Source organism: Pseudokineococcus basanitobsidens (genome assembly GCF_037482545.1).
GTDB lineage: Bacteria > Actinomycetota > Actinomycetes > Actinomycetales > Quadrisphaeraceae > Pseudokineococcus > Pseudokineococcus basanitobsidens.
Genome location: NZ_JBBIAA010000010.1, coordinates 1 through 44,198, shown reverse-complemented (window position 1 = coordinate 44,198; position 44,198 = coordinate 1). Strand labels below are relative to the sequence as shown.

At 77.0% G+C, this 44,198-nt stretch carries 42 protein-coding genes, 1 other RNA gene and 1 pseudogene; 22 read left to right on the top strand and 22 right to left on the bottom strand.

The features are described from left to right. Positions 1-244 precede the first annotated feature (244 nt). The 13 genes and pseudogenes from WDZ17_RS10295 (at position 245) to WDZ17_RS10235 (ending at position 12,984) form a co-directional block, all read left to right on the top strand. Positions 245-676, top strand: a complete 432-nt coding sequence (locus WDZ17_RS10295) for a PPOX class F420-dependent oxidoreductase (protein ID WP_339575065.1) — start codon at positions 245-247, stop codon at positions 674-676. 212 nt (positions 677-888) lie between these two features. Beyond that, on the top strand, positions 889-1,590 hold the full coding sequence (locus WDZ17_RS10290; protein WP_339575064.1) for a zinc ribbon domain-containing protein: 702 nt from the start codon (positions 889-891) through the stop codon (positions 1,588-1,590). Next, a complete protein-coding gene (locus WDZ17_RS10285) occupies positions 1,587-2,582 on the top strand; it encodes a reverse transcriptase-like protein (protein WP_339575063.1) in 996 nt (331 codons plus the stop codon). Before WDZ17_RS10290 ends, WDZ17_RS10285 begins: the two co-directional genes overlap by 4 nt. Before the next feature lie 113 nt (positions 2,583-2,695). After that, positions 2,696-3,106: pseudogene (locus WDZ17_RS10280) on the top strand (rhodanese-like domain-containing protein); the annotation flags it as partial. A 104-nt stretch (positions 3,107-3,210) separates the two neighbouring features. Continuing rightward, positions 3,211-4,374 (top strand): O-succinylhomoserine sulfhydrylase, encoded by a 1,164-nt coding sequence (locus WDZ17_RS10275; RefSeq protein WP_422631944.1) that lies wholly within the window; start codon positions 3,211-3,213, stop codon positions 4,372-4,374. A gap of 188 nt (positions 4,375-4,562) precedes the next feature. Further along, positions 4,563-6,437, top strand: a complete 1,875-nt coding sequence (locus tag WDZ17_RS10270) for a family 43 glycosylhydrolase (RefSeq protein ID WP_339575060.1) — start codon at positions 4,563-4,565, stop codon at positions 6,435-6,437. A 224-nt stretch (positions 6,438-6,661) separates the two neighbouring features. After that, a complete protein-coding gene (locus tag WDZ17_RS10265) occupies positions 6,662-7,300 on the top strand; it encodes a DUF4956 domain-containing protein (RefSeq protein ID WP_339575059.1) in 639 nt (212 codons plus the stop codon). Continuing rightward, positions 7,297-8,100 carry a polyphosphate polymerase domain-containing protein gene (locus tag WDZ17_RS10260; protein WP_339575058.1) on the top strand — a complete coding sequence of 268 codons (804 nt, stop codon included), beginning with the start codon at positions 7,297-7,299 and terminating at the stop codon, positions 8,098-8,100. Before WDZ17_RS10265 ends, WDZ17_RS10260 begins: the two co-directional genes overlap by 4 nt. 97 nt (positions 8,101-8,197) lie before the next feature. Further along, positions 8,198-8,461, top strand: coding sequence for a type II toxin-antitoxin system Phd/YefM family antitoxin (locus WDZ17_RS10255; RefSeq protein WP_339575057.1), 264 nt, complete (start codon positions 8,198-8,200; stop codon positions 8,459-8,461). Between the two features lie 5 nt (positions 8,462-8,466). Then, positions 8,467-8,886 carry a type II toxin-antitoxin system VapC family toxin gene (locus tag WDZ17_RS10250; RefSeq protein WP_339575056.1) on the top strand — a complete coding sequence of 140 codons (420 nt, stop codon included), beginning with the start codon at positions 8,467-8,469 and terminating at the stop codon, positions 8,884-8,886. 266 nt (positions 8,887-9,152) lie between these two features. Next, complete coding sequence (locus WDZ17_RS10245) at positions 9,153-11,069, top strand: carbohydrate-binding domain-containing protein (protein ID WP_339575055.1); 1,917 nt, start codon at positions 9,153-9,155, stop codon at positions 11,067-11,069. Between the two features lie 61 nt (positions 11,070-11,130). After that, the gene (locus WDZ17_RS10240) at positions 11,131-11,886 is read left to right on the top strand and encodes an NADPH-dependent F420 reductase (protein ID WP_422631941.1); all 756 of its coding nucleotides are present in this window, start codon (positions 11,131-11,133) and stop codon (positions 11,884-11,886) included. Positions 11,887-11,997: 111 nt separating this feature from the next. After that, positions 11,998-12,984: a LacI family DNA-binding transcriptional regulator gene (locus tag WDZ17_RS10235; RefSeq protein WP_339575053.1), complete on the top strand. Its 987-nt coding sequence runs from the start codon at positions 11,998-12,000 to the stop codon at positions 12,982-12,984. 97 nt (positions 12,985-13,081) lie between these two features. On the opposite strand, the gene WDZ17_RS10230 is transcribed toward WDZ17_RS10235, so the two are convergent. Next, positions 13,082-14,977 carry a pectate lyase-like domain-containing protein gene (locus WDZ17_RS10230; protein ID WP_339575052.1) on the bottom strand — a complete coding sequence of 632 codons (1,896 nt, stop codon included), beginning with the start codon at positions 14,975-14,977 and terminating at the stop codon, positions 13,082-13,084. Positions 14,978-15,243: 266 nt separating this feature from the next. Here WDZ17_RS10230 and WDZ17_RS10225 point away from each other — a divergent pair, with 266 nt between their 5' ends. Continuing rightward, the gene (locus WDZ17_RS10225) at positions 15,244-16,218 is read left to right on the top strand and encodes a nitrilase-related carbon-nitrogen hydrolase (RefSeq protein WP_339575051.1); all 975 of its coding nucleotides are present in this window, start codon (positions 15,244-15,246) and stop codon (positions 16,216-16,218) included. A 117-nt stretch (positions 16,219-16,335) separates the two neighbouring features. After that, entirely contained in the window at positions 16,336-17,853 is a 1,518-nt protein-coding gene (locus WDZ17_RS10220) for a gluconokinase (protein ID WP_339575050.1), read from the top strand. A 22-nt stretch (positions 17,854-17,875) separates the two neighbouring features. On the opposite strand, the gene WDZ17_RS10215 is transcribed toward WDZ17_RS10220, so the two are convergent. Genes WDZ17_RS10215 through WDZ17_RS10205 form a run of 3 tightly spaced genes read right to left on the bottom strand, consistent with a single transcriptional unit; the run spans position 17,876 to position 20,827 of the window. After that, positions 17,876-19,072: an SLC13 family permease gene (locus tag WDZ17_RS10215; RefSeq protein ID WP_339575049.1), complete on the bottom strand. Its 1,197-nt coding sequence runs from the start codon at positions 19,070-19,072 to the stop codon at positions 17,876-17,878. Beyond that, positions 19,069-19,893: a YaaA family protein gene (locus WDZ17_RS10210; protein WP_339575048.1), complete on the bottom strand. Its 825-nt coding sequence runs from the start codon at positions 19,891-19,893 to the stop codon at positions 19,069-19,071. Before WDZ17_RS10210 ends, WDZ17_RS10215 begins: the two co-directional genes overlap by 4 nt. A 31-nt stretch (positions 19,894-19,924) precedes the next feature. After that, a complete protein-coding gene (locus WDZ17_RS10205; protein ID WP_339575047.1) occupies positions 19,925-20,827 on the bottom strand; it encodes a LysR family transcriptional regulator in 903 nt (300 codons plus the stop codon). A gap of 137 nt (positions 20,828-20,964) precedes the next feature. Between WDZ17_RS10205 and WDZ17_RS10200 the strand changes: the two genes are divergently transcribed. Next, positions 20,965-21,186, top strand: a complete 222-nt coding sequence (locus WDZ17_RS10200; protein ID WP_339575046.1) for a hypothetical protein — start codon at positions 20,965-20,967, stop codon at positions 21,184-21,186. A gap of 81 nt (positions 21,187-21,267) precedes the next feature. Here the strand turns inward: WDZ17_RS10200 and WDZ17_RS10195 are convergent, their stop codons facing one another. The 7 genes from WDZ17_RS10195 to WDZ17_RS10165 all read right to left on the bottom strand — a co-directional run bounded on the left by WDZ17_RS10195 (position 21,268) and on the right by WDZ17_RS10165 (position 27,461). Then, positions 21,268-22,410: an FAD-dependent oxidoreductase gene (locus WDZ17_RS10195; RefSeq protein WP_339575045.1), complete on the bottom strand. Its 1,143-nt coding sequence runs from the start codon at positions 22,408-22,410 to the stop codon at positions 21,268-21,270. 144 nt (positions 22,411-22,554) lie between these two features. Further along, positions 22,555-22,725, bottom strand: a complete 171-nt coding sequence (locus tag WDZ17_RS10190; RefSeq protein WP_339575044.1) for a hypothetical protein — start codon at positions 22,723-22,725, stop codon at positions 22,555-22,557. 161 nt (positions 22,726-22,886) lie between these two features. Continuing rightward, positions 22,887-23,684: a potassium channel family protein gene (locus tag WDZ17_RS10185; protein WP_339575043.1), complete on the bottom strand. Its 798-nt coding sequence runs from the start codon at positions 23,682-23,684 to the stop codon at positions 22,887-22,889. A 9-nt stretch (positions 23,685-23,693) separates the two neighbouring features. Beyond that, entirely contained in the window at positions 23,694-24,293 is a 600-nt protein-coding gene (locus WDZ17_RS10180) for a signal peptidase I (RefSeq protein ID WP_339575042.1), read from the bottom strand. 38 nt (positions 24,294-24,331) lie between these two features. Next, complete coding sequence (locus WDZ17_RS10175) at positions 24,332-24,958, bottom strand: hypothetical protein (RefSeq protein ID WP_339575041.1); 627 nt, start codon at positions 24,956-24,958, stop codon at positions 24,332-24,334. A gap of 228 nt (positions 24,959-25,186) precedes the next feature. Next, an RNA gene (rnpB, locus tag WDZ17_RS10170) (RNase P RNA component class A) lies at positions 25,187-25,598 on the bottom strand. A 15-nt stretch (positions 25,599-25,613) separates the two neighbouring features. After that, the gene (locus tag WDZ17_RS10165; protein ID WP_339575040.1) at positions 25,614-27,461 is read right to left on the bottom strand and encodes a putative bifunctional diguanylate cyclase/phosphodiesterase; all 1,848 of its coding nucleotides are present in this window, start codon (positions 27,459-27,461) and stop codon (positions 25,614-25,616) included. Between the two features lie 74 nt (positions 27,462-27,535). On the opposite strand from WDZ17_RS10165, the gene WDZ17_RS10160 reads away from it, so the two are divergent. Both WDZ17_RS10160 and WDZ17_RS10155 read left to right on the top strand, forming a co-directional pair. Beyond that, positions 27,536-28,024 (top strand): DUF3592 domain-containing protein, encoded by a 489-nt coding sequence (locus WDZ17_RS10160; RefSeq protein WP_339575039.1) that lies wholly within the window; start codon positions 27,536-27,538, stop codon positions 28,022-28,024. A 184-nt stretch (positions 28,025-28,208) separates the two neighbouring features. Then, the gene (locus tag WDZ17_RS10155; protein ID WP_339575038.1) at positions 28,209-28,526 is read left to right on the top strand and encodes a DUF4190 domain-containing protein; all 318 of its coding nucleotides are present in this window, start codon (positions 28,209-28,211) and stop codon (positions 28,524-28,526) included. 16 nt (positions 28,527-28,542) lie between these two features. Here WDZ17_RS10155 and WDZ17_RS10150 read toward each other — a convergent pair whose 3' ends face one another. The 3 genes from WDZ17_RS10150 to glnA all read right to left on the bottom strand — a co-directional run bounded on the left by WDZ17_RS10150 (position 28,543) and on the right by glnA (position 33,063). Then, positions 28,543-29,973 carry a TonB-dependent receptor gene (locus WDZ17_RS10150; RefSeq protein WP_339575037.1) on the bottom strand — a complete coding sequence of 477 codons (1,431 nt, stop codon included), beginning with the start codon at positions 29,971-29,973 and terminating at the stop codon, positions 28,543-28,545. Between the two features lie 122 nt (positions 29,974-30,095). After that, positions 30,096-31,355: an MFS transporter gene (locus tag WDZ17_RS10145; protein WP_422631940.1), complete on the bottom strand. Its 1,260-nt coding sequence runs from the start codon at positions 31,353-31,355 to the stop codon at positions 30,096-30,098. A 283-nt stretch (positions 31,356-31,638) separates the two neighbouring features. Then, complete coding sequence (gene glnA / locus WDZ17_RS10140; protein ID WP_339575035.1) at positions 31,639-33,063, bottom strand: type I glutamate--ammonia ligase; 1,425 nt, start codon at positions 33,061-33,063, stop codon at positions 31,639-31,641. A gap of 225 nt (positions 33,064-33,288) precedes the next feature. Between glnA and WDZ17_RS10135 the strand changes: the two genes are divergently transcribed. Continuing rightward, positions 33,289-33,717 carry an RDD family protein gene (locus tag WDZ17_RS10135; RefSeq protein ID WP_339575034.1) on the top strand — a complete coding sequence of 143 codons (429 nt, stop codon included), beginning with the start codon at positions 33,289-33,291 and terminating at the stop codon, positions 33,715-33,717. Between the two features lie 20 nt (positions 33,718-33,737). On the opposite strand, the gene WDZ17_RS10130 is transcribed toward WDZ17_RS10135, so the two are convergent. From WDZ17_RS10130 to WDZ17_RS10115, 4 genes are all read right to left on the bottom strand, one after another. Beyond that, positions 33,738-33,914 (bottom strand): hypothetical protein, encoded by a 177-nt coding sequence (locus WDZ17_RS10130; RefSeq protein WP_339575033.1) that lies wholly within the window; start codon positions 33,912-33,914, stop codon positions 33,738-33,740. A gap of 42 nt (positions 33,915-33,956) precedes the next feature. Beyond that, positions 33,957-34,754, bottom strand: a complete 798-nt coding sequence (locus WDZ17_RS10125) for a DUF4191 domain-containing protein (RefSeq protein WP_339575032.1) — start codon at positions 34,752-34,754, stop codon at positions 33,957-33,959. 60 nt (positions 34,755-34,814) lie between these two features. After that, complete coding sequence (lipA, locus tag WDZ17_RS10120; protein WP_339575031.1) at positions 34,815-35,819, bottom strand: lipoyl synthase; 1,005 nt, start codon at positions 35,817-35,819, stop codon at positions 34,815-34,817. 76 nt (positions 35,820-35,895) lie between these two features. Then, entirely contained in the window at positions 35,896-37,335 is a 1,440-nt protein-coding gene (locus WDZ17_RS10115; protein ID WP_339575030.1) for a serine hydrolase domain-containing protein, read from the bottom strand. A 19-nt stretch (positions 37,336-37,354) separates the two neighbouring features. On the opposite strand from WDZ17_RS10115, the gene WDZ17_RS10110 reads away from it, so the two are divergent. Then, positions 37,355-38,290: an LLM class F420-dependent oxidoreductase gene (locus WDZ17_RS10110; protein WP_339575029.1), complete on the top strand. Its 936-nt coding sequence runs from the start codon at positions 37,355-37,357 to the stop codon at positions 38,288-38,290. A gap of 34 nt (positions 38,291-38,324) precedes the next feature. On the opposite strand, the gene lipB is transcribed toward WDZ17_RS10110, so the two are convergent. Then, on the bottom strand, positions 38,325-38,996 hold the full coding sequence (gene lipB / locus WDZ17_RS10105) for a lipoyl(octanoyl) transferase LipB (protein WP_339575028.1): 672 nt from the start codon (positions 38,994-38,996) through the stop codon (positions 38,325-38,327). Positions 38,997-39,127: 131 nt separating this feature from the next. Here lipB and WDZ17_RS10100 point away from each other — a divergent pair, with 131 nt between their 5' ends. Then, entirely contained in the window at positions 39,128-40,177 is a 1,050-nt protein-coding gene (locus tag WDZ17_RS10100) for a Gfo/Idh/MocA family protein (RefSeq protein ID WP_339575027.1), read from the top strand. 9 nt (positions 40,178-40,186) lie between these two features. Here the strand turns inward: WDZ17_RS10100 and WDZ17_RS10095 are convergent, their stop codons facing one another. Next, positions 40,187-40,933 carry a Type 1 glutamine amidotransferase-like domain-containing protein gene (locus WDZ17_RS10095; protein ID WP_339575026.1) on the bottom strand — a complete coding sequence of 249 codons (747 nt, stop codon included), beginning with the start codon at positions 40,931-40,933 and terminating at the stop codon, positions 40,187-40,189. Between the two features lie 184 nt (positions 40,934-41,117). On the opposite strand from WDZ17_RS10095, the gene WDZ17_RS10090 reads away from it, so the two are divergent. Beyond that, a complete protein-coding gene (locus tag WDZ17_RS10090) occupies positions 41,118-43,100 on the top strand; it encodes a serine/threonine-protein kinase (RefSeq protein WP_339575025.1) in 1,983 nt (660 codons plus the stop codon). A gap of 71 nt (positions 43,101-43,171) precedes the next feature. Here WDZ17_RS10090 and WDZ17_RS10085 read toward each other — a convergent pair whose 3' ends face one another. Further along, complete coding sequence (locus WDZ17_RS10085; protein ID WP_339575024.1) at positions 43,172-43,825, bottom strand: hypothetical protein; 654 nt, start codon at positions 43,823-43,825, stop codon at positions 43,172-43,174. Positions 43,826-43,944: 119 nt separating this feature from the next. Further along, positions 43,945-44,198, bottom strand: a 254-nt coding sequence (locus WDZ17_RS10080) for a GVDTG sorting domain-containing protein (RefSeq protein ID WP_339575023.1), incomplete at its 5' end; no start/stop codon positions are given.

Here is a 44,198-nt window from a genome sequence, read left to right as displayed (position 1 = left end):
GCCGACCTCGAGGAGGTCGCCGCCACGGTGACGGTGAACGTCAGCCGCCGGCGCTCGGACCCCTGGTCGATGCGGGTCGCGAGCCCCGGCGGGCCGGTGCGCTGAGCCGCACGCCGGCCACCGTGCCGGACGACGGGCCGGGGACCGTCGACGACGGCTCCGGCCCGCGTGGGCACGTCGGGGAGCGGCGCGGACGGTCCGGCAGCGCCTGTCGCCGAGCGCCTCGCGTGGCTAGCGTCCCGCCATGACCGACGACAGCGCCCGGACGCTCGAGAGCCTCGGCGCGCAGACCTACGTGAGCCTGGTGACGTACCGCGCGGACGGCAGCGAGCGGCCGACCCCGGTGTGGCTGGTGCGCGACGGCGACGTGCTGCGCGTGACCACGGGCGCGACGAGCGCGAAGGTGCGCCGGGCGCGCCGCGACCCGCGGGCGACCGTGACCCCGTGCGACGCCCGCGGGCGCCTCGAGGACGGTGCCGCGACGACGTCCGTGGCCGTCGAGGTCAGCGACGACGCCGCCGAGGTGCGCCGGACGAACGAGCTGCTGCGGCGCAAGCACCCGGTGGCGCACCGGCTCGTCAGCGCCGCGCACGCCGTGGCCGAGCGCGTGCCCGGCCGCTCCGGCGGCGGGGCGCAGGTGACGCTGCTGCTGCGCCCGTTGCCGGCCCACCGCTGAGCCGCGGCCGGGAGGCCGTACCGCCGGGCGGACGCACCGTGACGGAGCGTCCGGCGGCGGTAGCGTGACCGCACCGCGAGGCCCCGCACGAGCGGCGTCCCGCGGCGGCAGCCACCGCTCCACCGCGGCGCCCGCCAGGGCACCGCCGACCCGGGAGGACAGGTCCCCTGACCACCACCGCCCCCGCCCGCGACCAGCTGCGGCTGCTCGACGTGCAGGCCCTCGACACCCGCCTGTCCCAGCTGGCGCACCGCCGTCGCACGCTGCCCGAGCGCACCGCCCTCGCCGAGCGCGAGCAGCGCTCCGCGGCGCTGCGCGACGACGTCGTCCGCGCCCGGACCGCGGCGTCCGACGTCGAGCGCGAGGTCGCCCGCGCCGAGCGGGACGTCGACCAGGTGCGCCAGCGCGCCACCCGCAACCAGACCCGTCTGGACTCCGGCGCCGTCAGCGCCAAGGACGCCGCCGCGCTCGTCTCCGAGCTGGAGTCGCTGGCGCGCCGGCAGTCCGCGCTCGAGGAGGTCGAGCTCGAGGTGATGGAGCGCCAGGAGCTGGCGCAGACCTCCCTCGTCGGGCTCGAGCAGCTGCTCGCCGAGGTCGACGCCGAGGCCGAGCAGGCCCGCGCCGCGCTGGAGACGGCGGTGACGGAGGTCGACCGCGACGTCGAGTCCGTGCGCGCCGACCGCGAGCGGGTCGCCGCCGCCGTCGGCGACGAGCTGCTCGACCTCTACGAGGCCTCGCGCCGCGAGCACGGCGGGCTCGGCGCGGCGCCGCTGCGGGCACGCCGGTGCGAGGGGTGCCGGATGGAGCAGGACGCGATGTCGATCGGCCGGCTGCGCGACGCGCCCGAGGACGCCGTCCTGCGGTGCGAGGAGTGCGAGCGGATCCTCGTGCGCACCCCGGAGTCGGGGCTGTGAGCCCCTCGGCCGGTGGCGGGCCGAACGCCCGCCGGCTCGTCGTCGAGGCGGACGGGGGCTCGCGCGGCAACCCCGGCCCGGCCGGGTACGGCGCCCTCGTGAAGGACGGCGGCCCGGGAGGGCCCGTGGTCGCGGAGGTCGCGAGGGCGATCGGGCGGGCGACGAACAACGTCGCCGAGTACGGCGGCCTGCTCGCCGGGCTGCGGGCCGCGAAGGAGATCGACCCCGGCGCGAGCGTGCTCGTCCGGATGGACTCCAAGCTCGTCGTGGAGCAGATGTCGGGGCGGTGGAAGGTCAAGCACGCCGACATGCAGCGGCTCTGGCAGGAGGCCCGCGAGGTGTGGCCGCGCGACCAGGTCCGCTTCGAGTGGATCCCCCGCGCGCAGAACAGCCACGCCGACCGCCTCGCCAACGAGGCGATGGACGCCGCCGCGGCCGGGCGCACTTGGGAGCCCAAGCGCGTCGCGTCCGGCGTCGCCACGGGCGGTGCGGCGTCGTCCGGGGACGCCGTCGACGAGGCCGACTGGCTGCTCGACCTGTCGGGCACCGTCGACGACGCCCCGCCGGCCCGGGCCACCGAGGACGTCGTCGCCGAGCACGCGACCGAGCAGGACACCGGGCAGGACACCGGGCAGGACACCGGGCAGGACACCGGGCAGGGCACCGGGCAGGACACCGGGCAGGACAACGGGCAGGACAACGGGCAGGACACCGAGCGGGAGGGCCGTGGCGACGCCACCACCGCCGCGGACCTGGAGGAGGACGTGATGGACGCCACCACCGCCGAGCCCGCCGGCGCCGGCCGCGAGGCCGCGCCGACGAAGCGGAAGTCGTACAAGCTGCTGACCGGCCCGGACACCCCGGACTTCTGCCGGAAGGTGTCCGACCACCTCGACCAGGGCTACGTGCTGCACGGCCCACCGGTCATCACCGTCGTCGGGGGCGAGCTGCACTGCGCCCAGGCCGTGCTGCTGCCGGAGGACCAGCGATGAGCGCCGCCGGCGAGGGCGGCAGCCCGGACGCCGCCGGCCGCGGCGAGGTCGCCCCCGAGGCGACCCCGGACGGCGCCGCGCCGGGTCCGGTCGGCACGCCGCCCCCGGACGGCTCCTACGCCGGCGACCTCACGCCGCAGCAGGCGTGGGAGCTCCTGCGGGACGACGAGCGCGCCGTCCTCGTCGACGTGCGCACCGACGCGGAGTGGGCCTACGTCGGGGTGCCGGACGTCTCCGGCCTGGGCCGCGACGTCCTCGGCGTGCAGTGGCAGCACTTCCCGACGGGCGAGCGCAACCCGTCCTTCCTCGCCGAGCTCGCCGACGCCGGGGTGGGGGAGCAGACGCCGGTCGTCTTCCTCTGCCGCTCGGGCGTGCGCTCGGTCGGGGCGGCGCAGGCGGCGACGACGGCGGGCCTCGGCCCGGCCTACAACGTGCTCGACGGCTTCGAGGGCCCTCCGGACGAGGACCACCACCGCGGGGTGCGCGGCTGGCGCGCCGACGGGCTGCCCTGGCGGCAGGGGTGACGCCTCCGGGCGCCCCCTCGGAGGGGGCGGACGACGCCGTCTTCCCGCTCGACCCGCGGGCCGCGGCGTCCGACGACCCGTCGACCGGCACGGGGGCGCGGCCGCTGCGTCCCGACACCCTCGCCGTCCGCGGCGGGCTGACCCGCTCGGGCTTCGAGGAGACGTCCGAGGCGCTGTACCTGACGTCGGGGTACGTCTACGGCTCGGCGGCCGAGGCCGAGGCCGCGTTCTCCGGCGAGGTCGACCGGTTCGTCTACTCCCGCTACGGCAACCCGACCGTGGCGACGTTCGAGGAGCGGCTGCGCCTGCTCGAGGGCGCCCCCGCGTGCGTGGCGACGGCGTCCGGCATGTCGGCGGTCTTCACGGCGCTCGCGGCGCTGCTCGGGCAGGGCGACCGGGTGGTCGCCGCCCGCAGCCTGTTCGGCTCGTGCTTCGTCATCCTCGACGAGATCCTGCCGCGCTGGGGCGTGGAGACGGTCTTCGTCGACGGCGCGGACCTCGAGCAGTGGGAGGCCGCGCTCGCGCAGCCGACGACGGCGGTGTTCTTCGAGACGCCGTCCAACCCCATGCAGGAGGTCGTCGACGTCCGGCGCGTCAGCGAGATGGCGCACGCGGCCGGCGCATGCGTCGTCGTCGACAACGTCTTCGCCACCCCGGTGCTGCAGAAGCCGATGGAGCTGGGCGCGGACGTCGTCGTCTACTCGACGACCAAGCACATCGACGGCCAGGGCCGCACCCTCGGCGGGGCGATCCTCGGGCCGACGGCGCTGCTGACCGGCGGCGTCGAGACGCTGATCCGGCACACCGGCCCGTCGCTTTCGCCGTTCAACGCGTGGGTGCTGACGAAGGGCCTGGAGACGCTGGCGATGCGGGTGCGCCACCAGGTCGCCTCGGCCGAGCGGGTCGCACGGTGGCTGGAGGGGCAGCCGGGGGTGCAGTCGGTGGTCTACCCGTTCCTCGACAGCCACCCGCAGGCCGACCTCGCCCGCTCCCAGATGAGCGGGGGCGGGACGGTCGTGACGATGACGCTCGACGGCGGCAAGGAGGCGGCCTTCCGGCTGCTCGACGGGCTGCGGGTCGTCGACATCTCCAACAACCTCGGGGACTCGAAGTCGCTCATCACCCATCCCGCGACGACGACGCACCGCCGGCTCGGCCCGGAGGGGCGCGCGCGCGTCGGGATCACCGACGGGCTGGTGCGGCTGTCGGTCGGGCTCGAGGACGTGGACGACCTGCTGGAGGACGTGGAGCGAGCGCTCCCCGGGTGAGGTGACGCGCGCCCCGCGGCTGACCCCGGCGACGCCGCCCGACGACGGAGGTGTCGGCATCCGTGACCGTGCACGGTCACGGATGCCGACCACTGCTCCGCGGCTGCGGCCTCGGGGTGTTGACCCTCGACCACCGTCGACCCAGGATGTCCCGGACACCCGGGACGACGACGTCGAGAGGGACACCTGTGGCACCGCAGCCGCGCCGCCTGCTGACCGGGGTCGCAGGAGCGCTGCTCGCGCTCGGCCTCCTGACGCCCGCCGCGACCGCCACCGCGCTGGGCGGCGACGACGCGGCCCCACCGCGGCAGCCCGTCGACGCGCACCGCACGACCCAGCCGGTGGTCGACGACAACTTCGCCGACCCGGACGTGCTGCTCGTGGGCGGCGTCTACCACGCCTACGCGACCAACTCCGACGGCCAGAACGTCCAGCACCGGACGTCGCGGAACCTGCGGACGTGGACGACGCAGGACGACGTCCTGCCCGTGCTCGGCGACTGGGTCGGTCCGTGCAGCTTCGCGCCCGGCGGCGCCACCGACTCGTGCGTCTGGGCGCCCGAGGTCACCGCGGTGGGGGACGGGTACGCGCTCTACTACACCGCCCGGGACGAGGCGTCCGGCCGCCAGTGCATCGGGGTGGCGACCTCGTCGTCCCCGGACGGGCCGTTCCAGCCGGTGGGTGACGACCCGCTCGTGTGCCCCACCGCGCAGGACCCGCCCGACCTCGGCGGCGCCATCGACGCCAGCACGTACGCCGAGGACGGCCGGCTCTGGCTGCTGTGGAAGGCGGACGGGAACTGCTGCAGCAAGCCCGCGACGATCTTCGTCCAGCCGTTGTCGGCGGACGGGACCACGCTCACCGGTCCCGCCACCGAGCTGATCCGCAACGACCAGCCGTGGGAGGGCGCGGTCGTCGAGGCGCCGACCATCGTCCGGCACGACGGCACCTACTACCTCTTCTACTCGGCGAACGACTTCTACGGCGGCGCCTACCGCACCGGCTACGCGACGGCGCCCGCCCTCACCGGTCCGTACACGAAGGCCGGCACCGAGCTGATGACCTCGGACCTGTTCCAGGGCGACGTCCGCGGCCCCGGCGGCCAGGACGTCATCACGACCCGCGACGGCAGCACCGCGGTCGTCTTCCACGGCTGGGACCCGACGTTCAGCTACCGGGCGATCTACACCAGCCCGCTGGTGTGGGGTGCGGACGGCGTGCCGGCCGTCACCGCGGCGGCGACCCGCTACGAGGCCGAGGACGGCGAGGTCACGAACGCCCGGGTCGTCGCCGACACGAGCGCCTCGGGCGGGGAGAAGGTCGGCGGGCTCGACGCCGCCGACAGCTCGGTGTCCGTGCGGGTGCACAGCGAGAGGACCACCCGGGCGACCCTCGGCATCCGGTACGCCAACGGGTCGCTGGACGGTGGGCAGCGGGTGCTCGCCACCGACGCGCTCACCGTCAACGGCCAGGACGGGGGCACCGTCACCTTCCTCCACACCGGGTGGGAGAACTGGCAGCGCGTCGAGACGCGCGTGAAGCTCCGGGCGGGCTGGAACACCGTCACGCTCACCACGGCGACCTTCTTCGCCGAGCTCGACGCGGTCGACGTCGACGACCACCGCCTGCAGCCGGCGGCTCCCGTCCACCCGCAGGACCCGGCCGACGCCACGCGCTACGAGGCGGAGGCGGGCGTCGTCACGCACGCCCGGGTCGTCGACGACGCCGGCGCGTCCGGCGGGGCCAAGGTCGGCGGGCTCGACTTCGCCGACAGCTCGGTCTCGGTGCAGGTCTGGGTCGACCGTGCCGGGTGGACCACGCTCGGGATCCGCTTCGCCAACGGCTCCGAGCGCGGCGGCTACCCGCTGGCGGCCACCCACCGCCTGACCGTCGACGGCGCGGACGCCGGGCTCGTCACCTACCCGCACACGCGGTGGGGGAACTGGCAGACGCTCGAGCACGACGCGAGGCTCGAGCAGGGGTGGAACACCGTCACCCTGACGCGGGTCTCCTGGTACGCGGAGATCGACGCGGTCGACGTCCTCGGCGCGCCCGTCCGGTAGGCCCGGGCCGGGGCGACGACGTCCGCGGGGCGAGCGATCGCGCCGGAGCCGTCGGACGGCCGCACGACGACGGCGTAGAGGCCGTCCTCCTGCGGCCGGCTGTGGCGTCGGTGCTCGTGCGGCTGCCCGCCGAGCACGTCACGCGCCGACCACATGGCCGTCATGGCGGACGCACAGGCCGACGCCCCAGCGTCAGGGCTTCTCACACCACCGAGGAGCCTCCCGTGCCGCACCTGCTGACCGTCGCCGTCGACCTCGCGGCGATCGCCGTCCTGACCTACGGCGTCTACTACCGCCGCCACCGGCGCCGGGACATGCTGCTGGCCTACGTCGGCCTCAACGTCGGCGTCCTCGCCGTCACCATGACGCTCGCCGACGCCACGGTCGCCGCCGGGCTGGGGCTGGGGCTCTTCGGCGTCCTGTCGATCATCCGGCTGCGCTCCTCGGAGATCTCGCAGGAGGAGGTCGCCTACTACTTCGTCTCCCTGGCCCTGGGGCTGGTCGCCGGTCTGGCGCCGGACCCGGCGTGGGTCGCCCCGGCGCTGGCGGTGCTGCTCGTCGCCGTCATGGCGGTCGGGGACCACCCGCGCCTGCACGAGCGGTACCGCCGGCAGGAGGTCACCCTCGACGCCGTCTACCCCGACGAGCGGGCGCTGACCGCACGGCTCGAGCAGCTGCTCGGCGCCGAGGTCCGCAAGGTCGTCGTCCAGCAGACCGACCTGGTGCGTGACCAGACGCGCGTCGACGTCCGCTACCGCCTCCGTCCCGCGCCGGCCGAGCGTCGCCCGCAGGGCGCGCCCGCCGCCGAGATGCTGCCCGCCCGTGGCGACGAGGCCGCGCTCGTCCCCGCGCCGCGCTCGTGAGCGGCCTCGCACCGGTCCTGCCCGGCCGGCCCGTGCCGTCGGCTCTCGCCCAGCGCCTCGCGCCCGCGCTCGACCGGTTCGCGCCGATCAGCCTCGACGAGCTGGTCGCGGCGGCGAGCCTGCAGACGCGCACCGACCGCAAGTACCTGCTCGACCCCAGGGCGTCCGAGCGGCTGCTCGGGGCGATGGAGGACCGGGCTGTCGTCCTCGACACCGGCGGGCGGCGAGCCTTCGGGTACGAGTCCGTCTACGTCGACACCCCGGACCTGCTCGCCTACCGGGCGGCCGCGCACGGTCGCCGCCGCCGGTTCAAGGTGCGCACGCGCACCTACCTGGACACGGGGGAGTGCGTGCTCGAGGTCAAGACCCAGGGTGGGCGCGGCGAGACCGTCAAGGAGCGACGCCCGCACCCCCTCGCCGACCGGGACGCGCTGCCCCCCGACGCCGAGCGGTTCGTCCGCACGCGGGTTGGCCCGCTCCTCGGCGACGCCCCGCTGCGGCCGGTGCTGACGACGACGTACGCGCGCAGCACCCTGCTCGACCGCGAGGCGGGCGCCCGGCTGACGTGCGACGTCGGCCTCGTCTGCACGGGCCCGGACGGCGACGCCGTCGTCCTCGACGACCACGTGCTCGTGGAGACCAAGTCCGCCGGCGCGCCCGGCGCCGCCGACCGGTGGCTGTGGTCCGCGGGCGTGCGGCCGGTGACCATCAGCAAGTACTGCGTCGGCCTCGCCTGCCTGCGCCCCGAGCTGCCCGCCAACCGGTGGCACCGGACGCTGCGGCGCTACTTCGGGCGGTGAGGTCGCCCGCCGGGTCGCGAGACGGCGAGCCGACGCTCGGCCGCGATGACGGCACCCGACTGTACGTATCGAGCATCCGCTTCTGTACGGTCATGCTGTGGACGTCTCCGTGACCGACCTCAGGGCAGATCTCGCCGCGTGGATCAGCCGCGCCCGCGAGGGAGAGGACGTCGTGGTCACCGACCGCGGCGCGCCGGTGGCCCGCCTGACGGCGGTCGAGCAGGTGTCCCTGCTCGACCGTCTGACACGGGAGGGGCTGCTGTCACGTCCTGCGCCGGGGTCCAGGCCCCGGGCGACGGACGTGCCGCGGGTCCGGGCCCACGGCGACGTCTCCGGACTCGTCGGCGAGCAGCGTCGCTGACGGCCGTGTCCGTCGTCTACCTCGACAGCAGTGCTCTCGTGAAGCTTCTCGTCGAGGAGGAGGGGAGCGACGTGGCCGCAGCGCTCTGGGACGGCGCTGACGCCGTCGTCTCCAGCCGCCTCGCCGGGGTCGAGGTGCGGGCCGCCCTCGCGGCGGCCCGTCGCGGCGGACGGCTCGACGAGAGGGGATGGGCCGCAGCCGACGACCGGTGGGCAGGACTCGCGGTCGGCCTGGGGGCCGTGGAGCTGAGCCCGGCGCTCGCCACGCGAGCCGGGGACCTGGCCGTCGAGCACGGCCTGCGTGGTGCCGACGCCGTCCACCTCGCCAGTGCGCTCGCCGTCGACGCGGGGGACCTCGTCGTGGCGGTCTGGGACGACCGGCTCGCCCGCGGTGCCCGAGCCGCGGGGCTGCTCACCGTGCCGTAGCCCGCGCGAGGCGACCTGCAGAGGTCTCGCCCCGCCGCGGTGCCACCCCTCCGACCCGCCGCGACGCGACGTCGTGTCGACGTCGGCAGGTCGCCCCCTCCCCCCGGCCGCGGTGTCGTCCCCCCACGTCCGTGTGCGCGGGCACGCCACGGACTGCTCCGGACGACGGCGGAGACGCACAGACGCCGCACAGAGGAGACCTCGGGCCCGGACAACCGCCCGGCCCACGGTGGCTCCACCGCAGACCACCGACGAACGGACACCTGATGCGCCGCCCCCGCTCGACCCGGTCCCTCGCCGCCGCCGTGACCGCCGCCGGCCTCGCCGCCGTGCTGGCCGGGTGCACCGCGACGGCCGCGACCACCGACACCGCGACGTCCGCCGCCGCGACCACGAGCGTCGTCTCCGCCGCCGACGTCGAGGCCGCCACGGCCACGACCGTCCAGGACGCGCTCGCCGCGAACCTCGAGCCCACCACCTCCGCCGCGGACGACTCCGCCGAGGAGATCGCCGTCACCCTCGACGGCACGACGGCGAGCGCCGACTCCGAGGCCGTGACCGTCGACGGCGGCACGGTCACCATCACCGCGGCCGGCACCTACCGGGTCAGCGGGACGCTCGACGACGGGCAGGTCGTCGTGGACACCACCGACGACGGCGTCGTCACCCTCGTCCTCGACGTCGCCGACATCACGAGCTCGACCACCTCGGCGATCGGCGTCCTCGACGCCGGCGCGGTGGTCGTCGAGCTCGCCGACGGCACGACGAGCAGCCTCGCCGACGGCACCGACTACGCCGCCGGGGACGGCACCGACGCCGCCGCGGCCTTCTACAGCACCGCGGACACGACGATCACGGGCACCGGCGCCCTCGTCGTCACCGGCCGTGCGGAGGACGGCATCACGAGCAAGGACGGGCTGGTGGTCGAGTCCGGCGACGTCACCGTCGACGCCGTCGACGACGGCGTCCGTGGCAAGGACGACCTCGTCGTGGCCGGCGGGACGCTCGACGTCACCGCCGGCGGCGACGGCCTGAAGGCCGACGCCGACGACGCCGCGACGGCCGGGTACGTCGCGCTCGAGGGCGGCACCACGACCGTCGTCGCGGGAGGGGACGGCGTCGTCGCCGAGACCGACGTCGTCGTCGCGGGCGGGACGCTCGACGTGACGGCCGGCGGGGGCGCGGACGCCGAGCTCGCCGACGACGCCTCGGCCAAAGGGCTCAAGGGTGGTGTCAGCGTGGTCGTCGGTGGCGGCACCGTCACCGTCGACGCGGCCGACGACGCCGTCCACTCCGACGGCGCGGTGAGCATCACCGACGGCGCACTCACGCTCGCGACGGGTGACGACGGCGTGCACGCCGACGTCGACCTGACGGTCAGCGGGGGAGCGGTCACGGTGACGCGGTCCGAGGAGGGCCTGGAGAGCGCGGTCGTCACCGTCTCCGGCGGCGACGTGGACGTCACCTCGGCCGACGACGGCATCAACGTGTCCGCCGGCGACACCACGAGCGACGGGACGACCGCGGACGGCGAAGCGCAGGACGGGATGCCCGGCGGCGGAGGCGCTCCTGGCGGCGGGGGCGAGCAGGCAGACGAGGACCTGCTGCTGACGATCTCCGGCGGCACGGTCGTCGTGGACGCCGAGGGAGACGGCCTCGACTCCAACGGCTACGCCGCCATGACCGGCGGCACGGTCGTCGTCAGCGGGCCGACCGGCGACGGCAACGGGGCGATCGACGTCGACGGCACCTTCGAGGTCAGCGGCGGCACGCTGCTCGCGGCGGGCAGCGCGGGGATGGCCGTGGCGCCGTCGACGGAGTCCGCGCAGGCGTGGGTGGCGGCGACGCTGGACGGTGCGCAGGCCGCCGGCACGACGGTCCAGCTCGTCTCGGCCGACGGCGACGTGCTCGCCACCTACACGGCCGAGAAGCAGTTCGCCTCGCTCGTCTACTCCTCCGCCGACGTGGAGAGCGGCGCGGGGTACACCGTCGTCAGCGGCGGGACCGCGACCGGTGACGTCGTCGGCGGGTACTCCGTCGGGGGCGACGCCGCCGCGGGGGCCACGACGCTGACGACGGCCACCGCAGGCGAGGCACCCGCGGGCGGCATGGGCGGTGCCCCCGGCGGCGGCCCCGGCGGGGGCGGCTTCGCGCCCCCGCAGGACGCGGCGGCGGCAGCCTGACCGGCAGGCGATCCGTGTGCTCTCGTCGCGGTCCACCGCGACGAGAGCACACCGGCCTCCGGTGCCGGGACGGAAGTTCGGCGCCACGCGCGTCGTTCGCACCGCCATGACGACGATCGGACTCATCGGCAGCGGCAACATCGGCAGCACCGTGGCGCGGCTGGCCGTGGACGCGGGCTACGACGTGGTGCTCTCCAACTCTCGCGGCCCCGAGACCCTCGCCGACCTCGTGGCGCAGCTCGGCCCCCACGCCCGTGCGGCGACGGCGGCCGAGGCCGCGGAGGCCGGCGACCTCGTGCTCGTGACGGTGCCGCTGCACGCCTACCGCGACGTGCCGGTCGAGCCGCTGGTCGGCAAGACCGTGATGGACACGAACAACTACTACCCGGACCGCGACGGGCACGTCGACGCCCTCGACCGGGCGGAGACGACGACGAGCTCGTTGCTGGCCGAGCACCTGCCGCAGTCGCACGTCGTGAAGGTCTTCAACACCATCTTCTTCGTCGCGCTGGCGCAGCTGGGGCGGGCCAGCGGCGCCGACGACCGCAGCACCCTCCCGGTCTTCGGCGACGACGCCGGCGCCAAGGCCGAGGTGACCGCTTTCCTCGACGCCGTCGGCTACGACGCGCTGGACGCGGGGACGCTCGAGGAGAGCTGGCGCGCCGAGAACGGCCGCCCCGTCTACGTCATGCCCTACGCGAGCGACGGCGACGTCACGACCCCGGCGCCCGGGCGCGCGGATGTCGTCCGCGACCTCCTCGCCCGCGCCGACCGCGACGGCGACCCGCAGCCCGCGCAGCCGATGCCGCAGGGCTGAGCCGCCGGTCGTGGACGAGGGTCGGGACGCGCGGCCGACGTCGAGGCGCGCCGGCACCCCGGCGCCCCTCGGGCCGACGCCGGCGTCCTGCGTGCGGCACACTCCACGGACGTGGCCCGAAGTACCAGCGCGGACGTCGCCCGCGCCAGCGGCGTCTCCCGGACGACGGTCAGCTACGTGCTCAACGGCCGCGCCGACGCGTCGATCTCGGCGGCCACCCGCGAGCGCGTCCACGAGGCCGCCCGCCGCCTCGGCTACGCCCCGTCGGCCGCGGCCCGCTCCCTGCGCACCGGGCGCAGCGACCTCGTGCTGTGCGTGCTGCCGGACTGGCCGATCGGGCCTGTCGTCGACGCGCTGCTCGAGCACCTCACCGAGGAGCTCGCCGACCGTGGCATGGCCCTGCTGGTCCACCACGGCCGGGACCGCCGGCCGCTGGCCGAGCTCTGGCGGGCCGTCGACGTCCGCGCCGTCGTGGGTCTGGCGCCCTTCGCGGCCGCGGACGAGGCGGCGATGCGCAGGGCCGGGATCGACGTGCTCACCACGGCGGCGGGCGCCGAGGGGGGCCCCGGCCCCACGGCCGGCGCCCAGGAGCGGACCGGCCGTCTGCAGGTGAGGCACCTCGCCGCCGCCGGCCACCGCACCGTCGGCTACGCGGCGACGACCGACCCCCGGGTGTCCGCCTTCGCCGAGCAGCGCCTCGCCGGGGCCCGCGCCGCGTGCGTCGACCTCGGGCTCCCCGCCCCGTCCGTGCGGGAGGTCGACCTGGAGGCGCCTGCGGCGGCCGCCGCCGTCCGGGCCTGGCGCGCGGAGGACCCTCCGGTCACCGCGGTCGCCGCCTACAACGACGACGTGGCCCTGGCGGTGCTCGCCGGGGCGCGCGCCGAGGGCCTGGAGGTCCCCGGCGACGTCGCGGTGGTCGGCGTCGACGACGTGCCCGCCGCGCGGCTCGCGGCGCCTCCGCTGACGACGGTCGCGCAGTCCGTCGACGCGCAGGTGGCTCACCTCGTCGCGCGGCTCGTCGCCCACCTCGACGGGGACGGCCCCGACGGGCCCGCCCCGCCGGAGCTCCTCGAGGTCGTGGTGCGCTCCTCGACCTGACGAGCGGTGGCTCGCGACGGTCGTGCCGGGCACCGACGACGACCCGTGCGACCGGGGCGGGACCCCGGTCGCACGGGCCGTCGAGGGAGCGGTCGCGTCAGCGGACGGGGTAGTCCACGACGTACTGCGGCGTGCCGGTGTTGCTGTTGTCCACCTGACCGCCGACGCCCTCGACGACGTGCCGGGTCGTGCCGGCGCCGAGGTTCACGGTCAGCAGGTGGTGCAGCTGCACGCCGGGCGTCGTCGGCGCCTCGAACCCGTTCTCGGTGACGATGCTCGGGTTGTTCCGGTTGTAGACGTACGAGCCGCCGCCGTAGAGGCGGTGGGTCGTCACCGCGTCGCCGACCTTGTAGCCGGGGTACCCGAGCGTGCCGTCCGGCTGCGTCCAGTCCGCCTGCGTCGGCGGGTCGTAGGGCAGCTCGTTCTGGTAGAGCACCGTGGTGCCGCGCTCGCCGTCCCAGGTGGTGTTGACCTTCTGGAAGTGCTCGACGAACAGGCCCGTGGCGGTGACGTCGTCACCGTGGACGACGACGCCCTGGCGGCCGGTGTTCACGGCCCAGCGCTCGTCGTCCCCGAGGAAGCCGCCGGAGAAGTCCTCGACGCCGTGGTCACCGCGCCAGACCCACGTGTGGTCGACGAGCACGTCGTCGCTGTTGACCTCCAGCGCCGTGTCGGCCTTGCCGACGTGCGGGCCGCCGACGCGGAAGAACACGTCGGACAGGGTCGTCGGGTCGTCGGCGGCGTCGTGGGCCCGCCCGTGGTTCCCGTTCTTCTTCCCCACCTGCAGGAGCACGGGGGACTCGGTCGTCCCCGCGTCGATCGTCACCCCGGCGACGACGACGCCCGGGACGTCGGCGACCGTCATCGGCACGGCGCCGCCGACCGCGGTGAGCGTGGCGTGCCCGAGCCCGAGGACGACCGTGCCGGCGCGCTTGACGGCGATCGTCCGGTCGACGTCGTAGACCCCCGGGGTCAGCAGGAGGTTCTTGCCGCGGGCGAGGGCGTTGTCCATGTCCTTGACCGAGGTCGACGGCGAGGCGACGAAGAAGTCCCGCAGCGGCAGCGTCCGGCCCGACGTCCCGTCCTGCTCCCAGGAGGTGCCGCGGGTGCCCCGCTGCGCCGCGGGCACGACGACCTCGAAGCGCCCGCGGGCGTCGGTGGTCAGGTACGGCTTCTCCCGGCTCACCGGCGTCTCGTCGAGCACCGTGTACGGCGGGGTGGGGAACCCGTCCTCGGTCGGGGCGCCCTCGACGCCGGAGAACACCTGGTTCCAGACGCCGTTCGTCCAGGTGCCGACCTCGCTGTTGCGGATCAGCCACTGCTGCTGGGACCCGTTGATGACCGTGCCGGCCCTGGAGTCGGCGATGAAGCCGCCGCTCGCGAACTGCGGTCCCGCGGTGCAGTAGTCCTGCAGCGAGAGGTTGCCGCCCGTGACGTCCACCCTGCGCATCGGCACGGCCTGCGAGACGGCCCAGAAGTTGGCGGAGGCGCGGCACCCGTCCTGGCCCGTGCCGTTCACGGCGATGTGCAGGTTGGAGATGGTGCGCCAGAAGTTGTCCAGCGCGATGCAGTTCGGCGTGCCGTCGTCGTTGGTGAGGCAGCGGTTGTAGACCTCGACCTTGCCGTTGATCGTCACGTCGTCGGGGGACGCGCCGAGGCCGGCGACCTCGGTGTAGTACCCGACCTTCATCTGCAGGGGCTGGTCGTCGGTGCCGTACGTGCCCGGCCGGAAGAGCAGCGCGTAGCGCTCCTCGCCGAACTGGTTGTCCTTCTGCTGGGCGTACACGGCGTCGACGCGGGCCTGGATGTCGGCGACCGGCATGCTCGGGTCGAAGACCGTGACGTTCGCCCCGAGGTCCTGCGCGGGGTCGGCCCGCTGGGGCGGGGCCGCGGCGGCGGGCCCCGCGGCGGACGCCAGCACCAGGCCGGCGGCGAGTGCGGGGGCGAGTGCGCGCCGACCCAGGGTGCGGGTGGCGGTGGTGAGGTTCAGCAACGGACTCCTCCTCGTCGAGGGCGCTGCCCGGGTGACTCGTGTCACCGGACGGTCGATGGTGCCACGGCGCGGTGCCCGACGGCCAGGGCCCGCGCGTGCCCGTGCAACGGCGGTGTGTCGCCGCGTGAACACCTGATGACGGCTTTCAAGAAGGGGTCGACGGCTGCCGACGGAGCACTACCGTCCGCGCCACCTCGTCCCGCGGGCGGGGGCGGTGCCGGTCCCGGCCGGCGCCCGTCGGAGCCCTCCGTCGATCGGAGCACGCCGTGAGCCACGTCCTCCCCTCGTCCTGCCCCGGCTGGTCCGCGGGCGCCACGACGCGCGTCGCCGCCGTCCAGCTCGCGCCGACGCTGCTCGACCTGCCGGGCAACGCCGTCCGCTCGCAGGCGGCGATCGCGGCGGCGCTGGCCGACGGGGCGGACCTCGTCGTCCTGCCCGAGCTGGCCACCAGCGGCTACGTCCTCGCGGACGACCGCGAGGCGCGCTCGGTCGCCGTCCCGGCGAGCTCGCCCGTGCTCCTCGGGTGGGCGCAGGCGTGCCGAGCACGTCCCGGCGCCGTCGTCGTCGGAGGCTTCTGCGAGCTGGGCGACGACGGTCGCCTGCACAACAGCGCCGCCGTCGTGGACGCGACCGGGGTGCGGGCCGTCTACCGGAAGGTCCACCTCTGGGACGCCGAGCGGCACCTGTTCGCCCCGGGCGACGGCGCGCCCCCGGTGGTCGAGACGGCGCACGGTCGGGTCGCCCCGCTCATCTGCTACGACCTCGGGTTCCCCGAGTGGCCGCGCACGGCGGCCCTGGCGGGGGCCGACCTCCTCGCCGTCCCCACCAACTGGTGCCGGGGGTACCGGCCGCCGGGGGAGCGGCCGATCGGGCAGGTCGCCGCGATGGGGGCGGCCCGGGCCAACCACGTCGTGGTCGTCTGCGCCGACCGCACCGGCACCGAGCGCGGGGTCGAGTGGACGGAGGGCACCGCCGTCGTCGGCGCCGACGGGTGGGTCGTCAGCGCCGAGGTGACGGGCGAGGGCGTCGCGTGGGCCGACGTCGACGTGCGCGGCTCGCGCGACCGCCGGCTCGGCCGCTCCGGCCACCTCTGGGGCGACCGCCGCCCGGACCTGTACGGGCGTCTGGTCGCCGTCGACGCCCCGCCCACCACGGTCGCGCTGCCGCTCGCCCGCGAGGAGGTCGCCGTCCCCCTCGCGGTGCAGGCGGAGGGCGAGCCGGTCCTGGCGCCGTCGGAGTGAGGACGGTCGTCGGCCCCGGCGGGACGTGACCTGGGCGGCCTCGGCCCGGACCGCCGGGACGTCGCCGTCGCCGGGGCCGGGTACGTTCCCCGGACGACGGCGACGGGGAGGTCGACGATGGCGGGTGACCAGGACGTCTCGGTGGCGCCGGGGCAGGCGCAGGAGCCGCTCGTGCTGGCCCTCGACGTCGGCTCCACCGCCACCCGCGGTGCGCTCTACGACGCGACGGGGCGCGCCGTCGGCCGCCGCGCGAAGGTCGCGCACGCCTTCACCACCCGGGCGGACGGCACGTCGGTCGTCGACCCGGACCAGGTCGCGGACGAGGTCGCCGACGTCGTCACGCGCCTGCTGGACCGCCACGACGGCCCGCCCGTCGCGGGGGTCGGGCTCGACACCTTCGCCTCCTCCCTCGTCGGCATGGACGCCGGCGGGCGCGCCCTGACCCCCTGCTTCACGTACGCGGACTCGCGCTGCGCGGCCGAGGTCGGGCACCTGCGCGAGCGCCTCGACGAGGCCGTTATCCAGCAGCGCACCGGCACCCGGCTGCACTCCAGCTACCTGGCGCCGCGGCTGCTGTGGCTGCGGGCGACGTCCCCCGAGGTGGTCGGGCGGGTCGCGACCTGGACGTCCCTCGGCGAGCACGTCCACCGCCGCCTGCTCGGCGCGACGGCCGCGAGCACCCCGGTCGCGGCGTGGGGCGGGCTGCTCGACCGGCGGACGGGGCGCTGGGACGAGGAGCTGCTCGACGCCTGCGGCACCACGGCGGCGCAGCTGTCGCCGGTGCAGGACCCGGGCGTGCCGATCGAGGGGGTCGACGCCGCCGCGGTCGCCCGCCGGTGGCCGGCGCTGGCGGGCGCCCGGTGGTTCCCCGCCGTCGCCGACGGCCTGGCGAGCAACCTCGGTACCGGCGCCGGCGATGCCTCCGCCGTGGCCCTCGCCGCGGCGACCAGCGGAGCCGTGCGGGTCCTCGTCCAGGGCGTCCCCGACCGCGTCCCGCCGGGCCTGTGGTGCTACCGGGTGGACGCCCGCCGCAGCCTGCTGGGCGGCGCGGTCAACGACGTCGGCCGGCTGGTGGCCTGGGCGCAGGCCACGCTGCGCCTGCCCGACGACGACGCCGCCCTGGACGCCGTCCTCGCCGCCGAGCCCGACCCCCGGGTCCCCGTCGTCGTCCCCTTCCTCTCGGGCGAGCGCAGCACGGGGTGGGCCGCCGGCGCCCGCGCCGTCGTCGCGGACCTGTCCGCCGGCACCGGGCCGGAGGCGCTCTTCCGCGGCAGCGCCGAGGGCGTGGCGACGACGTACGCGCGGGTGGTCGAGGCGCTGGCCGGTGTCGCGGGACGTCCCGGCCGTCTCGTCGCGTCCGGGCGCATCACCCAGAGCCTGCCGTCCCTGCTGCAGGTCGTCGCCGACAGCATCGGCACGCCGGTCGAGCACGTCGCGCTCAAGCGCGCCACCCTGCGCGGCACCGCCCTCCTGGCCCTGGAGGTGCTCGCGCCGGACGTCCCGCGGGCGAGCCCGCCCCTGGCGGGGGTCTACGAGCCCCGGCCCGGGCGCGCCGCCCACTACGCCGCCGTCCGCGCGCGCTTCGACGCCCTCTACGAGGTCTCGACGTCCTCGGGCGGCCCCGCGGCGGGCTGAGCCGACGGGGCGGCCAGGTGGCTCAGACCACGAGCGCGAGAGCCGCCGTCGCGCCGAGGACGACGAGCGGCACGAGCACGAGCCCGCGCGCGGCGAAGCGCCACCAGTCGACGGCCAGCCCGGCGTCCCGGCAGGCGCGGGCCCACAGCAGCGTCGCGAGGCACGCCCACGGCGTCACGAGCGGGCCCAGGTCCACCCCGACGAGCAGGGCGACGACCCGCTCCGGGGAGCCCGCGACCGGCTCGAGCGCCAGGTAGGCCGGCAGGTTGTCGACGAGGTTCGCCCCGAGCGCGCCGACGCCGGCCAGCCGCAGGAGGGCGCCGGGGCCCTCGCCGTCCCCCGCGACCGCGGCCAGCGGGGCGGTGAGCCCGTGCTCGCCGGCGGCGGCGACGAGGAGGAAGAGCCCCAGCACGCCGAGGAGGAGGGGGACGTCGGTGAGCCCGCGCAGCGGCTCCCGGCGCCGGGCCGCCGCCACGACGAGGACGGCGGCTGCGAGCAGGGCCGGCACCTCCACGGGTACGCCGGCCAGCGGCAGCAGCGCCAGCGACGGGACGAGGGCGAGGCACACGCCCGCGGCCGGCAGCAGCCGGCCGCGGTCCGCGGTCCGCACCGCGGGCAGCGCGGCGACGTCGTAGCGACCGCGCAGCGCCGTCCGGCCGAGGAGGGCGAGGACGGCGACCGTCACGAGCACCGCGACGGCACCGGGCAGCAGCGCCAGCCGCAGGAACTGCGCCTCGCCGCCGGGCAGGTCCGGCCCGGCGACCGCGAGGAGGTTGGTGAGGTTGGCCACCGGCAGCAGCAGCGAGGCGGTGCTCGAGAGCCACACGGTCGTCATGGCGAGCAGCGGGGCGGACGTGCCGGTGCGGCGGGCCAGGGCCAGGACGACGGGTGTCAGCAGGACCGCCGTCGTGTCGAGGGACAGGACCGCCGTGCAGGCCGTCGCCAGGGCGACGACGGCGAGCCACAGCAGCCACCGACGTCCGCCGGCGAGGAGCGCCAGCCGCGCCGCCGCCGCGGCGAAGACGCCGGCGCGGTCGGCGAGCGCCGCGACGACCGTGATGCCGAGGACGAAGAGGAGGACCGGCGCCGTGCGCCCGACGACGGCGGTGGTGCCGTCCGCGCTGAGGACGCCGGTCGCGGCGGCCAGCCCCCCCAGCCCCGCCAGGACGAGCCACCCGGCCGCCGCCGGTGCGGGACCCCTCGCGCCCGCCGGCGTCACCGCAGCACGACGTCGAGGACGCGGCGCCCGTCGCGCGCCGGTGCACCGAGCTCCACGACGACGTCGCCCGCCCCCCGCACGGAGGCCGCGGTGGCCTCCCGCACGAGCGGGGGGAGGGTGGCGGCGAGCAGGTCCCGCAGCTCCTCGGGCGTCGTGGGCTCGGCGGGGGCGAGGACGAGCGCCCGCGCCACGAGGCCCCGTGCGTGCTTGGCCATGTGCGAGACGACGGACCGCCTCCCCTCGCTCTCGCGCAGCACCCGCACCGGGACCGTCCGCGACGCCGTGGGCCCGCGCGGCGCCCAGGCGGCGGCGTAGTCGGCCGAGCGGCAGTCGACGACGAGGTGGCCCTCGGTCACGGGGTCGAGCGCCGCCCGCAGCGGCTCGCGCCACAGCGCGGCGAGCCGGCCGAGGTCCGGGAGCGGGACGTCCATCGCCAGCCGGTAGGGCGGCACCCGGTCGTCCGGGCGCAGCGCGCCCCACGCCGCGGAGGCGACGACGAGCCGCTCGTCCGCGCGAGCCCGGGCGCCGTCGCCGAGCGAGGGCAGGTCGAGCGCGTCGTAGAGGACGCCGGTGTAGAGGTCGGCGACGGCGACGGCCGGCTCGGTGCGCCACCGGGTGGTGCGCTCCGCCTCGGGGCGCAGCTGGTCGCTCGCCGCCCCGAGGGCCTCGCGCCCGGCCCGGGTCCGGCCGAGGCGGGCCGCCGCGGCCAGGACGCGCCGGCGGGTCGCCGTCAGCCCCGGGAAGGAGAGGCCGCGCAGGTCCACCGGCTCGCCCTCGTCCGCCCCGGCCTTGCCCTGCGAGGGCGGCAGCAGCACGAGCACGTCCGGGAGCGTACGAGCCCGGACCGCCGGGTCAGCCGGCCGCCGCCCCGACGGCCACGTGCAGCGCCTCGCGCAGCGCACGGACGCCGGGGTCGCCCGCCGCGCCGCGGCGGACAGCCGTGAAGAGGCGACGCCGGGGCTGCTCGGGCAGGCGGTGCAGCCGGACCCCCGGCGTCCGGGCCCCCCGGGCGAGGTCCGGCAGCAGGGCGACGGCGTGGCCGGACGCGACGAGCTGGGCGTGCACGAGCACGTCGCTCGTCTCGATCCGGACGTCCGGCTCGAAGCCGGCGCCGCGGCAGCGCAGCAGCGCCCAGCGCCCCGGGGCGAGGCTGCTCGGGTCCATCACCCACGGGGCGTCGGCGTGGTCCTCCAGGCGGGACCCGCGGGCGGCGAGCGGTCCGTCCTCGGGGACGGCGAGCCGCATCTCGTCGTGGAGGAGGTCCTCGACGTCGAGGTCGGGAGCGCGGGCGGTCGGCAGGCCGGGGTACTCCTCGCCGAGGGCGAGGTCCGCGTCGTGCGCCGTCAGCGCCGCCAGCGCGGGTCCGGGCTCCTGCTCCACGACCTCGACGCGCAGCCCCGGGTGGTGCTCGGCCAGCCAGCTGAGCGCGTCCGGGACGAGGGACACGAGGACGGACTCGAAGGAGGCCACCCGCAGCCGGCCCCGCGCCGTCGTCCCCCACGCCGCGAGGTCGGCCTCCGCCTGCTCCAGCTGCGTGAGCACCACCTCGGCGTGCTCGACGAGCAGCCGGCCCGCCGGGGTCAGGCGCACCCCTCGACCCGAGGGCTCGAGGAGGCGGGTGCCGGCCTCCCGCTGCAGCACGGCCAGCTGCTGCGAGACGGCGGACGGGCTGTAGCCCAGCGCCGAGGCGACGCCGGCGAGCGTCCCGCGCCGGCGCAGCTCGAGCAGCAGGCGCAGCCGGTGGACGTCGAGCACGCAGCACCTCGCAGGTCGGGACCGGTCAGCCGAGCTGGAGGGTACTGGCCACCATCCGCCGCTGGACGTGCGCAGTCGGGCCGCAGACCCTGGAGGTGCTCCGCCAGACCAGCCCGTCGCCCCGGGAGGACCGACCGATGACCTTCACCCTGCTCGTGCTCGCCGCCGCCGCCGCGTGGTCGGTCGCCCTCGGGCGTCAGGCCCTGCCCCGGCCGCTGCGCGTGCCGCTGCGCCGCGCCACGGCCGGCGACCTCGCCCGCGACGCCGGCCGTGGCCTGCGCGAGCTCGACCGCCTCCACCGGAGCGGCCCGGTGGCACGGGCACCGCGGTCGCCGTGGGGCCGGCGGGTGCGGACCTGACGGCGAGGCGTCGGCCGCGCGCCTCCGACGAGGGCATGCCCCCCGCCCCCCGCCTCCCGCGGCCCGGCGCCGGACCCGCGCTCAGGCGGCGGCGCGGTCGCTGCTCAGGCGCAGCCAGCGGTCCAGCACCGCGGCGACCGCGCGGTCGGGCACGCCCCTCAGCAGCGGCTCGGGCACGACGCGCAGCGTCGGCTCCCGCCGGGACAGGCCGGTGACGAGCGCGGCCCGGCGCCCGGCGGCCCGCTCGTACGCGCGCAGCGCGGAGGCCGGGTCGCGCCGGGCGCCCGGCGTCCGCAGGGCGCGCGCCAGGGCGGCGGCGTCGGCGAGCGCCTGGTTCGTGCCCTGTGCCAGGGACGGGGGGACGGCGTGGGCGGCGTCGCCGAGCAGGGTCACCCGACCCCGCCCCCACGGCCGGTGCACCCGGTAGGCGCCGCGCGGGTACGGGACCAGCTGCGCCGCAGCGCGGCCGAGGAGCGACAGGGCGGCCCGGGACTCCGGCACCGGCCAGCTGCCGAAGAGCCGTTCCAGCATCGCCGCCGGCGCCTCGCCCGGGCGCGGCGCCGAGCGCACGTCCCACCAGACCTGGACGCGGCCGTCGCCGCAGGGGTTGAGGCCGACCATGCCGCTGCGTCCGACGAGCAGCACGCACGTCCCGCCGTCGTCGAGCGCCGTCCCGGTCGGGGAGGGGGGCAGCTGCCAGGTGGTGCCGCCGGTCGGCAGGAGGGCGTCGGCGTGCAGCGCGGCGCGGACCGCGCTGCGCGCGCCGTCGGCGCCGACGACGACGTCGGCCACGACCCGCGAGCCGTCCGCGAGCACGACCGCTGCGCCCTGCGGCCCGTCCGCGACGCCGGCGCAGGCGCACCCCGTGCGCACGAGGCCGCCGCCGCCCGGGACGCCCGCGAGCAGGGCGTCGACGAGGCGTCCGCGGGGGGCCGTGACGACCGCCGACCCGGCGGCCCGGGCCGCCGCGGCGAGGTCGAGCTCGAGCAGGACGCGGCCGTCGGGGGAGCGCCGCTGCATCCGGGTGAGGACGCGCCCGAGCGGGGCGGCGTCGACGCCCAGGCCCCGCAGCACCGAGGTCGAGCCCGGCCACAGCGTCACCGCACCGCCGCTCGCGCGCACGGTCGGCGCCTCCTCGAGCACGACGACCTCGTGGCCGTCGGCTCGCAGCGCCCGGTCGACGGCGAGACCGCCGACCCCGGCGCCGACCACCGCCACCCGCACCCGCGCCTCCTCCGGTCGTCGACGACCGGGCCATCGTCGCCGACCGCGGCCGCCGTCCGCGCGACGGGCCCCGGGCCGGCCGCACCGGCCGGGGGAGGGACCTGCCCCGACGGGCGGTCGCAGCGGCGGTCGTCGCGGGCGGTCTCAGCGGCCGGGTCGGGGTGCCGGCGCCGGGCGTCGCCGCCGCGGCTGCACGCGCCGCAGGCGGACCGGGCACTCCGGGTCGTGCACCAGCGCCAGCTCGCCCGCGCTCATGCCCGGCCACCGCGCGGCGTACTCCTGCGCGCACCCGCACCCGTCCCCCGACTGCTTCATGGCTCAACCATCGACCGCGGGGTGCGGTCTGCTCAGGAGGCGCGGCCGCGCGGGTGAGCCCCGCCCGGCCGCGCGGGTGGAGGGCCTGCTCCGTCGGGGTGCCCCGCGCGGTCCCGGCCGACCGGAGGGCCACCGGCACCGAAGGGGCCTCCCGCAGCCGCTCAGCCGGGCGTGCCTCCCGGTGACTCGTGCTCTGCGGCAGCGGGTCCGGCCGAGGGCAGGTCGACCGACCGACGCTCGACGAGCGCCGCCCGCAGCGCCGCCACCTCGGCGGCGAGGGCCTCGACGTCCTGCCGGCTGGCCGTCGCCTGCGTCTCCTCGACCTCGCGGACGCGGTCCAGCAGCCACGAGGCGAGCGAGGCGGTCACGGTGCCCAGCAGGGCCACACCGGTGACCATGAGCCCCACCGCCACGGCCCGGCCCTCGTCGGTGACCGGGTAGAAGTCGCCGTAGCCGACCGTGGTGACCGTGGTGATCGCCCACCACACGGCCTGCGGGAACGTCTCGATGAGGGCGCCCGGTGCTCCCCGCTCGGCGTCGAGCGCCGCCAGGGCCGCCACGACGACGACGAGCGTCGTCGCGCCGGCCACGTAGACCGCGACCCGGCCCCGCAGGCTGCTCGCGGCGTGGCGGTTGAGCACGGAGATCAGCGTGACGAGGCGCAGGAGGCGGAGCGGTCGCAGGAGCGGCAGGACGACGACGGCCAGGTCGAGCGGGTGGCGTCGCACGAAGCGCCACCGGCGCTCGCTGAGGGCCAGGCGGACGACGTAGTCGACGAGGAAGGCCCCCCACACGACCCACCCGGCCGCACCGACGACGTCGGCGACGTCGGGAGGCAGGCTCGTGTCCAGGACGGGGACGGCGTAGGCGACGAGGAAGACCAGCGCCGCCGCGGTCAGCGGCCACTCCGACCGCTTCTCCCACCGGTGCCGCCGGTCGTCGTCCGCGATCTGCCGCATGAGCGGAGGCTAGGCCGAGGCCCGGGGAGCCCCGGCGCCCCGCGGCGTGGGGTCGGCGCCACCGTGGTCGGCTCCGCGACGGGGCGCGAGGACGGCGACGGCGACGGCGGCCGCCGCGAGCCCGGCGCCCAGCGGGGTCGACAGCAGGTCGAGGGCGTAGCCGGCGAGCGGGACGTCGGCGACCACCCGGCCGACGACCGCCCCGCCGGGCACCGCGCGCCCGTCGGGCACGGCGTTGGCGTCGCCCTGCGTCGTGAAGGAGACGCCGTCGCCGCGCGCGTCCACGGCGACGACCCGGTGGGTGGTCGTGCCGCCCGTGCCGTCCTGGTGGAAGGTGATGACGTCCCCGACGGCGACCTCGTCCGCGCCCGTCGGCTCGACCGCCACCGCGGAGCCGACGGGGATGCCCGGCTCCATGCTCCCGGAGGTGACGGCGAAGACCTCCCAGCCGGCGAGCCGGGGCACGAACGCCGCGACGACGAGCGCGAGCGCGGCGGCCACGCCCACCGCGAGCCCGAGCGCGCGGACCACGGCGGGCAGCCCGCGCGGGGCCGGGCGCGACGTCGTCCGCGGCCGGCGGGTCGCCGGGCCGGTCGTGGGCGCGCTCACGGCGCGACGACCGGCCCGGGACCCGCGGTGCGCACGGGTCAGACTGCCTCGTCCTCGACGTCGAGGTCCGTGCCCGGGGACTGGCCGGTCTGCACGAGCCCGAGGTCGAGGTCGAAGGCGAAGGTCGTGCCCTGGATCTCGTTGCCGTCGCCGCGCTCGCCGAGCGGGACCTCGAAGGCGAGGGTCAGGCGCTGCGTCTGGCCCGCGCCGGTCGCCCCGAGGGCCACGGGGCCGCCGCCGGCGACCTCGGTGAGGGGGGCGCTCTGCCGGCGCGTCACGCCGAACTGGCGGGCGTCCGTGACGACGAGGGCGTCGAGGAAGGCGTCGTCGCCCTCGAGGTCGCCGAGCTGGGCGTACATGTCGCCCGCGCAGTCGCCCGCGTTGCGCGCGGTGGCCACGACGCGCACCGAGTCGCCGGGCTCGAGGTTGGCGAAGGACACGGACGCGCCGTCGTCGCTGCGGACGACCTCCGTGCCGCCGGTGCCCTCGTTGACGGACGCGGTCACGGGCTGGCGCAGGTCGAGCTCGAGCGTGCAGGCCTCGCCGCCGACGCCGACGCCGCCGGCGTCGTAGAAGTACGCCGAGGTCCCCCCGGTGAGCGCCACGCCCGCCACGACGGCGGACACGCCGGCGGAGCCGACCAGGACGCGGGTGCTGTTCTTCATGGTGTCCTCTCGCTCGCCGGCCCGACGCCCTCCGTCGCGTCCCGGCGGCGCGGAAACTACCCAGCGCGAGGTGGGGGAGGAACCACCTGACCCGGACGGGGGGCAGGTGTTGCCCGATCGTGACGGCGGGTGACCAGCGCAGGGCCCAGGGCCGCCGGAGCCGGCCCGGCCCGCCACGCGGGGAGACGGGGCGGGTACTCCGACCACCGCGGGGAGCACGGTGCGGGACGGACGAGCGGGTCTGTACGCCGGGTTCTGTCCCCCGCCGCCGTCACCGGCGCTGGCGAGGGGGCGACCATCCATCTCGGGCGTACGTCGCCGCACGCCTCCAGCGACCTACCCGGCAGCTCGGGCGGGCCGCCCTCGGACGCTGCCTGTCTGGTCTTGCTCCGGGTGGGGTTTGCCGAGCCACCCCCGTCACCGGGGGTGCTGGTGGTCTCTTGCACCACCGTTTCACCCTTACCACGGTCCCTCCGAGGACGGTCCGTGGCGGTCTTCTCTCTGTGGCACTGTCCCGCGGGTCACCCCGGGTGGGCGTTACCCACCACCCTGCCCTGCGGAGCCCGGACGTTCCTCGGCGCCGCACCTGCGACCACCCGGGGGTGGTCCGGCACGACGACGCGGCCGCCCGACCCGCTCGTCCGTGCCGCCGAGCCTAGACCGCCCCGGCCCCCGCGTCCGTCGTCGCGCCCCGGCGCGGGAGCGGGACCACGGCCGGGCTCCCCGCCCGCCCGCGGTCGTCCGCCGTGCGCAGGCGGCCGGCGAGGGCCTCGACCGGCCCCGGGCGCCCGAGGTGGTAGCCCTGCAGCAGCGGGCAGCCGAGCTCGCCGAGCACCTGCGCCTGCTCGGGGCCCTCGACGCCCTCGGCGATGACGACCATGTCGAGGGACTGCGCCAGCGCGGCCGCCGCCCGCACCAGCCGGGCGCGACGGGGGGAGGTGTGGACCGTCGCCGTGAGCGTGCTGTCGAGCTTGAGGTAGCGGGCCTCGAGGTCGTCGAGCCGGCTCAGCGCCGAGTAGCCCGTGCCGAAGTCGTCGACGGCGAGGTGGACGCCGAGGGCGGCGACCGCCCGCAGCGCGGCGAGCGCGGGGCGGGAGTCCGCCTCCACGACCGACTCGGTGACCTCCAGGACGAGGAGGCGCGCGGGCCAGCCCGTACGGGCGAGCACCTCGCCGACGTGCTGCGGGTAGCGCGGGTCGAGCAGCTCCAGCCCCGAGACGTTGACCGTGAGCAGGAGGCCGCGCTCCACCGCCCCCGGGACGTCGCGCAGGTCCCGGCAGGCCCGCTCGAGCACGACCGCGCCGAGCTCGCCCACGAGGCCCTCGCGCTCGGCGAGGGCGACGAAGACGGCGGGGGAGACGGGCCCGTGCTCGGGGTGGTGCCACCGCGCCAGCGCCTCGGCGCCGACGAGGTCCAGGTCCGCCGGGGCGGCGCCGTCGACGGCGCGCAGCACGGGCTGGTAGACGACGTCGAGGGCGCCCTCGCGCAGGGCTGCGGCGAGGTCCCGCGCCAGGGCGGCGGACCCGCCGCGTCCCGGCAGCTCCGCGTCCGCGACGGCGCAGCGGCCGTGGCCGCTGCTCTTCGCCCGGTACAGCGCCGTGTCGGCGCGCCGGATCACGTCGGAGGCGCTCTCCGTCCGTCCGCGCTCGGCGACGCCCCCGGAGGCCGGCCGGTGCGCGTCCGTGCACAGGGGGTCGAGCAGCGCGACCGCCTCGGGCGCCGTCCGGCCCGGCAGGAGGACGGCGAACTCGTCCCCGCCGACGCGGGCCAGCACGACGTCGCGGGGCAGCGCGCCGCGCCAGGCGCGGGCGCTCTCGACGAGGAGGGCGTCCCCGGCCTCGTGGCCGAGCGCGTCGTTGACGGCGCCGAAGCCGTCGAGGTCCAGGAGCGCAACGACGAGGCCGTCGCCCTCCCGCTCCGCGGCCAGGCCCGCGCGCTCCAGCGCCTGGTCCAGCCCCCGGCGGTTCGGCAGGCCGGTGAGCGGGTCCACGCTGGCGCTGGACGCCCGGACGGCGAGGATCCGCACCACGGCCGCGACGGCCACGAGGGCGACGTCGAGCGCCACCGCCTGCGTGGGGGCCACGTCCCCCCGGGCGAGCAGGGCGGCCGTCCCGGCGCCCACGCAGACGGCGAGGTGCACGAGACCGGCGGGCACGGCGAAGAAGACGGCGCTGTCGACGGCGATGAAGACGAGCAGGACGGCGAAGACGAGGGCCGCCGAGGGCTCCGGCACCACGACGACGCCCGTGGCGATGAGCCCGGTGCCCGCGGAGACGACCGCGTGCAGGACCGCACGGCCGATGCGGTTGCGCAGCCCGACGCAGGCCGCGCCGGTCAGCAGCGCGAGCACGGCCAGCACGACGATCTGCCGTCGGGCGGGAGACGGCTCCAGCCCGACCACCACGCTCAGCGCCGAGGCGGCCCCGAGGATGAAGAAGACGCCGAACACGGCCGCCGTCATCCGCGGCGTCGCCACCTCGGGCACGCGCCCCCAGCCCTCCACGCATCGTCCATCGGCACCACCGCCCGCCTCCTGCGGCGGCGTGCTCCGATCGGGGGCGTGCCAGGGTGGCGTCCGTGGACGACGCGCAGGTCACCGGGGCCGCGGGCGCGGCGCCCGCGATCGCCGTCGTGTCCCTGGCGCTCGGCCTGGCGCTGGTCGTGGTGGGGGCGGCCGTCGCCCGACGCGCGGTCCTCGCGGCGCGGCGGCGACGGCGGCTGCACGCCGACGGGCAGCGGGTGCGCGGGGTCGTCGTCGACACGCAGATCCGCACGCGCGGCCGCGGGGACACGGCCGCCACGGGCTTCCGCCCCGTCGTCACCTTCACGACGGCGCAGGGACGGTCGGTGACGACCGTCGCGGGGCCGACGGCGTCGGCCTGGTGGGTCGAGCGCACGCCCGTCGACGTCCTGCACGACCCGGAGGACCCCGAGCACGCCGAGGTGCTGCAGCCGGTCCCCGGCACCCGGGTCGAGGGGCGCGAGCTCCCGACCGTCGTGGTCGGCGTCGTGCTCGTGCTCGTGGGTCTTGGGGTGGTCGTCGTCGCCGCGGCCGGGCTCGGCTGAGCACCGCGGTGCTGGGCCCGGCGCGCCACCACGGGCGCCGGCCGGGACCTCGTGGCGGGGGGCCGGGGACGTCCTGGCGGGGCCGGGGACGTCCTGGCGGGGCCGGGGACGTCGTGGCGGGGCCGGACGGGTGACGTGCGTGGTCCCGGCCGGAGCCGTCGCCGTCGCCGGGCGACGATGCGGTGTGACCGGTGCCCGCCCGCTGCCGCTGCTGCGGGGGTCCGCCGCGGCGCTGCTGGTCTCCCGTGCGCCGACGGGGACGCCGCCGGAGGCGCTCGTGGCCCTCGTCCTGGCCGTGGCGCTGCCGGTCGTGGGGCCCGCCGTCGGCGTCGTCCTCGGCCGGCGGGCCCGCCGGCGCTGCGACGCCGAGGGCCTGCCGGGCCGGGAGGTGGCCGTGGCCGCCGAGGTCGTCGGCTGGGTGCTCCTCGCCGTGCTCGCCCTCGGCGTCGCCCTCGTGGCCACGCTCGTCGTCGTCCCGCTCGTCTGGCTCGCCGCCGCGTGAGGGGTGCGGCCCCGCGTCAGACCGGCGTCCGCCGGTGCCCGAAGAAGCCGCGGGCACGGACCATCTCCGCGACCTCGGGCGGGACCATCGGCTCCCAGCTGTCGTCCCCGGCGGCGATGCGCCGCAGCACGTCCCGCGACAGGATCGGCAGGAAGTCCTCGCGGGCGGTGTCGAGGTCGACGAAGCTGCCCCGCCCGGCGAGGTAGTCGAACAGGGGCTGCAGCTCGTCCCCCACGCGCACCTCGCCCACGCGGCGCACCTCGCGGGTCCCCAGGTCGAGCATCGGGTAGACGAACAGCTTGAGGTCGTGCTTGAAGAGCCGCCCGAAGCTCTCGAGGATGCCGCCCGGCAGGTGCGTGTGCGCCCGCTCGTCGAAGAGGTCGCGCAGGCTCGGGACCCCCATGACGATGCCGATCCGCTCCCGGGTGCGCTCCACGAGGTACGCCGCGAGCCGGTGGTAGTCGGCGTAGTCGGTGATGAGCGTCGTCATCCCGCAGGCCCCGAGGAGGTCGGCGCGGGCGAGGAAGTCGCGCCGGTCGACGTCCTGCCCCCCGGCGAGCAGGTTCCGCATCGTCAGCTCGGTGAGGTGAAGCACCCGCTCGCCGTCGACCTCGGGCTCGGCGGCGAACTTCTCCTGCGCGCACCGGAGCATGTCCATGTTGACCACCGTGGGCGGCCGGAAGCTGCCTCGTTCCACGAGGACGGGGCGCTTGCGCAGCACCTCGCGGGGCTGCAGCACCTGCCCGTCCGGGCCGAACATCGCGACGCCCGACAGGCCCAGCTGCACCAGGCGCAGGGCCATCAGCCGGTTGTCCACGTGCCGGAACTCGATCCCCTGGAAGGAGATGACGTCGATCTCGATCCGGCCGGTGGACAGCCGGTCGAGCAGGCTCTCGACCATCGCGTCGGGCTCGAACCGCTCGAAGAACGCGGCGTGGAGGAGGTTGACGCCGACGATGCCCAGGGCCTCCTGCTGCAGCTCCGCCTCGTCGTCGAGCATCCGCACGTGCAGGACGACCGAGCTCGGCTCGTCGGCCGGGTGGGCCTGGAACCGCACGCCCATCCACCCGTGGCACTCGTTCCCCCCGCGGTAGCTGCGGGCCACGACGGTGTCGGCGAAGGCGAAGAAGCAGGTCTCGTCGCCCCGCGTCGGTCCCAGCCGCTCCACGTTGAGGTCCAGCTCGTGGTCGAGCATCGCCTCGAGGCGACCCCGCGAGACGTAGCGGTCCGAGTGCCCGTAGACGGCGTCGCTGACGGCCATGTCGTAGGCGGACATCGACTTCGCGACGGTGCCCGCGGCCCCGCCGGCGCGGAAGAACCAGCGCGCCACCTCCTGGCCGGCCCCGATCTCGGCGATGGTGCCGTACCAGCGCGGCTCGAGGTTGATCCGCAGGGCCTTCTGCAGCGTGTCCACGGACGTGTCCACGGCGGTCGTCGTCGAGCTCATGCGGCTCCTCGGGAGGGCAGCGCGCGCCGTCCCGGCGCCCGCTCGTGGGCGCTGATCCTCCCCGGCGGAGGCCGTCGCGTCGACCCCTCGGGCCCGATCCGGGCCCTGGCGCCGCCGCGGCCTCAGCCGGGCGCGACGGCGGGTGCGCCCGTCCGGCGCCGCTCGTCGCGCCACAGGACGAGCACGGCGGTGACCCCGGCGAGCGAGCCGGCCGCGAGGACGGCGAGCGCCGCGCCCCAGGAGAGCGCCGCCACGAGGACGGGCACGAGCCAGACGGTGACGGCCGTCGTCAGGTAGCCCGCCGCCATCTGCACCGCGACGGCGCCGCCGACGAGGTCCGGGTCCGCGTGCTCGGTGACCAGGGCGGAGAGCTGGGCGGAGTCGGCGACGACCCAGAACCCCCAGGCGGCGAGCAGGGCGACGACGACGGGCAGCGGGCCGCCGCGCACGGCGGCGACGGCGAGGGCCGCGGCCGCCGACGCGGTGCCGCAGAGGACGACCGTCGCCGGCCGTCCGACGCGGTCGCCCAGCAGGCCGGCCGCCACGCAGCCCGCAGCGCCGACGGCGAGGCAGCCGGCGGTCAGCCAGGCCGCCGCGCGCGCCGGGTCCTCGAGCGCCCCGACGCCGCGCAGCCCGGCGACGAGGGCGCCCGTCCACGCCCACATCGCGTACAGCTCCCACATGTGGCCGACGTAGCCGAGGACGGCGAGCACGACGGGCCGGCGGCGCAGCGCCGCGAGGGCGGCACGTCGGTCGAACGCCGCGGGCGGCCGGGCGTACGGGCCGGGGCGACGCAGCAGCAGCGTGAGCAGCCCGCCCACCAGGGCGAGGACGCTGGTCCCGACGACGACGGCCTGCCACGGCGCGCCGCCGCCCGTGGCGTCCGTCGCCGCGCCGGAGCCACCGCCGAGCGCGGTGACGGCGTGCGGGAGCGCGGTGCCCAGCGTGAGGGCGCCGACCATCACCCCCATCGCCGTCCCGCGCCGACGGCGCGACCACGTGGCCACCTCCTTGAGCGCGGAGGGGTACACGAGGGCGAGCAGCGCGCCGGTCGCCAGGCGGACGAGGACACCACCGGCCAGGCCGTCCACGAGCAGGAGGCCGGCGTTCGCGAGGGCGGCGCCCACCGCGCCCGCCAGGAGCAGCCGGCGCGCGGGCACGCGGTCGGCGAGCCCGGTCCCGGCGGAGACCAGGGCGCCGACGACGAACCCGAGCTGGACGGCGACCGTCAGCAGGGAGCCGCCGGCCGCGGTGAGCCCCCAGGCGGTGGTGAGCTGGGGCACCACGGCCGTCGCCGAGAACCACACCCCCATGGCCAGGGCGGTGGCCGTCGCGAGGACGGCGAGCGCCGGGCCCGCCCGTCCGTCCCCCACGCCCCCCATCGTGCCGCCTCCCGTCGTGCCGCCCCTGTCGTGCCGCCCCCGTCCTGCCGCCGCCCGTCGTCCCGGCCGCCGCCCGTCGTCGTCGCCTGCTGAGGTCGCTCCCGGACGTGCCGCAGCCCCCGACCCGTGACGGGTCGGGGGCTGCGGCACCGGCGAGGACTCAGATGTCGAAGTACATCTCGAACTCGTGGGGGTGCGGGCGGAAGCGGATCGGGTCGATCTCGTTGGTCCGCTTGTAGTCGATCNCTCTTCCTCCCTCCCCCCCCCCCCCACCGGCGAGGACTCAGATGTCGAAGTACATCTCGAACTCGTGGGGGTGCGGGCGGAAGCGGATCGGGTCGATCTCGTTGGTCCGCTTGTAGTCGATCCAGGTCTCGATGAGGTCCTCGGTGAAGACCCCGCCGCGGGTGAGGTACTCGTGGTCGCGCTCGAGCTCGTCGAGGACGGCGCCGAGGGAGCCGGGGACCTGGTCGATGGCCGCGTGCTCCTCCGGGGGCAGCTCGTAGAGGTCCTTGTCCACCGGCGCCGGCGGCTCGATGCGGTTCTGGATGCCGTCCAGGCCCGCCATGAGCATGGCCGCGAAGGCGAGGTACGGGTTCGACGAGGGGTCCGGCACGCGGAACTCGATGCGCTTCGCCTTCGGGTTGCTGCCCGTGATCGGGATGCGGACGCAGGCCGAGCGGTTGCGCGCCGAGTACACGAGGTTGACGGGCGCCTCGTAGCCCGGGACGAGGCGGTGGTAGCTGTTGACCGTCGGGTTGGTGAAGGCGAGCAGCGACGGCGCGTGCTTGAGCAGCCCGCCGATGTACCAGCGGGCGACGTCCGAGAGGCCGCCGTAGCCGCGCTCGTCGAAGAACAGCGGCTCGCCGTCCTTCCACAGCGACTGGTGCACGTGCATGCCCGAGCCGTTGTCGCCGAAGAGGGGCTTGGGCATGAAGGTCGCCGTCTTGCCGTGCTGGTTCGCGACGTTCTTGATGACGTACTTGAAGAGCATGACCTTGTCGGCCGACTTGAACAGCTCGTCGAACCGGTAGTTGATCTCGGCCTGCCCCGCGGTGCCGACCTCGTGGTGGGCGCGCTCGACCTGCAGGCCGAGGGCGTCCAGGGCCAGGACCATCTGGTCGCGCAGGTCGGCGAAGTGGTCCACCGGCGGCACGGGGAAGTAGCCGCCCTTGTAGGGCGTCTTGTGCCCGAGGTTGCCGCCCTCCTCCGCGCGCCCGGTGTTCCAGGCGCCCTCGATCGAGTCGAGGTGGTAGTAGCTCTCGTGCTGGTTCGTCGCGAAGCGCACGTCGTCGAAGACGTAGAACTCCGCCTCGGGCGCGAAGAAGGCCGTGTCCGCGATGCCGGTCGAGCGCAGGTACTCCTCGGCGCGACGGGCGATCTGGCGGGGGTCGCGGGAGTACGCCTCGTCGGTGAAGGGGTCGACGATGCCGAAGTTGACGACGAGCGTCTTCTCCGCGCGGAAGGGGTCCACGAACGCCGTCTCGACGTCCGGCACGAGCTTCATGTCGGACTCGTGGATGGCCTGGAACCCGCGGATCGAGGAGCCGTCGAACATCTGGCCCGTCGTGAAGAAGTCGGCGTCGACGGAGGCGGCCGGGACGGTGAAGTGCTGCATCACCCCCGGGAGGTCGCAGAAGCGGACGTCGACGAACTTGACGTCGTTCTCCGTGATGTACGCGAGGACCTCGTCGGCGGTGGTGAACATCCACACTCCTGGGCTTGTCGTCGGGGGCTTGTCGTCGGGGGCTTGTCGTCGGGGGCTGGTCGCCGGCGGCGAGCCGGCCCCGGGTGGCGCGGGCGGCCCCTGCTCGGTCGGCGAGACCGTAGGAGGAGGCCGTTGCCCACCCGTGTCCCCAGTGTTTCCGGCGTGTTGCGCGGAGTCCGGGCGACGCGCCGACGGGGTCGACCCGCGCTTGGCTAGCGTGGCGGCGTGGCGTCGCGTGCGGGGACCGGGTCGGACGGCACCGCGGGAGCGGGCGGGGCCCTGCCGGGCCGACGGCTCGGGCTGCCGCGCGACGGCTCGCGGTCCGTGGCCCGCGTCGGGCGCCGCCTGGTCGGTGTCGTCGTCGACTGGCTGCTCGCGACGCTCGTCTCGCAGGCCCTCCTCGGCGGGAACCCGTGGACGACGCTCGGGGTCTTCGCCGTGCTGCACGTCGTCGGGGTCGCCACCCTGGGCGGCAGCCCGGGCCACCTGCTCCTGGGGATGCGCGTCCTGCGTCTGGCCGGGGGGTGGCCGGGTCCGCTGCGGGCGCTGACGCGGACGGTGCTGCTCTGCGTCGTCGTCCCCGCGGCCATCTGGGACGCCGACCAGCGGGGCATGCACGACCGCCTCTCGGGCACCGTGCTCGTGCGGCGCTGAGCCGGGCCCCCGCGCCCGGCCTACCCCTGCGGCGGGGTCGGTGCACCACCCGTCTCGCCCCGCCACCGCCGCCGCGCGTCGAGCGTGCCGTGACGGACGGCGAGCCGGACGACGGCGTAGAGGACCAGCGCCGTGACGGCGAGGGCGAGCACGGGGACCAGCAGCGCCACGACGGTGTGCGCGGGGTCGAGGGCCATGGCGGCACCGTAGGCGGTGACCCCGTGGTCAGGGGACCGGCGTCAGCGGCCGCGCGCGGCCTTGCGGTCGGGACGGGCGCGCATCGGGTCGACGCCCTTCGGGACGGGCATCCGCATGCCGCCGATGGCCCGCAGCCGGCTGCTCACCTGGGAGAGCTCGCCCTTGGTCATCACCGGCTTGAGCCGCTGGACCCGGCGCGCCAGCTTCGGGAGCGGCACCTGGTCCTCGCCGCGGCCGGCCTGCAGGACGTGGACCGGGACGCTGGGGACGACGCGGGCCACCTTGCGCCGCTCGGCCTCGAGCAGCTTGCCCACGCGGTGCGGCGGGCCGTCGCCGACGAGGACCACGCCGGCGCGCCCGAGCCCGCGGAAGACCGAGTCCTGCGTGCGGGGGTCCACGGCGACGGGCTGCTCGGGGAAGTCCCAGCCGCGGCGGATGGAGCGCAGCGCGGCACCGGCGGCTCCGGGTCGGCCCTCGATCTGCGCGAAGGCGGCCCGTTCGGCCTTGCGCGCCAGGACGACCATGGCGCCGAGGACGGCCAGCGGGATGCCGAGGACGAGCAGGTAGATCGGGTGCCCGGTCGCGAAGCCGATGACCAGGGCCAGCGCCAGGACGACCACGACGACGCCGAGCATCCACCAGACGACGGACGGGTCGGCCTTCCGCGTCATGTCGAAGACCTGGCGCATCTGCGCCAGGCGGCCGGTGGGGCGTCCGTCCGGCCCGACCTTCGGGCGCCGGCGGCGACGTCGCATCGCCGCCAGCGGGCCCCTGCCCCCGTCGCCCGCCCCGGCGGTCCCGGTGGAGGCGGTGGGCGGGGCGGGTGCGCGGCGAGCCATGCGGGCGAGGATACGGGCCGCACGCCGCCGGGCCCACGACCCGCTTCGGGCCGGGGCGGGTCAGGAGCGGGCGAGCAGGCTCGAGGCCTCCTGGCGCGCCGGCTGCTCGACGTCGAGGTGGGAGAGCTCCTCGGGGATGACGGCGCCGCGACGCTTCATGGCCCCCGCCCACAGGCGGCCGGCGCGGTAGGACGAGCGCACGAGCGGCCCGCTCATGACCCCGGCGAAGCCCATCTCCTGCGCGGCGTCCGCCAGCTCGACGAACTCCTCCGGCTTCACCCAGCGGTCCACCGGGTGGTGCTTCGGGCTCGGGCGCAGGTACTGGGTGATCGTCACGAGGTCGCAGCCGGCCCGGTGCAGGTCGCGCAGCGCGTCGACGACCTCCTCGGTCGTCTCGCCCATGCCGAGGATCAGGTTCGACTTCGTCACGTGGCCGGCGTCGCGGCCCATCGTGATGACGTCGAGGGAGCGCTCGTAGCGGAAGGCCGGGCGGATGCGCTTGAAGATGCGCGGGACCGTCTCGACGTTGTGGGCGAAGACCTGGGGACCGGCGTCGAGCACCTCGCCGACGAGCTCGGGGACACCGTTGAAGTCGGGCACGAGGATCTCCACGCCCGTGCCCGGGTTCAGGGTGCGGATGGCGCGGATCGTCTCGGCGTAGAGCCAGGCGCCGCCGTCGGGGAGGTCGTCGCGGGCGACGCCGGTCACGGTGGCGTACCGCAGGCCCATGGCCTGGACGCTCTCGGCCACGCGGCGGGGCTCGTCCCGGTCCAGGGGGGACGGGCGGCCGGTGTCGATCTGGCAGAAGTCGCAGCGCCGCGAGCACTGCTCGCCCCCGATGAGGAAGGTGGCCTCGCGGTCCTCCCAGCACTCGAAGATGTTGGGGCAGCCCGCCTCCTCGCACACCGTGTGCAGGCCCTCGCGCTTCACGAGGCCCTTCAGCTCGCTGTACTCCGGGCCCATCTTCGCCTTCGTGCGGATCCACGACGGCTTCTTCTCGATCGGCGTCTCGGCGTTGCGCGCCTCGACGCGCAGCATCTTGCGTCCCTCGGGTGCGACCGTCACGGCTCGAGGGTACGGGGCGGCCGGCCCCGCCCCCGGACGGGGGAGCGGGGCCGACGGCGCCTCCCGGGGCGCGCGCTCAGGCGCGCCAGCCGCCCTCGTCGACGCCGCCGGGGACGTCGGCCGCGGGGTCGTAGGGCGTCCGGGTCATCCGGAACGTCGAGAGGTCCAGGTGCGAGGGCGTCCCGTCGCCCCTGCGCACCACGCGGAGCCGTTCGCCCGCATAGTAGGCGTCCAGGCCCACCCAGGTGCCGTCCCCGGTGGGGGAGCGGCGGAAGCGGGAGGAGCGGCCGGGACGGCCGAGGCCCTCGAGGAGGAAGCCGTCGGCCTCCGAGCGCACGACGAGCGGGGAGGGGCCCCAGTACCAGGGGCCGACGAGCTCGAGGACGTCGTCGGCGACCGGGCTCGGGGACCAGGGCTCGGGCAGCCGCGGCTCGGCCTCGGCGAGGGTGTCGAGCAGGCGCAGGGGGAGGTCGCCGAAGCCGGTCGTCGAGCTCGTCATGGCGACGACGCCGTCGCCGCTCGCCACGTCGACCTGCAGCCCGGCGATGAAGCCGGGCATCGAGCCGCCGTGGCCGACGAGGCGCCGCCCGGCGAGGTTCCAGACCTGGACGCCGAGGCCGTAGCCGACGCCCCACCCGGCGCCGCGAGGGTCGTCCACCGCCTGCGGCGTCGTCATGAGCCGGCGCGCCTCGTCGCTGACGACGCCGGCGGCGGTCGGCGAGCCCGCGAGGAGGGCGGCGAAGCGCGCCATGTCCGGCACGCTCGCCCAGACCTGGCCCGCGGGGGCCATCGCGCCGGCGTCGTGCTCGGGCTCGGGGAGGACGACGTCGGCCCAGGGGTGGACGGCGAGGCCGGCGGCGGAGTCCTCGTCGCGCCGGAACCCGGCGCGGTCCATGCCCAGCGGGTCGAGGACGTCGGCCTGCAGCGCCTCGTGCCACGGCCGTCCCCGCAGCCGGGCGAGGAGCTCGCCGAGGACGGCGAAGCCCGTGTTCGAGTAGTGGAAGCGCGTGCCGGGGCGGTGCCGTCGGGCGTCCGCCGTGAGCGCGGGCGCGAGGGCCGCCCAGTCACCGCCCGGCGTGCGCTCCCACCACGGCCCCGCGCCGTCGTTCTCCGCCTGCAGGCCGGAGGCCTGGCCGAGCAGCTGCCCCACGGTGAGGGCGCCGACGTCGGCGCGGTCGGAGCCCAGCTCGGGCAGGTGCCGCCCCACCGCGTCGTCCAGGTCGAACAGCCCCGCGTCGTGGGCGCGCATGAGCGCGGTGGCGACGAGCGGCTTGGTGATGGAGCCGATGCGGTAGCGCGTCGTCGGGGCCGGGGCCGCCGGCGGCTCGCCCGGCCCGCTCGTGCTCCCGCGCGCCGCCCACCAGACGAGGCGGCCGTCGCGCACCAGGCCCGCGACCACCGACGGCAGTCGGCGGTCGACCTGCTCGCGGGCCAGCAGGTGGAGCAGGCGGTCGGCGGTGGCGGGGCGCAGGCTCGTCCCGTCGGCGGGGTCAGGGGTGGGGGCGGTGTCGGTCACGGGCGCCAGGATGGCGCGCATGGACCTCCGCGTATTCACCGAGCCCCAGCAGGGCGCCACCTACGACGACCTCCTCGCGATCGCCCGCACGGCCGAGGCGGCCGGCTACGACGCCTTCTTCCGCTCCGACCACTTCCTCGCCATGGGCGACGGCGACGGGCTGCCGGGCCCCACCGACGCGTGGACGACGCTCGCGGGGCTGGCGCGGGAGACGCGGACCATCCGCCTCGGCACGCTCGTGACGTCGGCGACGTTCCGGCACCCCGGCGTGCTGGCCGTCCAGGTCGCGCAGGTCGACCAGATGTCCGGTGGCCGCGTCGAGCTCGGGCTCGGCTCCGGCTGGTACGAGGCCGAGCACCGCGCCTACGGCATCCCTTTCCCCGACGTGCGCGAGCGCTTCGACCGGTACGCCGAGCAGCTCGCCGTCGTCACCGGGCTGCTCGGGACGTCGGCGGGGGAGACGTTCTCCTTCACGGGCGACCACTACGAGCTCTCCGACTCCCCGGCGCTGCCCAGGCCGGTGCAGCAGCCGGTGCCGGTCGTGGTCGGCGGCGGCGGCAAGCGGCGCACCCCCGCGCTGGCGGCCCGGTACGCCTCCGAGTTCAACCTGCCCTTCGGCTCCGTCGAGGACGTCCGCACCCAGTTCGGCCGTGTGCGCGCCGCCTGCGAGCAGGCCGGCCGGGACGCGCGCGAGCTCACGTGGTCGAGCGCGCTCGTCGTCTGCGTCGGCCGCGACGACGCCGAGGTCGCCCGGCGGGCCGCGGCGATCGGGCGCGACGTCGAGGAGCTCCGGGCGAACGGCCTGGCGGGGACGCCGGACGAGGTGGTCGAGAAGATCGGCCGCTACTCCGCGGTCGGGTCGCAGCGCACGTACTGCCAGTTCCTCGACCTCGGCGACCTCGACCACGTCGAGCTCGTCGCCGAGCGGGTCATGCCGCAGGTGACGGCCCTGTGACGGGCGCCACCTCCCGCGGGTGAGGACGGCCGGCTCAGCGCGCGGCGGCCGCCCCGGCGGGGGCGGCCGCCGGCAGGGTCGTCGTCAGGTGCCGCTCCACGACGGGCAGCGCCTCGGCGACCGTCACGGCCCGGCCCAGCTCGGCGCTCAGCGTCGTCACGTCGGCGTCCGGGATGCCGCACGGGACGATGCCGCCGAAGCCGTCGAGGGTGTTGTCGCAGTTGAGGGCGAAGCCGTGCATGGTCACGCCCTGGGCGACGCGGATGCCGATGGCGCCCACCTTGCGGTCGCGGTGGCCCGGCCGCCCCGACCCGTCGCCGAGCACCCAGACGCCGCTGCGTCCCTCGACCCGCTCGGTGGCCAGGCCGAGATCGGCGCACGCGTCGACGAGCACCTGCTCGGTGCGCCGGACGTAGGCGACGACGTCGACCGGGTCCGGCAGCCGGGTGATCGGGTAGCCGACGAGCTGGCCGGGGCCGTGCCAGGTGATCTTCCCGCCGCGGTCGACGTCGACCACCGGCGTGCCGTCGAAGGGGCGCTCGTGCGGCAGCGTCCGCCGGCCGGCGGTGTACACCGCCTGGTGCTCCAGGAGGAGGACGACGTCCTCGGCCCCCGCGACGACCTCGGCGTGCGCCGTGCGCTGGAGGTCCCACCCGCGCCGGTACTCCACCGCGTCCGACCCGAACCCGACGTGCTCGAAGCGCATGGCTCGACGGTACGCCGCGGCGGCGGCTCGCCCGATCGCCCGTCGGCGCGGCAGGATCGGGGGATGCCGTACCCGTGCCCCCGACCGCGCCCGGCGGTCCCCGCGGTTGTCGCTGCTGGACCGGGCCCCGCGTGAGCGGCGCCGTGCGCGTCGGCCTCGTCGGCTACGGCAGCTCGGGCCGGGGCATCCACGCCCCGCTGCTGCAGGAGGCCGGGCTCGACGTGGCGCTCGTCGCCACGTCGTCGCCCGAGCGTGCCGCCGCGGCGACCGCCGACCACCCGGACGCCCGTGTCGTCCCGGACCTGGGGGCGGTGCTCGCGGCCGGCACCGGCCGCGGCGGCGTCGACCTCGTCGTCCTGACCTCCCCCACGGGCGTGCACGAGGAGCAGGTGCTCGCCTGCGTCGCCGCCGGGCGGCCCGTGCTCGTCGAGAAGCCGCTCGCCGTCGACGCCGCCGGGGCCGCGAGGTGCGTGCGGGCCGCACGGGCCGCGGACGTGCCCCTGACGGTCTTCCAGAACCGGCGCTGGGACGACGAGCAGCGGGCGCTCGCCGCGGTGCTCGCCGCGGGCGAGATCGGCGACGTGCTGCGGCTCGAGCGCCGCTGGGAGCGCTGGAGGCCGGTCCCGAAGGACCGCTGGCGCGAGAACGCGCCGCCCGCCGACGGCGGCGGCCTGCTGCTGGACCTCCAGAGCCACCTGGTGGACTCGGCCGTGCAGCTGCTCGGGCCGGTGGAGTCGGTGTACGCCGAGGTCTCGGCCGTCCTGACGCCCGCGGAGGACACGACCTTCCTGGCGCTGCGGCACGCGGGCGGGGCGCGCAGCCACCTGTCCGCCGTGAGCGCCGCCGGCGCCCCGGGCCCGCGCACGCGGGTGCTCGGCACCGGGGGCGCCTACGTCGTCGTCCCGTTCGAGGGCGAGGTCTCCGGCTTCGCCGGCGTGCTCGACGACGCACCGGGGTGCACGGGGTGGGTCGTGCGCGGCGCGGAGCGCACGCCCGTCCCGACCCCGCCGGGCGGTCACGCCGACCTCTACCGCGCGGCGGCGGCGGCCGTCCGCGGCGAGGGCGCGTGGCCGGTGGACCCGGCCGACGCCGTCGCGGTGCTGGCCGTCCTGGACGCCGCACGCGCGAGCGCGCGCACCGGCGAGGTCGTCCCCGTGCGGGTGCCCGACCTCGCGACCTGAGCCCGTCCGTCAGGGCTGGGGCAGCAGCCGGGCGTCCAGCACGGTCTCGACGGCGCGGGGGCTCGCGCCGGTGGCGTCCCGCTCGACCCGGTACCCGCGGGCGGACGGCCGGTCGGTGACGACCTCGACGAGCTGGGTGCCGCGGTACACGAGCCCGGCCCCGTCGTCGGTGCAGTGCGTGAGGGGCAGGTCGCCGGCGGCGACGGCACGCTGCACGAGCGGACGGCGCTGCTCCTCGGAGTCGTAGTGGACGCCGTTGCCGTAGGGCAGCAGCGCGAGGGCGTCCGTCACCAGGCGCAGGTCCGGGCCGAAGGAGTCCGTCGGGCCGCCCACGTGCCAGCACAGGGACCCGGCGCTGACACCGGCGAGGACGACCCCGGCGCGCCAGGCCTCCTCGAGCACGGGGGCGAGCCCGTGCAGGCGCCACAGCGCGAGCAGCCCGGCGACGCTGCCGCCGCCGACCCACACGACGTCGGCGCCGAGCAGCAGGCCGCGGACGTCGTCGTGGCTGGGCATCGGCAGCAGGGCGAGGTGCTCCATCGCCATCCCGGCGACCCGGGCGGCCTCGGACAGCTCGGCCGCGAACCATCGCTGGTCGCCGCCCGCCGTGCCGAGGTGGACGACGCGGGGGGAGCGGCCCTCGCAGCCGGACAGCTCGACCGCGTGGTGGACGAGCCCCGAGAGCTCCAGCCGGGTTCGACGACCGGGGCGGAGGCCGCCCGAGGTGGCGAGGACGGTGGGGGTGTCGGCGGGCACGCCCCGCATCGTGCCCCCGCCCGCCGCGCGGCGCCCGGACGGGGGTGGCGCCGGGCGCGGCCGGGCTCGGGGTGGTGCCGGAAGAGGGGTGCCGGGGGAGGGATGCCATGGGGGATGCCGGGGGAGGGGGCGAGGCTGTGGACGACGCCTGCGGCGCTCCCGTGCCCCGGGGTGGGATGCACGCGTGACGGGACGGCATGCGGCGGGGCGACCCCCGAGGGGCAGCGGTGACGGCGACGGGGACGGCGACGGGGACGGGGGGTGGTCCGGGCGCGGGGAGGGCGGTCCCTGGTGGGAGCGGCTCGGGCCGGCCGGTGGGTCGCTGCGCTGGCCGCTCGGCCCTCCCGGTGCGGCCGCGCCGGTCCCCGAGGGCGTCGGGCCGGCCGCCCGGCCCGGGCCGGACGGGGGCCGTGGTGACGGCTGCCCGGTCGGTGCCGGACCGGACGACGGTCCCGAGGGGGCCGGCGACGGGCGAGACGAGGGCGGGGAGCGGCCCGTCGTCACCGGCTACGTCGTCGAGCGGCGCCTCGGGCGCGGCGGCAGCGGCGAGGTGTGGCGGGCCCGTCGCGAGGGGACCGCGCCGGGCGAGGGCGCGCCCGTGGCGCTCAAGGTGCTGCGTGCGTCCGTGGCCGGTGACGCGGCGGCGCGACGCCGGCTGGAGCAGGAGGCGTCGTTGCTGGCCTCGCTGAGCGACGAGCACGTCGTCCCGCTGGTCGCCGTGGTGGCGACCGCGCCGCCCCGCGCCGCCACCGTCCTCGTGCTCGAGCACGCCCCCGGCGGGAGCCTCGCGGCGCTCGTCGCCCGCCGGGGCGCCCTCGACGCGGCGGAGGTCGTCACCGTGCTCGTACCCCTCGCCGGCGTCCTGGACCGCCTGCACGCCGGAGGCGTCGTGCACGGCGACGTCTCGCCGGGGAACGTCCTGTTCGCCGCGGACGGACGTCCGCTGCTGGGTGACCTCGGCACGGCGTCCCTGCTCTCGTGCGGCGCCCCCGTGCCCGGGCGGGAGGACGGGAGCGGCCGACCGGTCGAGCACGACGACGTGCACGCCACCGCCGGCTACGCGGACCCCGACCGTGCGGCGGGCGGAGGCCCCACCGCGGCCGGTGACGTCTTCGCCCTCGGCGCGTGCGCCTGGCACGCCCTGACGGGGGTCCGACCGGGCTCCCCCGAGGTCCGCCCGCCGCTCGTCACGCTCCGCCCCGACCTGCCGCTCGACCTCGTCGACCTCCTCGAGGACTGCCTCGAGCTCGACCCGGCTCGCCGGCCCGCCGCCGCCGACCTCGCGCGCCGCGCGTGGGAGGCCGTCGAGGCGGAGCCGGTCCGCCTCGTCGGGACGGACCCGCTGGCCCCTCCGGACGAGGTCATCACGCACCGCGTCCGGGCGGCCGCGCGTCGGTCGACGCCGGAGCCGGTCACCCCCGCACGGCGCCGGCCGCGGCGGCCGCGGGCAGGGACGCTGCTCCTGGGTGGTGCGGGCGTCGTCGCGCTCGTGGTCCTCGCCGTCGTCGGGGGGACGGCGGTCCTGCCGGTCGTCCCGACGGCCGACCGCGGCGGCGAGGTGGTCGCCGGAGCTCCGGCGCTGCCGTCCGCCCCGAGGACGTCGTCCCCCGGGCCCGCAGCCACGCCGTCCTCGGCGGCCACCACGCAGGCCCCCGCTCCCGCTCTCGCCACCAAGGCCCCCCCGGACGAGGTGGCTCGCACGGGCCCGCAGGAGGAGGTGGCGCAGGAGGAGGCGGCGCAGGAGGAGGCGGCGCAGGAGGAGGAGACGCTGCGCGGCGACGACCCGGTCGCGGTCGTCCAGGCGCTGGCCGACGTACGGGCGCTGGCCTTCGCCACGCGCGACGAGCAGGTGCTGCGGCGGGCGGTCGAGCCCGGGTCCGCGGCGATGGCGGCGGACGAGCGCTCGATGGCCGCCCTGGCCGCCCGGGAAGGACGGCTCGAGGGCCTCCAGGTCGAGGTGCTCTCCGCGACGCGCGTGGACCCGGCGGAGGTGGTGGACGGCGCCGCGCTCGTCGACGTGCGCACGCGCACCTCCGGCCACCGGCTCGTCGGCGACGACGGTGAGGTGCTCGACCAGGTGCCGCCGACGGAGGACGTGCAGGCACGGCTGTCGCTCGTGCGGGAGGCGGGGGCCTGGAGGGTGGCGGACGTCCTGCCCGTGCCGTGAGGCGTCCCGCACGGTCCTTCTCGCGGTGCGGTCGGGAGCCGCCGCCGAGGCCGCTGACGCCCCGGGACTCCTCACCGCGAGGTCGGCGGGCCCTCGTCCTCGACGGAGGTGACGACGGCTGCGGCGTCGCCCCCGGCGACGTCCGGACCGTCGGCGCCCGCGGCCTCGCCGGTCACGACGACGTCGGCCGTGACCGTGCGGTCGGTGCGCGAGACGAAGCGGTAGGTGCCCGGGCGGTCCGGTGCCGGCACGGTGACGAGCTGGACCAGCGGGACGTCGACGCGGACGGCGCCGTCATCCGTCGTCAGCACCTGGTCCGCCGTCGTGTGGTTGACGAAGGAGATGGAGGCCCCCGGACGGACGGGGCCGAGGACCTCGGTGCCGCCGTCCGCCGCGAGCATCACGGTGACCTCGAGGTCGCCGTGGTCGTGCACGACGCGGCCGTCGGCGCCGATCTTCGTGCCCGGGGCCAGGGCCACGGACGCGGTGCCGGCCCCCGCGCCGTCGGCCGTGCCCGCGTCCGCGCCTGGGCCTGCGCCGCCGCTGGGGGAGGGGCTCACGAGGACCGTCCCGTGGTGGCCGGACCGCGCCGTGGTCGTGTCGTCGTCGCGGGTGCTCCCGGCCCCGACGACGAGGGCGGTGAGGAGCAGCAGCGAGGTGCCGGCGGCCGCGCCCTGGAGGGCGCGTCGCAGGGCGCGGTGGCGCGGGGGACGTTCCGCGGTCACGGGGACCTCCTGTCGAGCAGGGGCCGGGGCCCGGAGGACGAGGACGGCCCGGGCCCGAGGCTGCTGCCCCGGACCCGGGCCGTCTGCGCGCGACGCCGTCAGCGCCGCGCGGGCGGGTCTCAGCCCTGCTGGGCGCTGCGACGACGGGCGACGACGACGCCCGCCGCGCCGGCGGCCACGAGGGCCGCGCCGCCGACGACGAAGCTCGTCGTCGAGGTGCCGGCGGTGCCGCCGGCGCCGGTGTCGGCGCCGCCGCCCGGCATCGACATCTGCGCGACGTCGAGCGTGCCGCAGGCGGCCGGGTCGGTGGCCTCCTCGGGCAGCGACGGGTCGAGGTCCGAGGGGACGTCGCCGTCGTACTGGCCGGAGCCGT

Excerpts from the sequence above, each read along its gene's own strand:
- WDZ17_RS10245 (WP_339575055.1), top strand. The coding sequence starts at position 9,153 with ATGCGCCGCCCCCGCTCGACCCGGTCCCTCGCCGCCGCCGTGACCGCC.
- WDZ17_RS10175 (WP_339575041.1), bottom strand. The coding sequence starts at position 24,958 with ATGAAGAACAGCACCCGCGTCCTGGTCGGCTCCGCCGGCGTGTCCGCC.
- WDZ17_RS10185 (WP_339575043.1), bottom strand. The coding sequence starts at position 23,684 with ATGCGGCAGATCGCGGACGACGACCGGCGGCACCGGTGGGAGAAGCGG.
- WDZ17_RS10125 (WP_339575032.1), bottom strand. The coding sequence starts at position 34,754 with ATGGCTCGCCGCGCACCCGCCCCGCCCACCGCCTCCACCGGGACCGCC.
- lipB (WP_339575028.1), bottom strand. The coding sequence starts at position 38,996 with ATGCGCTTCGAGCACGTCGGGTTCGGGTCGGACGCGGTGGAGTACCGG.
- glnA (WP_339575035.1), bottom strand. The coding sequence starts at position 33,063 with ATGTTCACCACCGCCGACGAGGTCCTCGCGTACATCACGGAGAACGAC.
- WDZ17_RS10190 (WP_339575044.1), bottom strand. The coding sequence starts at position 22,725 with ATGAAGCAGTCGGGGGACGGGTGCGGGTGCGCGCAGGAGTACGCCGCG.
- WDZ17_RS10200 (WP_339575046.1), top strand. The coding sequence starts at position 20,965 with ATGACCTTCACCCTGCTCGTGCTCGCCGCCGCCGCCGCGTGGTCGGTC.
- WDZ17_RS10150 (WP_339575037.1), bottom strand. The coding sequence starts at position 29,973 with ATGAGCTCGACGACGACCGCCGTGGACACGTCCGTGGACACGCTGCAG.
- WDZ17_RS10295 (WP_339575065.1), top strand. The coding sequence starts at position 245 with ATGACCGACGACAGCGCCCGGACGCTCGAGAGCCTCGGCGCGCAGACC.
- WDZ17_RS10220 (WP_339575050.1), top strand. The coding sequence starts at position 16,336 with ATGGCGGGTGACCAGGACGTCTCGGTGGCGCCGGGGCAGGCGCAGGAG.
- WDZ17_RS10130 (WP_339575033.1), bottom strand. The coding sequence starts at position 33,914 with ATGGCCCTCGACCCCGCGCACACCGTCGTGGCGCTGCTGGTCCCCGTG.
- WDZ17_RS10145 (WP_422631940.1), bottom strand. The coding sequence starts at position 31,355 with ATGGGGGGCGTGGGGGACGGACGGGCGGGCCCGGCGCTCGCCGTCCTC.
- WDZ17_RS10110 (WP_339575029.1), top strand. The coding sequence starts at position 37,355 with ATGGACCTCCGCGTATTCACCGAGCCCCAGCAGGGCGCCACCTACGAC.